The organism is Polyangiaceae bacterium (genome assembly GCA_016715885.1).
Classification (GTDB): Bacteria; Myxococcota_A; Polyangia; order Polyangiales; family Polyangiaceae; genus Polyangium.
Genome location: JADJXL010000021.1, coordinates 1 through 57,671 on the forward strand (window position 1 = coordinate 1; position 57,671 = coordinate 57,671).

The 57,671-nt window shown below is 59.4% G+C and carries 48 protein-coding genes (1 of these 48 running past the window's edge); 17 read left to right on the top strand and 31 right to left on the bottom strand.

Translation table 11 applies throughout. From position 1 onward, the window contains the following. Positions 1 to 948: 948 nt before the first annotated feature. Entirely contained in the window at positions 949 to 1,419 is a 471-nt protein-coding gene (locus IPM54_31035) for a transposase (GenBank protein ID MBK9264224.1), read from the bottom strand. 861 nt (positions 1,420 to 2,280) lie between these two features. After that, the gene (locus tag IPM54_31040) at positions 2,281 to 2,715 is read right to left on the bottom strand and encodes a glutathione S-transferase C-terminal domain-containing protein (protein ID MBK9264225.1); all 435 of its coding nucleotides are present in this window, start codon (positions 2,713 to 2,715) and stop codon (positions 2,281 to 2,283) included. Between the two features lie 27 nt (positions 2,716 to 2,742). On the opposite strand from IPM54_31040, the gene IPM54_31045 reads away from it, so the two are divergent. The 4 genes from IPM54_31045 to IPM54_31060 all read left to right on the top strand — a co-directional run bounded on the left by IPM54_31045 (position 2,743) and on the right by IPM54_31060 (position 8,458). Then, positions 2,743 to 4,050 (top strand): hypothetical protein, encoded by a 1,308-nt coding sequence (locus IPM54_31045; GenBank protein MBK9264226.1) that lies wholly within the window; start codon positions 2,743 to 2,745, stop codon positions 4,048 to 4,050. Between the two features lie 112 nt (positions 4,051 to 4,162). Continuing rightward, on the top strand, positions 4,163 to 4,882 hold the full coding sequence (locus IPM54_31050; protein MBK9264227.1) for a hypothetical protein: 720 nt from the start codon (positions 4,163 to 4,165) through the stop codon (positions 4,880 to 4,882). Positions 4,883 to 5,039: 157 nt separating this feature from the next. Further along, positions 5,040 to 6,083, top strand: a complete 1,044-nt coding sequence (locus IPM54_31055; GenBank protein ID MBK9264228.1) for a serine/threonine protein kinase — start codon at positions 5,040 to 5,042, stop codon at positions 6,081 to 6,083. Beyond that, positions 6,038 to 8,458 (top strand): SUMF1/EgtB/PvdO family nonheme iron enzyme, encoded by a 2,421-nt coding sequence (locus IPM54_31060; GenBank protein MBK9264229.1) that lies wholly within the window; start codon positions 6,038 to 6,040, stop codon positions 8,456 to 8,458. Before IPM54_31055 ends, IPM54_31060 begins: the two co-directional genes overlap by 46 nt. On the opposite strand, the gene IPM54_31065 is transcribed toward IPM54_31060, so the two are convergent. The 8 genes from IPM54_31065 to IPM54_31100 all read right to left on the bottom strand — a co-directional run bounded on the left by IPM54_31065 (position 8,412) and on the right by IPM54_31100 (position 14,962). Continuing rightward, positions 8,412 to 9,041 carry a DUF4347 domain-containing protein gene (locus IPM54_31065; GenBank protein MBK9264230.1) on the bottom strand — a complete coding sequence of 210 codons (630 nt, stop codon included), beginning with the start codon at positions 9,039 to 9,041 and terminating at the stop codon, positions 8,412 to 8,414. The genes IPM54_31060 and IPM54_31065 overlap by 47 nt on opposite strands. A gap of 10 nt (positions 9,042 to 9,051) precedes the next feature. Next, entirely contained in the window at positions 9,052 to 9,606 is a 555-nt protein-coding gene (locus IPM54_31070) for a hypothetical protein (protein MBK9264231.1), read from the bottom strand. Between the two features lie 49 nt (positions 9,607 to 9,655). Further along, positions 9,656 to 11,203, bottom strand: coding sequence for a sigma-54-dependent Fis family transcriptional regulator (locus tag IPM54_31075; protein MBK9264232.1), 1,548 nt, complete (start codon positions 11,201 to 11,203; stop codon positions 9,656 to 9,658). 179 nt (positions 11,204 to 11,382) lie between these two features. Continuing rightward, a complete protein-coding gene (locus IPM54_31080; protein MBK9264233.1) occupies positions 11,383 to 11,586 on the bottom strand; it encodes a hypothetical protein in 204 nt (67 codons plus the stop codon). Positions 11,587 to 11,594: 8 nt separating this feature from the next. Beyond that, the gene (locus IPM54_31085) at positions 11,595 to 12,734 is read right to left on the bottom strand and encodes a hypothetical protein (protein ID MBK9264234.1); all 1,140 of its coding nucleotides are present in this window, start codon (positions 12,732 to 12,734) and stop codon (positions 11,595 to 11,597) included. Continuing rightward, the gene (locus IPM54_31090; GenBank protein MBK9264235.1) at positions 12,731 to 13,333 is read right to left on the bottom strand and encodes a hypothetical protein; all 603 of its coding nucleotides are present in this window, start codon (positions 13,331 to 13,333) and stop codon (positions 12,731 to 12,733) included. The genes IPM54_31085 and IPM54_31090 overlap by 4 nt, the downstream gene beginning before the upstream one ends. A 62-nt stretch (positions 13,334 to 13,395) precedes the next feature. Beyond that, positions 13,396 to 13,881: a hypothetical protein gene (locus tag IPM54_31095; protein MBK9264236.1), complete on the bottom strand. Its 486-nt coding sequence runs from the start codon at positions 13,879 to 13,881 to the stop codon at positions 13,396 to 13,398. A gap of 196 nt (positions 13,882 to 14,077) precedes the next feature. After that, on the bottom strand, positions 14,078 to 14,962 hold the full coding sequence (locus IPM54_31100; protein MBK9264237.1) for a hypothetical protein: 885 nt from the start codon (positions 14,960 to 14,962) through the stop codon (positions 14,078 to 14,080). Positions 14,963 to 15,269: 307 nt separating this feature from the next. Between IPM54_31100 and IPM54_31105 the strand changes: the two genes are divergently transcribed. The 5 genes from IPM54_31105 to IPM54_31125 all read left to right on the top strand — a co-directional run bounded on the left by IPM54_31105 (position 15,270) and on the right by IPM54_31125 (position 19,298). Continuing rightward, on the top strand, positions 15,270 to 15,563 hold the full coding sequence (locus tag IPM54_31105) for a hypothetical protein (protein ID MBK9264238.1): 294 nt from the start codon (positions 15,270 to 15,272) through the stop codon (positions 15,561 to 15,563). Next, positions 15,452 to 15,757 carry a hypothetical protein gene (locus IPM54_31110; GenBank protein MBK9264239.1) on the top strand — a complete coding sequence of 102 codons (306 nt, stop codon included), beginning with the start codon at positions 15,452 to 15,454 and terminating at the stop codon, positions 15,755 to 15,757. Before IPM54_31105 ends, IPM54_31110 begins: the two co-directional genes overlap by 112 nt. A 114-nt stretch (positions 15,758 to 15,871) precedes the next feature. Continuing rightward, the gene (locus IPM54_31115) at positions 15,872 to 16,795 is read left to right on the top strand and encodes a site-specific DNA-methyltransferase (GenBank protein ID MBK9264240.1); all 924 of its coding nucleotides are present in this window, start codon (positions 15,872 to 15,874) and stop codon (positions 16,793 to 16,795) included. A 26-nt stretch (positions 16,796 to 16,821) separates the two neighbouring features. Beyond that, on the top strand, positions 16,822 to 18,687 hold the full coding sequence (locus IPM54_31120; GenBank protein ID MBK9264241.1) for an AAA family ATPase: 1,866 nt from the start codon (positions 16,822 to 16,824) through the stop codon (positions 18,685 to 18,687). Further along, a complete protein-coding gene (locus tag IPM54_31125; GenBank protein MBK9264242.1) occupies positions 18,684 to 19,298 on the top strand; it encodes a hypothetical protein in 615 nt (204 codons plus the stop codon). The genes IPM54_31120 and IPM54_31125 overlap by 4 nt, the downstream gene beginning before the upstream one ends. Positions 19,299 to 19,693: 395 nt before the next feature. On the opposite strand, the gene IPM54_31130 is transcribed toward IPM54_31125, so the two are convergent. The 3 genes from IPM54_31130 to IPM54_31140 all read right to left on the bottom strand — a co-directional run bounded on the left by IPM54_31130 (position 19,694) and on the right by IPM54_31140 (position 23,276). After that, the gene (locus IPM54_31130; GenBank protein ID MBK9264243.1) at positions 19,694 to 20,359 is read right to left on the bottom strand and encodes a hypothetical protein; all 666 of its coding nucleotides are present in this window, start codon (positions 20,357 to 20,359) and stop codon (positions 19,694 to 19,696) included. Between the two features lie 298 nt (positions 20,360 to 20,657). Continuing rightward, a complete protein-coding gene (locus IPM54_31135) occupies positions 20,658 to 22,601 on the bottom strand; it encodes a hypothetical protein (GenBank protein ID MBK9264244.1) in 1,944 nt (647 codons plus the stop codon). A 189-nt stretch (positions 22,602 to 22,790) separates the two neighbouring features. Then, the gene (locus IPM54_31140) at positions 22,791 to 23,276 is read right to left on the bottom strand and encodes a hypothetical protein (GenBank protein ID MBK9264245.1); all 486 of its coding nucleotides are present in this window, start codon (positions 23,274 to 23,276) and stop codon (positions 22,791 to 22,793) included. A gap of 634 nt (positions 23,277 to 23,910) precedes the next feature. Here IPM54_31140 and IPM54_31145 point away from each other — a divergent pair. Beyond that, complete coding sequence (locus IPM54_31145; GenBank protein ID MBK9264246.1) at positions 23,911 to 25,137, top strand: hypothetical protein; 1,227 nt, start codon at positions 23,911 to 23,913, stop codon at positions 25,135 to 25,137. Positions 25,138 to 25,288: 151 nt separating this feature from the next. Here IPM54_31145 and IPM54_31150 read toward each other — a convergent pair whose 3' ends face one another. The 10 genes from IPM54_31150 to IPM54_31195 form a co-directional block, all read right to left on the bottom strand. Then, positions 25,289 to 26,101 (bottom strand): glycosyltransferase family 2 protein, encoded by an 813-nt coding sequence (locus tag IPM54_31150; protein MBK9264247.1) that lies wholly within the window; start codon positions 26,099 to 26,101, stop codon positions 25,289 to 25,291. Next, positions 26,098 to 27,036: a methyltransferase domain-containing protein gene (locus tag IPM54_31155; protein MBK9264248.1), complete on the bottom strand. Its 939-nt coding sequence runs from the start codon at positions 27,034 to 27,036 to the stop codon at positions 26,098 to 26,100. Before IPM54_31155 ends, IPM54_31150 begins: the two co-directional genes overlap by 4 nt. 328 nt (positions 27,037 to 27,364) lie before the next feature. Beyond that, positions 27,365 to 28,285: a mechanosensitive ion channel gene (locus IPM54_31160; protein ID MBK9264249.1), complete on the bottom strand. Its 921-nt coding sequence runs from the start codon at positions 28,283 to 28,285 to the stop codon at positions 27,365 to 27,367. A 151-nt stretch (positions 28,286 to 28,436) separates the two neighbouring features. Further along, positions 28,437 to 29,603: an FAD-dependent monooxygenase gene (locus IPM54_31165; GenBank protein MBK9264250.1), complete on the bottom strand. Its 1,167-nt coding sequence runs from the start codon at positions 29,601 to 29,603 to the stop codon at positions 28,437 to 28,439. 40 nt (positions 29,604 to 29,643) lie between these two features. Further along, positions 29,644 to 30,936: a permease gene (locus IPM54_31170; GenBank protein ID MBK9264251.1), complete on the bottom strand. Its 1,293-nt coding sequence runs from the start codon at positions 30,934 to 30,936 to the stop codon at positions 29,644 to 29,646. Positions 30,937 to 30,968: 32 nt separating this feature from the next. Continuing rightward, positions 30,969 to 31,661: a hypothetical protein gene (locus IPM54_31175; protein MBK9264252.1), complete on the bottom strand. Its 693-nt coding sequence runs from the start codon at positions 31,659 to 31,661 to the stop codon at positions 30,969 to 30,971. After that, positions 31,658 to 32,113, bottom strand: coding sequence for a hypothetical protein (locus IPM54_31180; GenBank protein ID MBK9264253.1), 456 nt, complete (start codon positions 32,111 to 32,113; stop codon positions 31,658 to 31,660). Before IPM54_31180 ends, IPM54_31175 begins: the two co-directional genes overlap by 4 nt. Positions 32,114 to 32,257: 144 nt before the next feature. After that, complete coding sequence (locus tag IPM54_31185) at positions 32,258 to 32,530, bottom strand: hypothetical protein (GenBank protein ID MBK9264254.1); 273 nt, start codon at positions 32,528 to 32,530, stop codon at positions 32,258 to 32,260. A 266-nt stretch (positions 32,531 to 32,796) separates the two neighbouring features. Beyond that, entirely contained in the window at positions 32,797 to 35,226 is a 2,430-nt protein-coding gene (locus tag IPM54_31190) for a hypothetical protein (GenBank protein MBK9264255.1), read from the bottom strand. A 66-nt stretch (positions 35,227 to 35,292) separates the two neighbouring features. Next, positions 35,293 to 36,096 carry an ABC transporter permease subunit gene (locus IPM54_31195; protein ID MBK9264256.1) on the bottom strand — a complete coding sequence of 268 codons (804 nt, stop codon included), beginning with the start codon at positions 36,094 to 36,096 and terminating at the stop codon, positions 35,293 to 35,295. A gap of 687 nt (positions 36,097 to 36,783) precedes the next feature. Here IPM54_31195 and IPM54_31200 point away from each other — a divergent pair. From IPM54_31200 to IPM54_31210, 3 genes are all read left to right on the top strand, one after another. Continuing rightward, a complete protein-coding gene (locus IPM54_31200) occupies positions 36,784 to 41,367 on the top strand; it encodes a choice-of-anchor D domain-containing protein (protein MBK9264257.1) in 4,584 nt (1,527 codons plus the stop codon). 183 nt (positions 41,368 to 41,550) lie between these two features. Continuing rightward, a complete protein-coding gene (locus IPM54_31205) occupies positions 41,551 to 43,287 on the top strand; it encodes a multicopper oxidase domain-containing protein (GenBank protein ID MBK9264258.1) in 1,737 nt (578 codons plus the stop codon). Between the two features lie 35 nt (positions 43,288 to 43,322). Further along, complete coding sequence (locus IPM54_31210) at positions 43,323 to 43,943, top strand: SCO family protein (protein MBK9264259.1); 621 nt, start codon at positions 43,323 to 43,325, stop codon at positions 43,941 to 43,943. 24 nt (positions 43,944 to 43,967) lie between these two features. On the opposite strand, the gene IPM54_31215 is transcribed toward IPM54_31210, so the two are convergent. The 4 genes from IPM54_31215 to IPM54_31230 all read right to left on the bottom strand — a co-directional run bounded on the left by IPM54_31215 (position 43,968) and on the right by IPM54_31230 (position 49,718). Continuing rightward, complete coding sequence (locus IPM54_31215; GenBank protein MBK9264260.1) at positions 43,968 to 44,765, bottom strand: ABC transporter permease subunit; 798 nt, start codon at positions 44,763 to 44,765, stop codon at positions 43,968 to 43,970. A 179-nt stretch (positions 44,766 to 44,944) separates the two neighbouring features. Then, on the bottom strand, positions 44,945 to 47,131 hold the full coding sequence (locus IPM54_31220; protein ID MBK9264261.1) for an alkaline phosphatase D family protein: 2,187 nt from the start codon (positions 47,129 to 47,131) through the stop codon (positions 44,945 to 44,947). Positions 47,132 to 47,169: 38 nt separating this feature from the next. Next, positions 47,170 to 48,648, bottom strand: a complete 1,479-nt coding sequence (locus IPM54_31225; GenBank protein MBK9264262.1) for a HAMP domain-containing protein — start codon at positions 48,646 to 48,648, stop codon at positions 47,170 to 47,172. Positions 48,649 to 49,007: 359 nt separating this feature from the next. Then, a complete protein-coding gene (locus IPM54_31230; GenBank protein MBK9264263.1) occupies positions 49,008 to 49,718 on the bottom strand; it encodes a response regulator in 711 nt (236 codons plus the stop codon). Positions 49,719 to 49,905: 187 nt separating this feature from the next. Between IPM54_31230 and ndk the strand changes: the two genes are divergently transcribed. From ndk to IPM54_31250, 4 genes are read left to right on the top strand one after another with little or no spacing between them, the layout of a single operon-like run. Next, the gene (gene ndk / locus IPM54_31235; protein MBK9264264.1) at positions 49,906 to 50,334 is read left to right on the top strand and encodes a nucleoside-diphosphate kinase; all 429 of its coding nucleotides are present in this window, start codon (positions 49,906 to 49,908) and stop codon (positions 50,332 to 50,334) included. Then, positions 50,331 to 51,149 (top strand): hypothetical protein, encoded by an 819-nt coding sequence (locus tag IPM54_31240; GenBank protein ID MBK9264265.1) that lies wholly within the window; start codon positions 50,331 to 50,333, stop codon positions 51,147 to 51,149. The genes ndk and IPM54_31240 overlap by 4 nt, the downstream gene beginning before the upstream one ends. Positions 51,150 to 51,185: 36 nt before the next feature. Beyond that, positions 51,186 to 52,016 (top strand): 2,3,4,5-tetrahydropyridine-2,6-dicarboxylate N-succinyltransferase, encoded by an 831-nt coding sequence (locus IPM54_31245; GenBank protein ID MBK9264266.1) that lies wholly within the window; start codon positions 51,186 to 51,188, stop codon positions 52,014 to 52,016. Then, complete coding sequence (locus IPM54_31250) at positions 52,013 to 53,095, top strand: succinyl-diaminopimelate desuccinylase (protein MBK9264267.1); 1,083 nt, start codon at positions 52,013 to 52,015, stop codon at positions 53,093 to 53,095. Before IPM54_31245 ends, IPM54_31250 begins: the two co-directional genes overlap by 4 nt. A gap of 137 nt (positions 53,096 to 53,232) precedes the next feature. Here IPM54_31250 and IPM54_31255 read toward each other — a convergent pair whose 3' ends face one another. The 4 genes from IPM54_31255 to IPM54_31270 all read right to left on the bottom strand — a co-directional run. Further along, entirely contained in the window at positions 53,233 to 53,805 is a 573-nt protein-coding gene (locus IPM54_31255) for an adenine phosphoribosyltransferase (GenBank protein ID MBK9264268.1), read from the bottom strand. A gap of 10 nt (positions 53,806 to 53,815) precedes the next feature. Beyond that, entirely contained in the window at positions 53,816 to 54,601 is a 786-nt protein-coding gene (gene surE, locus IPM54_31260; GenBank protein MBK9264269.1) for a 5'/3'-nucleotidase SurE, read from the bottom strand. Positions 54,602 to 54,603: 2 nt separating this feature from the next. Next, positions 54,604 to 56,211 carry an aldehyde dehydrogenase family protein gene (locus IPM54_31265; protein MBK9264270.1) on the bottom strand — a complete coding sequence of 536 codons (1,608 nt, stop codon included), beginning with the start codon at positions 56,209 to 56,211 and terminating at the stop codon, positions 54,604 to 54,606. 130 nt (positions 56,212 to 56,341) lie between these two features. Beyond that, on the bottom strand, positions 56,342 to 57,671 hold the 3' portion of the coding sequence (locus IPM54_31270) for a hypothetical protein (GenBank protein ID MBK9264271.1). The gene runs 719 nt beyond the window's last position; only the last 1,330 of its 2,049 coding nucleotides appear in the window; the start codon falls outside the window, past its right edge; its stop codon occupies positions 56,342 to 56,344.

The window sequence follows — 57,671 nt, forward strand, 5'->3', positions numbered from 1 at the left end:
GTCTCGGTGAAAACCTTGGTCCTCATCCGTCCCTTGCTGAGAGGTCAGCACCATCAATAGACCCACCATATTGGCGGCTTTCGCGCAAAAGCTTCGCGAACATATTCCGCATGAGGGACAGAAGTCAAGCAAAGTTCTTGCCTCAGGAACGTGACTAATAATACTGCGGAACCTTCCTGAGACGTGCGACGAATGGTCTTCACGCGAGAGCGACCTCGTTGACCGACGAGTGGTGGTGGAACCGTATCAGTTTTTTCGATGACACAATGTGGACAACGCGGCAGCCAGGCGAGCAGCGCACTTGCGATTGGTAATGCGGACTGAGGCGAGGGAATCGGCGATTTGGCGGAGCTGGACGAGTCAGCGAGCGCGTTGTTTTACGCTCGCCGTTCTGCCGAGGGGGAAAACGCCGCACACCGCCTGACGATGACGAAAGTGTAGCAGCAGAGTAGACGACAGAAATGTGGTGGTGCCATCTGCGGAACGAGCGTCCTCGAAATGGTCGAGGCTTTGAGCCTCTTCCTTCAGTTCTCATAAAGAATCTCCGTTCGCCACCGTTCCTTGATGATCTGAATGGATCTCTTCTTTGCTCATCCGCCGCAAGGTGTCGTCAGCACGAATTTTGCCATGTCGATTCGCCTTCCAACCATTCTATGACGAGCCAAAAGCGGCCTTTGTCTTCCGGTTCACCTCGCCCAGTAATACGGGCTTTACCCCGCGAATGCGCAAAAACGAGACGAAAAGCCTCTTTGTGCCTGTTCGCCACGTGATCCGCCGGGAAACGCATTCAAGCCGAGTGTTACGCCAAGATCGCGTGCAGAAAAGATGCGTTCGTGTTCCTCGTCCGAATTCAGCAGCCAAACACGCGTCGTGCCCTTGATTGCAACGGCAAAATCATGTCCGACCTGTGCAGCCCGCACGAAAAACCACGAATCACCATATCCGGAATCAGCGAGGAGAATTTTCCAAGGAGATCGTCAGCTTTGGCTCGCCGGATCTCGTCGAGCGCGGAAATTTCGGGCTTCGGTCCTGAAAAACGCAGTCAGGATATGCCGCTTTCGCAGAGCGGGCGTCGGTCCATTTCGCGGCAAATACAGCTCGAAGTCGATGGCAACCTGCTTCTCCGGATTCGACGCGCAAAGGCCTGACACCAATCTGGCAACGGTGACTTTGCCCGCAGAGCCTGTATTGCCGCTGCACGCCGACCGAGTGTTTGCCCTGCTTGAGGAACCCGGCATCATCGACAATCGAAATCGTCACTGGATCCTGCTTGCGCATTCCGTCGACTGCGTAGCGGCGGCGGCGCGCCGGAATATCTCGATCGCTCCACGGCGCAGTTCCGACGAAGTGCAGCAGCCTGGTCGTGACAACGCTGTACGTCCGCGGTTCGCAGAACGCTTGCGCTGCGATGGGTTCCACGCTTTTCGTTCACCCGCCCCGATGATCCCGGAACGCATAGGTCGTAAAATGACGCGCGTTGCTCGGGGCGTTTGAGATGTTGACCGATGGTCACCAAGAACTCGATCGCGCGACGGTTTGTCTCCGTGTCCTGGGCAAACTTCATGGGCGCGCACCATGGACACGGTTTTACGCCGCGTGGTTCCAAGAAAAACTTTTCCAAGATATGGAGGACAAAGTAAGAAACAAACGACACAGCCCTACCCAGACGCCGTGAGACGTCGGCTAGTCCGATTGAACGTTCCGCAGTAGTACTAATTCTCCGATGGGCATAGACAAGGCAAAGTTGCGCAGTACAAAGCCGTCTTCGGCGCAAAGACCCGTGGGCCTTCGCCGCGCTACCTGCTCACCGGACTCGGTCGATGTTCCACGTGCGGCGGCATGATCCACGTCGCTCGTACGAGGCAAAGCTACGAGACGGTAGCGGCGTACACGTGTTCCAAAGGAAAAACCTTGGCTCATACGCCTCCGAAAACAGCCTTCGACGGCCCACCGAGTCGATCGATGCCGCGGTGCTCGGGCAGATCCGCGACAACGTGCTCACCGAGAAGATGGTCACAAGCACACTCGACGACTTCCGCAGACGTCTGGCAAATCGCGCAGAAAACATCGACACCGAACTGCCAGGACTACCTTGCTGGGACAAACTGGCGGGCGGCGCGAGCGATCGATCGTATGTTCAAACGAGGTGCCGGCATCGTCGTTGAGCGAGGGTGGTCCGAGCGTGTGACAGGGTGATGATAGCGGGGTGAGGGTGGGTGGGCGTAGCCGATGGGTACTGGCTTCGTGGGCCTGTCCACGACCTCAATCGGGTAACGTCTTTCATGGGCCGAACGATGGTCGCCCGGACACTCGAGTGGCCCAGTCATTCACGTGCGGCCGACGTTGCAGAAGATCTCCGAGGCCCACATCCCGCGCAATTCGCAGATAAGGCATCCAGGCAATACCTGCGAGCGAGAAGTTCTGGCCTGCGAGGTACGGTTTGTCCGCAAGGTTTTTTTCGACGAGATCGAGCGCTTTGGCGGCTCCTTCCGTGCCTTGTTTCAGGTCGTCCTCCGTGTGAGGTCGCCGCAGAAACTTCGCATAGAAGTGGATCATGACGTTTGGCGTAAAATACGCTTGCTCGTCCTCCGTGTGAGGTCGCCGCAGAAACTTCGCATAGAAGTGGATCATGACGTTTGGCGTAAAATACGCTTGCTCGATACCGATGGACTGTTCCATAGTAAAAGGAGGCACGACGATGTTGACTTGGCTCATGCTTTCGAAGTGGAGTACGATGACAATATGTCCATCTACGCACGCGTCATTTCCCCCGCCATTTCGTTGATCTTCATCGCCGCCGCGACGCTCGTCGTCATGGGTTGCGAACCCGATGATCCCGCATCGACCACCAGCAGCGGAGCGGGGTCGTCCTCCGGTAGCTCCAGTTCAGGCTCTTTCAATGGCCTCTGCGGTGCAGCGGGCATGGCTCCGAGCGTCCACGAACCATTGCCCGCAAAGGCCGCTTGTGCATCTCCGACGGCGACCAAAACGCTCGAGGTCGACAAGGGATATTTTGCTTCGCCGGCGCTCGCTTCGTGCGGCGGAATCGTCGGGTTTGCATATGTCGCAGGTCAAGGGAAAATCAGATTTCAGGCGCTCGATACGTCCGGCAAACCCATCGACGATCCGCTTGCCGTCGGCGGCGTCGCGAATACGAGCGTGCCCAGGGTCAGCATTGCGACGAATCGAAAATCCTTCATGGTTTGCTGGAGCAATTGGGATGTGCCATCGAATATTTGGTGCGGCGCGGTCGATCCGGACACGCGCACGGTGACGCTGGGCCAAACCATACCAGGATCGACGGTCGAGGTCACCTGGGGCGTTGGTGGCTATATGGTGGTGTATCGCGATGCGCAAACGGATGCAATGAAAGCACACCGCGTCGGTGATGATGCATCCTTCATTGGCGATCCCGTCGATCTGGGCGCGACAAACATGCGTTACCCCGACGTGACCGCGCAAGCCGGAAGCTTCACGTATGCGTCAAAGGGCTTGTTCGGTGTCATCGACGGAATGACCCTCCAGCCCACGGAAGCGCCCAATATGGCATCCGGCGTCGATGGCGATTTCGTGCACGTTGCGGCGACCTCCAAAACGACGGCGCTCGTTCATGCGTATGGGAGGCCTCAAGCAAGCGTCGTGGCAGCGGGTACGATGCAAACGTCGCTGCCCGTGGACCTGGGAACGACCCTGGCCGTGACGCTCCATTCCGACGTTACCGCGGCCGACGGCTCATTCGCTGCGGTTTGGGGCGGGCAGCCTTTTGCAATACCGCGCCTTCGACGAAGCAGCAGCCGTGCTCGGAGACAGCGAAATCGACTTGTTCGACGACGGGCAGAATTTCTCGGGCGTGGCCATTGCTGCGACCACCGATGGCTTCGTGGTGGTGGGCTGCCATCTGCAAAGCTTTTCGGTCGCGCACGTGGCTTGTCCGTAGCCCGCTTCCCTATCCGCCGATATTATTTGAAATACGCGTCGAACGCGCATGGTTCATGCGCGCGCATCGATGGCATCGATGACGCATGGCGAAAGCTACGACGGCTGCGATGACTCGAACCGGTGGCCGACGGTCATGACGAAAGAAGTGTTAGGGGGGTGATAAACGAGACTTGCTCGCGTTACTAAAATGTGAGAATTGTCGTGTGGCAAGGAGGTACTTCTCATGAATCGCAAGTTCGTTTTACGTGCGGCGATGCTCGCAGTGCTTGGAGCCGGGCTACTCGTTGGCGGCTCGGCGGGCGCGCAGACACCCGGGTCGGTGGAATCCGTGGGCCAGGTACGCCAAGGATTCGCGCTCCAGGCGGGTGTGGCGACGTCGCCATTTGCTGTCGATGACGACTTCCTCGGCTTTACGACGCTTTCCGGAAGCATCGGCGTGGGCTACAAGATCGATCGCGTCATCATCGGCGCGACATTCGATTTTGCGCGATTCGGTTCTTCCTCGACGCAGTCGTTCGACGATGGAACGGGGACGGTTACCGAAGTGACGATAGATCGAACCAGCTACAGCTTCCTGGTTGGGCCTGAAGTGCAAATAGCTTTCTTGCGTTCGGCGGATCAGCGTGCGGAGCTCATTGGTGACGTTGCGTTGCTTTTGGGCACGTGGGGTGGCGAAGTCGTGACGACGGGTGGTCCTCCGGATCCGAATCCGCCTCCGGCAACGCCCGAGCCGGAGGAGACGGATTTGCTCCTGCGGTGGCGATTGGCGCCGGGCGTGCGTTATTGGATGCATCCGAATATCGCGTTTACAGGCATCGTGGGGTTCAGCGGTGCTCACCAAATCGAGGACACGGAGGTGCCCAATCAGCCGGACTTCAGCAGTTCTCGAAGCGCGGGCATCGTTTCCGTGTACAGCCAATTCGGTCTCGTTGGCGTATTCTGACGAATACGTTGACAAATTCCGGTCTTGCATCGGTTCATTCGAGTTGGACCGCGTCGATCGACTCCGCCACCACGTCAATGATTGCCTTCGTGAGCGCTGCATTGGTTCGTCGGACTTGATTACGTCGGCGCCCCGGTGTAAGGTCGAAAATGTCATCATGATCGACTTGCACCCATCCGTCCGAGAATTGCCGGGCCGTATTCATGAATATCAGTTGGTCGAGCGCATTGGTCAAGGCGCCATGGGAAGCATTTTTCTCGCTCGCGACACTCTGCTCGAACGAGACGTGGCCCTCAAGCTTCTCACGCCCGGAGAGCTCGTCGGGGACGCGCGAGCACTCTTTTTGCGCGAAGCACGGGCGTTGGCGCGCGTATCCGATCCCCACGTCGTCATGGTTCATCGCGTCGGGGAATTCGAGGGGCAAGCGTATTTGGTCACCGAATTGATTCACGGTCGGTCGCTCGAGGAGTTGGCGAAGCCCATTCCGTGGTCGAAGGCATTGGCATTTGGGATTGGCATTGCTCGAGGTTTGGCAGCGGCGCATCGGAAAAACGTTTTGCATCGCGACGTCAAGCCTTCCAACGTGATGGTGAGTCTCGACGGCGACGTCAAAGTCGTCGATTTCGGTTTGGCCAAAGTCGGAACCGACACGGAATTGGCTCTGCATTCTGTCGAGTTGCTCGACGGAACGCGGGCGCGCTGGTCACGCGTATCGAAATCGGGTGAAGTCGTCGGCACGCCACTCTACATGGCACCGGAAGTATTGAATGGTTCGGTGGCTTCGGAGTCGAGCGACATCTATGGTGTGGGGCCGTGCTTCATGAGGCTCGTGACGGGTCTCGCGCCGCGTGATCTGGTGCCCGACGACGCACCTTTGCCGAATTGGATCGATTTCGTACCTCCACCACTGCACGAACATGGGGAACGTCGATCGAGCCACGTTTTTCAGATCGTGCAGCGTTGTTTGGCGCGCTTGCCCGCGGAGAGGTTTGGTTCGGCCGAAGCACTGGCCGAGGCGCTCGAAGCCGTGCAAGACGATCAGCAATCCGATGAAATATCCGAGGGTAATCCATATCGGGGCCTCGAGCCTTTCGAGATGGAGCATCGCGGCATATTTTTGGACGTGATGTGGAAATTCGGGCGGTCGAGCAGCGATTGCGCAAAGAAAATCTCGTCGTCGTCGCCGGCGACTCCGGCGTAGGAAAGTCTTCGTTGTGCAAGGCCGGCGTTTTGCCGCGAATTTCCCATTTTGCAGAAGAAACTGGCCGCAAGCTGCGAATTTTCACCTTCGTGCCGAGCCACAAACCCATGCGCGCCTTCCAGGAAGCCATTGGCTCCCTATTTCCCGCGGGGAACATCGACGTCCCCGCTCTGCTCGAAGCGGATCGAGCCGCTCTTTATCGCGAATTGACGCGTGGTTTGTCCCCGGATGAAGACGTCTTGCTCTTCGTCGATCAACTCGAAGAACTGTGTACGATGAGCGATCGCGAAGAAGCGGCCTTGGTCGTGGAGGCATTGCAGCGTGCATGCGCGGGGCCTCATGTGCGCGTGCTCGCGACGTTGCGCGGTGATTTCATTACACAAATCGCTGCGCTCGGGGGCCTCGGGACGGTTTTGGCGCAATGTTTGTTTTTGTTGCGTCCCATGACGGAAGACGGCATTCGTGCGGCCATCGTCAAACCGGCATTGCGCAAAGGCGTCGCGTTCGAATCCGAAGAATTGGTTGACAACCTCGTAAAAGCATCCGCTGAAATGCCTGGAGGCTTACCGCTGCTCGAGTTTGCATTGGCGGAGGTCTGGCACGCGCGAGATTCGGGGACGAATACGTTGACGAAAAAGGCGTTGCGGTCCATTGGTTCGATCTCCGGGGCGCTGGCGCGGCATGCCGATTCTGTCTTGAATGCGCTCGGTCCAGAGGAAACAGCCGCGGCGCGCCGGGTCTTGCTCAGCCTCACGCACATGAAGCGCACACGCGCGCGGCGCACGTGGGATGAATTGGGTGGGCATGATCCAGCGGTGCGTGCGGCCATCGATGCATTGCTCCGCGGACGGCTCATCGTGGCACGGCAATTGGGCGATGAAGGCGTCTACGAAGTGGCGCACGAAGCGCTCTTGTGGGAATGGCAAACCTTGCGGGAATGGCTCGACCAAACGCGCGAGCAGGGAGAGACGGCGCGCGAGATTGAAGAGGCGGCGGAGCTGTGGAATCGTCGAGGTCGTTTGGAGGATGAAACGTGGGCAGGTGATGCTTTGGCGCGAGCGACTCATGCCGTGACGAAATGGGACTTGGACTTGCCCGCGGTATCGCAAGAATTTTTGGCTGCGGGCGTGGCGCGGCAGGAGAAGCGGCAGCGCCGAAGGCGGAGGATATTGGCGGGTACGATTACCGCGCTCGTCATCATTGCGATAGCATCGATCATGGCCGCGTTTGCGTTTGCCGAGAAGGAACGTGAGGCAACTCTGCGGAACGAGCAAATTCGATTGGCCGCTGCGGACATGGGCATGTTCGATTTGATCATCGAAACCTTTGAATGGGATGCGAAGACGCAAACGCCGCGGTGGGTTGCCGTGCCCGAGACACTCGATTGGCGTCTTTATGGAGTCTCACCGGACGATTCCAGCATGCCAGGCAATCCCTACGATGACGATACCGAGTGTGTTCGTGGGGCCGAGCGGCGCGTGGAAGAGAAGAGCGTGCGCGAACGCGTCGAAGCGCGCTCGGGGCCGGCGTACTTGGAAGTGCTGGGACGCGGGGAAGGGTGCGTTTCGAGCTGGATTCGATTGCAGGGGTTGCCGGGGTATACGGAGCGATTGGCGGGCATCGTACGGGAAATGCGTGTCGTCGTGCCGACGTGCCAAGCGACGAAGGAAGACATGATCGCGATTCCCGCGGGGGAGTTTTACTCGTCCGTCGCGCTGCCTCCAGAGGGTGACGAGTGGCGTGACGAATTGGCGTTCTTGCCTCCCTTTGAAATGGATCGCACGGAAGTCACACGAGCTGCTTATGGTGTTTATTCTCGAATGCGACATATCACGGGTGATCGTCCTGCCCGAGTCACTTTCATGAGTTTGGATCGATCGGGCGGGGAGCGAATGCCAATTGTTGGAATCAATGCGGTCATGGCTGCGAATTATTGCCGGTTCATGGGCAAGGAGTTGCCTTCGACGAAACATTGGGCGAAAGCGATGCGCGGAGGACTGCAGCTCGCTTCGGGCCCCAATTTTCTTCCGGCCCGAAATACACCCTGGGTACAGGCCTCTTCGCCATATCCGCGAAACATCGACCAAGATGGAGATGGCTTCCCCTATCTCGCGCCCGTGGACTCTTTTCCAGAGGACGCGAGTCCGTATGGTGTCATGGGCATGGGTGGCAATGCGAGCGAATGGACGAGCGATATCGTCGAATTGCCCCAGATGGCGGGCTTGCGTTACGTGTTTGGAGCAAATTGGAACTCGCCCCCCGAACATGCAGAATGGTCCAACATGCGTGAGGAGCGAACGGTGGAATTTACTACAGGTATTCGTTGTATCAGGCCTGACCCAGAAGCTGGCGCTGCGCCCGGCCCCACGCGATGAGCGCATCATCGCGCTCGTCGAACGTCGGTGGTCGCCGATTGGCTTGTTCGTCGCGGATCGCTTCCCACGACGAATACAGATACAGCTCTTCGAAATGCTTTCGTCGAAAGCCCAATTCGTCGAATTGGCTCAAGGTAATCGAAGCAATCGTGCCGAGCACCGTGACGTCACCCCCGAAGGCTGCATGCAATTTCGTCAGCAGTTTGCGTCCGGCAGCTCCAGTCGCCGTGTCACAACCCAAGAGCCGCAATCGCGCGCCCTTGGTGAGAAGTGGTCGGAGCTGTTCCGCAATGGCAAGGTCCGTCGCGTCGTCACGACCGAAGAGAAGGGCATCGCCCATTTGCAGGAATCCTCCGGCGCCGTGATCGTACAAATCGAGCGTATCGATCAACCCATGTTTTGCGGCGATTTCGCGCACGATCCGCACCAGCTTGTCCGGCGACTCGCACGATCTGACGAAAAATACTTGCGATTTGGATGGCGCGTGCTGGGCAACCAGTGCCGCGATTGCATCGATTTCGCTGTCGTTGGGCATCTTATGGCCCCGTGGGCGATGTCCCACGACCAAAATGTGAATCGTCATCGGAGCCTCCTCAACGAAAGAAGTCGGCGAATTTGTCCATGAAATTGTTCTTGTCCTTGTCGGGCATCCTGGCCACCAACGAACGCAGGTGCGGCTTCAACTTGTCGAAGGTTTGCTCGAAATAGGCGACTTTTTCATGCAAATTCATGAGCGCCAACCCTGATCCTTTCGGCCACTTTCCTCCATTCCCTCGCGCATCCTGAAGCTCGGTTTTCGGATCTTGAGAATCGTTGACGTATTCATCCGAGAGGAACAAAATCATGCAACAATTCGTTGTCGAGTCCCAGTTCGACAAACTCGACGACGGACCCGGCATCCAAATCGTCGTCATGTCTTTGAATTGCACCGTACGTATCGTCTCGGATACCGCGGCGGTCGAGAGATTCACTCCGCGAAAACTGATTTCCTCGTCATCGAAGGAAACCACTTTGACGAGGTAGCCTTGATACTTGGGATCGGGATCCGACTCCAAGTATCGAATCGTGTCATTGGATCCTGGCAACGGAAATGCAAACTTCTTGCGATTCTCGTCCGTCGGGTTGTCGGTGCCGTCCAAGTCGATCATGATGATTCTCCTTTGATCTTTTCGCGATGAATTCGAAGCGCACGAGCGCTCATCCCTTCCTCTTCAATCCATGCGCATTGATGAGGTTGTAGACGTGCGACCTCGTGATATCGAGTCGTTCGGCTGCTTCCGTGACGTTCCAGCCGACCTCGTCCAATACGTCTTGCACGAAGTGTGCCTGGTATTCCCGCATGGCTCGTTGCAAGGTTGGCTTCTCGATAGACCGAGGGCTCGGCTCCTCCGGAAACAAATGATGCCGCTCGATCATCAGCATACTTTCGGCCGCTACGCGCAAAACAGCCTCTTCCACGACATTGCACAATTGCCGCACGTTCCCCGGCCACTCCGCCGCTTCCGCCGCGAGAACCGCACCAGGAGAAAATGCCATCGTCGATAGCTTCTCGCGCTCACAAGCGCGTCGACAAAAGTGGACCATCAATTCACGAATGTCTTCCCGTCGCTCCGCCAATGACGGCACCCGGATGGCATACCCGCGCAGCCGATAATAAAGATCATCGCGGAAACGACGTTCGGCCGCCGTCGCAGGCAAATCCACATTCGTCGCCGATATGATTCGCACATCCGCACGAGCCGGATGCGCCGAACCCACGGCGTAATACTCCCGTGACTCGATGAACTTCAGCAACTTGGCCTGTACCGTGAGCGGCAATTCCCCCACCTCATCGAGAAAAAGCGTTCCACCATTCGCCGCGGAAACGCGCCCGGGCGATTTTCGATCCGCTCCCGTGAACGCCCCTTTCTCGTGCCCAAACAATTCGCTGTCGGCCAAAGTCTCCGTCAAATTCGCACAATTGAGCGCTACGAAAGGTTTGTCACGCCGCGGGCTGTTCTCGTGAATCACCCGCGCAAATTCGGTCTTTCCCGTACCCGTCGGCCCCGTCAAAAGCACCGACACCTCCCGCGGCGCCACCAAGCGAATGTCTTTCAGTACGCGAGCGAGCGCTTCGCTTCGACCGACCAGGCGACCGACGTCGAGCACTGCACGTGACGACCGCGTCGGATCCGTCTCCTCGCGATGCATCACTTGCGACAAGAGACGATCCGCGAGTGGCAGCAGAAGGCGCGCAAAGAGCTCGATACGCAAGCGATCGTCCTCCGAAAATGCACCACCTGCCGCCCGATCCTGCAAATACACCACACCAATCGGTGGCGATGTCCCAATCGGCGCACAAAGCACCGCCTCGATACGATTACGCTTCACGCTCTTGCGCTTGTTCAGCCGCGGATCGGCAAGCGCCGACTGCGTCACGACGGTTTGTCCCGAAGCGAGCGCCGCCGCAATGACGCCCTCCGACAACGATTTACGGACCTCTCGCTCGACGTCTTCCTCCGAAAAACCTCGCGCCGTCCACCACCGCGCCTTGCCCCCCGTTTCACTTTCATTTCCAAGCGCAATGTAGCCGCGCGTCGCACCCGCAATTTCGGCAACGAGCGCGAGAGCCTCTTGCAGAAACGGTTCGACTGTGTCTACGAACCCCAACTCAATGAGCTTCCGGTAAAAATCGCGCTCTTTGCGTGCCTGTAGAAGCTCTGATTCGAGGTCAGTCGTCACAGGTGCATGGTACGACAACCCCATGCTGGACCCAAGTGTCCAAATTTGTGGACGTGCGTTTTCTGGAGTGGACACTCGCGCAATCGAACGCTGATCGTCGCCGTCGCGTAGCAAGCGAAAGAGACCAGGACCCTCTCTTACGAAAGGCCGATGACTCGATGGTCCACTGCAATGCTACGAGGGTAGGGGAATGAAGCGAAGGGTCAACCGACGAGGGATGCGGTACCGCCGACCGAAATGACCCCGTCACGGAATGCGATCGCGTCTTCTTCCGGCATCGGGGGGCTCGTCCATTGCGGACTTCTCAGCACTTCCCTGACGACGTCGACATTCGTCGAATAATATCGCCGCAGGTACGTGCGAGCTCGGACCTTGTTCCCCCAGGCGTCGACTTTGACGGACTTCATGATTTTCGTCACTTCCCTTTCGGCGCTGCCGCCGTTGCCGCCGTCGCTTGCGCATCGGCGAGGATGAACGGATCCACGCCGATCCCCAGGAACCACGAGTTTTCAGGTTTCCACCTGGACGCGAGATCTTTCGTGCCGACGAGCAGACCGCCATTGATCTGAAATGCACGATTGACAAATACGGCCACGCCCGCGCCGACCTGGAAGTTCGTCGCTTCCTCGCCGGAAAGACGAAAGATCAACGTGGGGCTGATGGTGCAAAGGAGGAAGCAATTCCATGGGCCTTGCGTGAAAAATGCCTCGCGCACGGGCGTGATGGCGACGGCATAAGAAACGGCGCGACCTTGGTTCGTCGTGAGAAGCTCGGCCTGGATCCGCACACGCGAAGGCGTGGTTGGCTCTTTGACTTTGAAGGGCGGCAGCGTGACGAATTCCGTCGTTTGGCCACGCTTGATCCGCACTGTGATTCGAGTGGATCCCTTTTGCAGCGGAACCTCGGCCTCCCAATACTTTCCCACCTGCTTCAACGATATCGGCGCTTGTTTCTCGCCGCTCAGGACCACGTCGAGTTGACCGCCGGTGAATGCTGGCCCGAGCGTCAGCGCATAATTCTCCATGCACGTCAATGCCCCGCCTGCACCTTGCTGCACGAGCGACCATGAAGCGCTTGTTTTCACGAGGCTCGTGAGCGATTGTTTTTCAGGGAGCTGACACTGATAAAGAAGTAGGTTTTTGGGCTCGAGCTCCCAGCCTTTGATGTCTCTTTGCTCGGTACACGGAATGGATGGTGTCGTGGCCGTCGCAGGTTGGTCTTTCGTACATGTGCCCGGACGTATCGAAAACCCGCCTCTGACTCCGGCGAAATAGAAGCTTCCGAGCTCGGGAGGCGCGTTCGCAGGGTCGAAGGCGAGCTGGTTTTGCTGTACGCCGATGGCCCCGAAAAGTTGCGAGGGATCAATGCGGATGACGAGCGTGCTGCCATCGACGAATACGTCGTCCTTCAGCTCGGGATTGTCGGCAAAAGCATTGAGCTCCCCATCGAGTAGGAAGGCTTCCTCGACGGGTTCGTCCGCGGCGAGCGCGTTCGTCGACGATGCCATGGTCAAGGCGCAACAGAACGAAGAGAGGAGATTGTGGTGCTTGATCATGGCTTCACCTCGATGGTCGTAGCGCATTCGATGTTGGGCATCGTCGAAAGGCTTGCTTTGAGCGTCAACGGGCCTTCGAGCGCCGTGCCGGTGACGGAGATGGTTCCTTCGTTGTTCGTCAATTGAATTGGATTTTGCGGCGTCTCGAAGGTCATCAAACCTTGATTGATCGTCATGGACACGGGCAAACCGCTGATACCCTTTCCATCGCAGCCTCGGACATGGGCCGTGAGCGTCAAGGAACTACCTGCTTTCGTGGAGCTCGAGCTTGGCGACAGGACGAGGGCCGAGGGCAATGCGGGCACATCGACCGATTTCGTTGTCGTCACGCTTCCGGAATGCGCGGTCAACGTTGCCGTTCCACCTGTGTCGTCGAGGCACAAATGTGCCGTTGCAGCGCCGTTTTTGAGATTCAAAATCAATTGCGAAGCCGATTCTTTGGCTGCGCAGTCATGGGTGGGGGTGAGCCATCCCTTGTCCGTCGTCACGATGACTTCGGCTCCTTCGGGGACGTCTCCGCCGCTTTGCGGTGCGCTTGCCATCAATGCAATGGCGGCGCGGCGGGCTCTTCCCGGACTGCATGCGCCTTCGGAGATCATGCCACAAGCTCCGGCTGTTGCGGCAGCGCTCAGGTATGCGTCGGGCTTGGTAATGGTGAGGGTCAGGATCCGTCGAGCGGCACCACGCGATCTCGCACCGTGAGGGTATTCGAAGTTTCCACGACGCCGGAGCGTGCCGTCACCGTTACGCTTCCTGGCGCCGTACCTGGTAGAAAACAGGCCCGTGCAGTTCCTTGCTCGTCCAGCACCACATGGACTTCGGCATGAGATGGGTCTTCTGCGTCCAGTTCTTGAATGGGTACGAGCTGTCCTTCCGTTGCGGAGCTCAGCCACACGATCGCGGTGGCTTCTTCGGGAAACCTGCCGTTGATATCGGTGCCGGAGACATGCACGACGGCTCCTTCGGCATTCTGACAAGATTCGTCGCTTGTTACGCTCGTGGGAATGGTCGTTCGTGGCATGGCCGATACGAAGACGAGCCCTGGCTCGAAGCTCAGGCGCAGCGAATCACCTTGATCGAGCGCATAGGGGCTACAGGCTGCCAGGATGGGTATGACAAGCACGCAGGCGCGCAGGCCAAGTATCATATGCTTGGAATCTCCTAATGGTCATGAGGTGGCGGTGGGCGCCGAAGCAAGAGGCGCGCCAATCCGAGAGTGCCCTGCCGCATGTGCAATCGGTATGGGTCCGGCGAATTGGTGGAGGATGACGACGGGATGGTTGCACCTCGTCGACGTGTTCCCGAACCACGAAGACGCTTTGGTGGAAGACGACCGCGCGTTGCTAGAGCTTGCAACCGGTGGGGTGGGCCACCTTGTGTAATTGATGATATTGATCTTTGGTGAGCTCTCCAATATGATGCACCATGGCCACCTCGCCCCACGTCCCCTGCCAATCCGTGGGCATCATCTTCGGATCCCACTTGACCCCTGGTGGCGGCACCGGCGACGGCGTCATGAGATAGTCGTCGCCGAGCTTGTGGGGCGGCAATTTCAAAGCAACGATGGCATTCTCGAGCTGCTCGAATGATATCGTTCCGCGCTTGTGCAGCGTCGCGAGGGCCAGCACTTTCGCGTAATCGCCGCTCCCTGCGGGAATTTTGGCGCGCAGCTCCTTTTCCACGGCCGGCAGCTCCGCAATGGCGAGCGCCGGGCTCGCCGGCGTTCCGGGCCCGGCTGCCGCCGCTTCAATCGCTCGCACATCATATCCCCTGCCGAGCAAAAAGCCTCGGACGGCCGACCCATATTCCGGGCTCGTCGAAGGAACGACCCTCGTATTATGCTCGAATCCACCCTCCTTCGTCGCCTTCTCGGCAGGGACGGCCACCGACTCGCCACATTTGGCATCGTTCCATAGTGCCTCCAATGCCTTGGCAGCGTCGGAATCATCGGCCAGCTCGAGCTTGCCCGGCGCGCCCGGGGTGACGTGCACGAATCCAAGTACGCTGCCGCGTTTCTTTACCTCGATTCGCTCCGGCTTTGCGCTATCGGCTTGCTTTGCGCCATTGGCTTGCGTGGGTGCAGGCACGGAGCTCGCTGCGCCGGTCGGCTCCTTGACGGCGCCGCCTTTGGTGCTGGTGGGCTCTTTCGCGGGACATGCCGTCAAGACGGTGCCCATGGCAAGCAAGATCAGCGAGAAAGCGGCAGCACCTGCGCGTGACGGTCTCATGTCGGCACCTCGTGAAATGGCAGCGACCAAGCGGGCCGCCGGCCGCGATGATACTGCGGTTCAATGACCATGGTGCGAAAAAAGAGAGCTGTCAGGATCGCGATCGGTGGCCACATCTGTATGCGCTGGTCGGTTTGCCGATGAATGACGCAAGGTGGTGGAGGGGCGTCAAAGTCGAATATGCACTGCTATTTCACTTCGGCGCGGGGTAGGGTTCGCGTTGCCTCCAACGGAGCCGCCCATTTTGCCAGATGTGCCGCGTCCGTCGACCTTGCGACTGGCCAAACCTCTGCTAGCCTCTCGCGCCATGCGGGCTCCCGATCACGATCACGCGCACGTTCGCCGTGCCTTCGATAACTACCGCTGGACGAATACCCACGACGCGCTGCGGCTTCGTCGGGACGTGGAAGACCTTTACGTTGACCCCGTCGAAGAACGACTCATCGCTGCTGAAAAGGGCCCGGAAGGATTGCAGTCGCAATTAAGCTCGTGCAAAGTCCTTCGACGATCGACTTCATTGAGAAGGTCTTCGATCAATTCACATATCATTCCGATATTCTCAAAAGGATCGAACCGGACGGCAAGTTGTATCTCGCTGTGAGCGATCGTTTACCAAACACAATATGTCGAAGCGAGATGCACACTCACCTCCCATCGGGCCAATCGCATTCTACCCCATCGCATTTGCGGCTCATCGCCACGTTGGCGCCATCGTCGCATTCGTTTGAGCATCGAACCGAAAATCCGCAAAGGCTAAGTGCTTTCTGCTTGCAAGTTGCACCCGTCACGACGTAGCAAAGATGGCAATCGCGATGATACAGGAATCCAATGAAATCCAAGCATCCCACAGGTGGAGCTAGTGACGGCTTTGGGGCGGAACGCCGTCCCTCAACCAAGGCAAACGAAGCGATGCACCCAAGGGTGATGTCAGAGGAAGCCTTTGGTTCTGAACGTCTAAGAAGCGCTGCCTACTACCACGATGAGACGGCTCTCGTACTCCACATGGATGTGAGAGACGGGCTGGCATTACTTGCTAGAGCCGGTGTGCAAGTGAATTGTATTGTTACCTCACCGCCATTTTATGGTCAGCGAGACTATGAGGTGGAAGGTCAGATTGGGTTAGAAGGGCATCCCTCAGAGTTCATCAGGGCTCTTGCCGATGTATTTGACTTGGCGCGAAGCGTGCTAGCGGACAACGGCAGCCTCTGGGTGAACATAGGTGACACATATTGGAGCGGGAAGGGCGAGCACCGTAGCGGCGAGGCGAAACAGTCAGCGCGCAGATTTGGCATCAGACCTCAGGACAAGAAAGGTGACGGCAAGTGGTGTGTCCCAAAGCAATTGCTCCTAATCCCCCACCGGTTTGCCATCGAGCTGCAAAGCCGCAACTGGCTGGTCAGAAACGACAACGTATGGGTCAAGCCCAACCCTATCCCAGATCAGGTGCGTGACCGATGCTCTATGTCGCACGAATATGTTTTCCATTTTGTGAAAGAGCGCTGGTATTATTTCGACAAGAATGCAGTGGGTCGGGTCTCCGAAAGCGGCTCCGTCCTTCCACCTCTCGACACCTGGGAAATACCAGCAGTACGTGGGCAAGGTACGCGGCACAAAGCACGATTTTCTGAAGAACTCGTCAGGGTGCCGATCTTGACAACGACACCACCTCGAGGTGTCGTCCTTGATCCTTTCGCAGGGAGCGGCACTTCGCTCGTATTCGCACGAAAACATGGTTTCCGTGCGATTGGTATTGACGCGAAGCAAGAATACTGCGATGTGATGGTAAATCACCTCAAGAAAGTCATTGCAGAAGAAGTCGAAGACGACGACTGATGTCGGTTCCACAATGAGGGCTCACGATGTATCTTTCCTCAGACGCTGTGGTCTCTGCGATCAATGTCTTGAGATCGACTGTTCACCCGTTTATCGGCATAACCTTTCTTGCATGCAAACGGTTTGCGCTTGCTGTTGGTTCTACAGCAAAAGTAAGTTTGGACAGCTTGACCCGTGAGCACATGGACGCTCATCATCGAATCGATCGAAGGAGCGCCCATTACTTTCAGCCATTTCGTAGTTCAGGCTGGTGGGTCGTAGACAAGTATCCCTCCAGCGGCCTTCAGACCATCAACACCCAAACATTCATCACAGCTTTCCTGCACCCAAGGAAGTCACAAAATTGGGGTTTCGCTCGAAACTACCTGTCACGTATACAAAGAATATTATCTGGGCAGAATCTCCAGAGCACCGTTCCGGCCGATGCTCTCGCGGTTTGGCTTTTCAAGGATAGAAACGTCGGCGCAATAAGCACATACGAAGAACTCGTGGATTTGTTCTTCGCCGAATTCAACATAAACGAGGAAGAGCGCACGCAACTTTTCGCTGATCGGTCGGAGGCATTATTAACAGAAGAACGGGCATTCTCGCCTGAACCCCTCGAGATGACCTCAGTCATCCGCGAGTTTCCAGAGCCTCCCGATGCGCAAGCAGAGGGCGGACGCACGATCAAATCGCTAAGGTTGGCAAATGCTGGTCCCGCCCAAGAGTTGAGCATCGAGTTCGGCCCACGCCTTTCCATTATCACTGGCGACAATGGCTTGGGCAAATCTTTCCTATTGGATTTCACGTGGTGGGCTGCAACCGGAAGTTGGGCCGAACGTCAGGCGCTCCCTCGACAGGATGTGACGTCACCTGTTCCCGTCGTCGAATACTCCCTCGCAGCGGCGTCAGGCCGGGTGCTGAATTTCCACGCGAACTTTAACCACAGAGAGTTCCGATGGGTCCGTCCGCGCGATGCGATGACTGTGGAAGCATTAGCGGTGTTCTCACGTGCGGACGGCTCTTTCGCGATCGCGGATCCAGCCCGGAATACTCTCAATCAGTCGGGGATTCCGGTCGGAAGCCTCACAGCGTTTGAAGTTTGGAATGGCCGTGCTGGCCTTATTGAAGGGTTAGTACGTGATTGGATACGCTGGCAAACGGCCGCGGACCAGAAGACCTTCGACCTTCTCGTTTCAGTCCTAAAGCGACTATCACCCGAAGACCTTGGAACGTTGACACCAGGCAAGCCTGTGCGCTTGCCGAATGAACCTCGCGACATACCAACGATCCAACATCGCTATGCCACCATTCCAGTCACGCATGCATCCTCTGGGGTGCAGCGCGCGCTTCTATTGGCCTATCTGATGATTTGGTCTTGGCGCGAGCACGAACTTGCCTCTCAATATCTGGGGCGAGAACCCTTGCACAGAATGATGGTTCTCGTTGACGAACTGGAAGCGCATCTTCATCCAAAATGGCAGCGGATCGTTCTCCCAGCGCTTATTGGCGTCGGCAATTTACTCAGCAGTGATCTTGCCATGCAAATGATCGCAGCAACCCACTCGCCAATGATCCTTGCTTCCATGGAGGCTGAGTTCGACCCCTCTACGGACGTCTTATATCATTTATTTGGCGACGGCCCCGTGGTCCGCTTGGAGGAGATGCCCTTCATCAAATACGGAGACGTATCCGGGTGGCTCACATCACCTGTCTTCGGACTACGTCACGCTCGATCAAGAGGGGCTGAGCAGGCCATTGAAGCAGCCAAATCGCTTCAGTTGGTCGAAAATCCAACGGCTCAGCAGATATGCGACGTTTCAAATCAATTAAAGCAGCATCTCGCGGGAGATGACAAGTTTTGGCCTCGGTGGCTCTTTTTCGCGGAGCAGCATGGTGTTGAGTTATGATTAAAGTAACGCCAATGCCAGAGTATCCTGGCTTTGATACTGAAGTCCGGCAACGGGGCGCGGCATTTCTTGCGACGTGCCCAACGCCGACATCAGGTCAGTTCAAGAATAGGCAATATTGGGCCCGAGCCACGAAGGAGCTACACAAAACCTATCGAGGAATATGCTCTTACACGGCGATGTATCTGCTTGAACAAGGAACAGTCGACCACTTCTTACCCAAGACGACATATCCCCAGTTAGCGTATGAATGGAGCAACTTTAGGTTAGCCAGCTGGAGGGTCAACAGTGCGAAGGGGCATAAAACTAATATTCTTGATCCGTTCTCGATTGAGGATGATTGGTTCCAGATGGATATTCCCACCTGCCTCATTCGCGCAAACCCGATATTGGAGCAGCGAGTGAGATCGCAGGTTTCGGAAACGATTAGCTCATTAGGGCTCAATTCAGACGACAACTACGTTCAAGAACGGTGTGACATTCTGATCTATTACGCCCGAGGTAACATTGATCTTGCTTTCGTTAAACGACGGTATCCCTTTTTGGCCAAGGAGCTTGAGCGTCAACGGCTAGGGCAGAACGAGCTAAGAGCGCTGTTCAAGGTCGACTAACGACGCGAAAATAACAACCCCAATCGTTCGTTGCATCTCGAAGCTCGGCGTCGGATCGCTCCATGACGAAAATGTCGCCACGGTGGAACGACCATGGTAAATGTTTTAATCATTGCGGTTGCAATGATCTAGGCGAAAACTCCCACTGCGACGACGTTGTATGTTTCGGGCGAGCTCCTGGCGTATTTGAGGTCCCTTGTGTTGGGCGCGATGGTTCCGCGAGAGGCAACGAAGTGTGGGAAAATCGTGAAAACACGACGGATCCACCGATTGGGTGGTATTGTAGTCGCCGTCATGGGCAATGCGTTTTCGTGTTGCGTTGGCGGCGTGGTGGTCATGAGATGGATCGACGCATATCTAGGTTGTGATGGTTACCGTCGAGTGGGCGGGCAAGCTCAATGCACGTTACCGGGGTAATGATCCCTTTCGAGCCTGCTCAATAAGCCCCCGTGTGAGCCAATTTGCCCGGTCGTCAAATCGTCATACGCCAGTTTCCCTTTGGCACGTTCCGCACGTTCCGCTTCGACCGCCTCCTCGATCACGCCTGGGGATTTCAGCCATTCGCGATGGTTCAGGTCTTTCTCGATATCGACAAGCGCACGCAAACGCGCGAGCAGGCGTGTATGAATCTCATCTTCCGACGCATTGCGCATTTGGTCGATGGCGGTTTGCAGATCGGTTCGGATGTTGCCTGTAGGTTCATCCACCCACATGGCGATGTGACCATGGTAATAAAACACCATGAGGTCGGTAAGCGAGATAGGCCGCTGGTAAAGATCGATGTACTTCAAGGTGTCGAGCGCTTCCCAATGCCGCAAGACGCCTTCGACGCGCGGTACCGTGAGCTCGATGTTGTTGAGGATCAGAGAACGTATGATGGCTGCGGAAATGGCGCCCCAAGCGTATTTGCAGACGTGGGGAATGAATGCACGGCGGAAGGGAAAGCTTTCCTCGTGGCTGAGCTTGGCGGCCCAATCCGTTTCGTGCATAAAATCATTTAGCACGTAAGCGCGCCACTGGATGTGGAGACCTTGTTCTTTGGGATTGGCGGCAATGGTCACGACATTGGCTTGCGGATAGAACGAATACCCTTGTGCAACCATTCTGGCGGTGTGATCATCCGTGAAAACGACGGAACCGGGAGGAATGGCGTTGAGCTTTGGCTCGGGAAAGTCGCGGCCCTCCAGGTAGCATTTGGCCCACTTCCTGGCTTCGGCCTTCAGCTTGCGGCGACACGTGGTCCTATCGCCGTACATGAACGCAGGGAAAAGCAGAGGCGATGCGGGGTCGGTCGCGGTTGCGTCGGTCATGGTCAAACCCGACGTTCCACAACTTGCCGCAGGAAGCAAGTGTCTGCGTCTACAGGGAATCACCGACTCGCGCCCCCGCCGGTGGACGCGGCAGTTCCGGCGGCGGACGCGGCGGCACCCGCGGTGGCCTCGGTGGCGTCGAGATGGGGCCTGGCGATGGCGAACGTGGAGGCGATGGCGGCAGCGATGACCCGGCCTTCGGGGAGGCACCTTGTTGCATCTTCTTGCCCGGTCCCAGCGCAGGACTGAGGTAAACCATCGTGGCCGTGCCAATGATTTGCACGACGTAGCCGCCTACCATTTGGATCATGAAGAGCTTTTGAGCCCCCTTGGCGTACGCTTCGGACCATCGCTCGCATTTCTCGGCGTATTGCTGCATGTCCGCTTGCGTCAAATCCACCCATGTAAATCGAGCCTCTTGGAGCCCCTTGATGATCGTGAGCTCGTCGACCTCGTCGTCGCTCAGCTTCTTCCAGTTGTATTGAATCACGCCGGGCGTCGTCGTGCGCCAATCGAGGCGCCACCACCGCATGCTCAAGTCGAACCGAACCCAAACATCCCCGAAAAATCCAGTGCCATGGGTAAATAGCTTGGGCGGCATCGTCCGGTTGATCGCGGCAATGTTCTTGGCGACGTCGGCTATCCCTTCCGCCAACTGACCCTGCCTGCTGGATTTGATCTCGAACACGACGATATTTTTGAGATCCGCGATGTCGGGTCGTCGCAAGGCTTCGTCGGCTCGGAGCAAGGTTGGAGTTCCACCAGCATCCTTTGCGATGGTCGAAATACTCACCGTGTTGGTACGCACATCGTGACCGGGATGCCGCGCCTTGTAATCCGTTCCGATCACATTGTGCGCGGAATTCCCCATGTGCAAATTCCACGGTTGATTTCCTGGTCTCCCCTTGACGGTGTAGAAAGTTTGTGCAGTACCGCCCCCACCACCGGAGACCGTTTGTCCCACGTGTCGTGCGTCCAAACGCACCTGCGCCGCCCCGGGAGGCTTGCGCATCACCGGGAGCAGCCGCGCAACGTCATCGTCGTGCGCGCTCCACAGCGCTACCGACCTCAGGTAGTCCGCCACCGTCTTGCCCGGCAGCACGGGCATTTCCGCGGCCGCTCGCGTTCGTCCCAGCTCTTCCCGCGCCTGGACCAACCGCTCCACCACTTCGTGCAGCGCCCGGCCCAACCGCGATATCTCCCGCAGGGTCGGCTCACGCCATCGGTCGGCTCCATACGCGTCGCCGTACGCCTCCGCGGTTTGCTGCTCCGCGCCGAGCACCAGCCATCGGTACTGGACAACCCCCGGATCCGTCGTTTCCCACGCGATTTTCCACGGTGCCGCGCCCTCGGCAAACCGCACGCCAACCTCGCCCACGTAGCCCGTCCCGAGGTTGAACTTCGGAACGCCGAGCATGGCGCTGTTGATCACTCGAAGATGCCAATCGACCTTGTTTGCCGCCGCTGATCGATAACCTTGTCCCGGCGGAACCACCTCGAACAAAACCCGCCCCTCGACATCGGCGATATCAGGGCGGCGATCTTTGTCGAAATCCTCGATCAGCCCGACGTTTCCGCCAGCTTCGTCGACAATCTCCTCGATATTGCCGTCTTCGAGCACGCGGTACGCTGGATGAGCGGCCGCATAATGCTCGCGAATGAGCCTCAGCGCAGCATATCCCAAGTGATATTCGGAAGGCCAAATGCCGGGTTCGTCATCCTGGGTGTACGCTTCGGGGAGCTTGCTGTCCTCGAAAATGCCGATTTTGTCAGGCGAACGCCCACGCACCCATTGCCCCATCAAGTGCGCAGAACGCCGCGCCTCGGCGCTCACTTGGGCATTGGTTATTTGTAGAAAGGCTGCCGAATCCGGTTGCACGACGTGGACGACACCAGGGCCACAGCCCATGAGCAGCCACGCAAAGCCCAAGTTGGTCAGTACAATCACGACGACGCAAAGGCATTGCGCGACGAAATGGCGGGCAGCTTGCATCTTTCGAGCGCACCAGACCGGCGCTCGGTTGTCAATCGTAGGTCACTGGCGCGGAAATGACCCACTGGCTCGAGATCTGGGGGCGTCGCGATGGAGATGGTGAAGGATGAACGGTGCGGTTATGGCGTCATCGACTTGAATTGTGCACGCATTCGGCGTTGCGTGCGGCTGCGAATGCGTATTGGGCGTTCACTCGCCGCCTTCTTCATTGGCCGCGGCATTCTTCTTACGCGTCGCGACGGCCTTGTCCGCGATTTGCGAATAATACTTCAGCGTCTTCTCGAAATGCGCCTTCGTGCCCGCGTCCAGGTGTTGCGCCGCCGTCTGCGCCCCGCGCGCAACGATCGCAATGTCGCCTTCGCGCGCATTTTCGAGATCCGTTTCCGTCTCCGAAAGAACCTCGTAAAGCTTTCTGGCCGCGGCTTTGTGTTTGCGTACTTCTTCGAGCGTCACGGTCCGAGACTCGATACGCGTGACGATGTCGGTGGATATGCCAGCCGCCGCCAAAGGCCCATTCTTCGCTTCCTTGAGCTCGGTGAGCACGTCGCTGAACCCAGGCTTCTCGTGCTTCAGTCCCACTTGCGCGCCAGGGGGATAGTCGACGAGATGATCTTTGACCGGCGTCACATCGACAACGAGCGGTCCGACGTAAGGTGACTTCGTTCCTGTGCTCATTACGCGTCAATCCTTTCGTAAAGTGGTTGGCTTGAACGCGGACGCATACGCTACATGCATGGACGAAGCGAAGTCAACACCCTTCGAGGCATGGTGACCACAATGTTTCCGCACTGTCGCTAGGGTGCGTCCACGCGTTCCGTGAGCCTGTCGACGGTAAGCGTGGCTGCGACGACGAGGTGACCCGAGTACGCCGGCGCGTTTCAAGTCGTCGTCCACACGTTGGATGGGCCGCGTCGACGTGCTCTACAATCACGTCGACGTGCTCAGCAACCACGTCGACTGGCGCCAGAGGCTCGTCGACGAGGTGCCCAAGCGCGTGCACAGCAGGCCAGGGTGAGTCGACGGGCGCTTGGAAGACGTCGACGCGCCGTTGCAATACGTCGACGGACGCTTGGAATGCGTTCATTAGCGTTTTGAATGGGTCGACGAGCGCTTGATGCACGTCGACGGGTTAGGATACTGCGCACGACGAACGCAAACTGTCGGCAGCAACGAGCATGCATACGCAAGAATCGCTTGAAACGAGGCGGAGAGGCTTCGGGGCGCCAACTGATGGCTGTCACTGTCGGCACCACGCCCCAAATCAACTCCTCTCGCCTTCCGGATAGAACGATGATATGGGTCGTCTCCCATGCAGAAACCCTATGCTTTCCTTCTGTGCGCTCTCATCGTCGCACCGGCGGCTTGCAGTTCGAGCTCGGTCGACGCCCCAAAAACCAATGCGACCGACGCAGGAACCAATGACGCATCGGCTCCGACCGAGGGGCCGAGCGTATGCGGACGGCGCGTCGAGGGCTACGCGTACAAGCGAGCCTACGCGGACACCGCTGCATGGAACGTGCCTGTCTGCGGGCTGCAAAAGTGGTCCAAGGGCGATGAATACGTCAATCGATTTTGGTATTTTTCGAACAACCGCGACGCCGATCCCAATGCCGAAGATCCAAACCGCGGATACCATCGCGTCGACTTTGGCCTCGATCCAGCCACCGATTTCGCAGCGCCCGTGTACGATGTCAAGGACGCCACCACGACGCGTTTCGTCACCAAACGCGACGGTTGGTCCGGTACGTCGAACCTGGAAGTAGACGAGAAAGTGCCGTGGAATCCGTCGTGGCGAGCCATGGAAGGCAGCGATGCGGTCCTCATCATCCTCGATCACGAATCCGGCAAAGAATGGAACTTTTGGGGATTGGTCCAGAGCGAGCTCGTGACGAACATTTACAACGACAGCCAATGTTGGCTCGTGCCAGGATACAATGCTTCGACGCACCTTTGCGCCGCATCGGCAAACTTGATTCGTACGCCGAAAGGCGACATTGCCGATCATCGCACCTACGGAGGCAATTTCCCGTCTCGTGGCGTGAGAATTCAATTTTATGCCATGTTGGCCACGCCCGAAGAAGTGGCTGCGGGTGAAATTCGACACGCTTTGAGCATGGGCGCTGCCAATACGATGTTCGGCCCGGAATGCACCGCCGAGGTGGAGACCGATGCGGCAGGCACGACGTGCGGGTTTGCCGTTGCCCCTGCCGGAGGGCTCGAATGGCACACCGCGTGTTCGGCATGCGCGCCGTCGCCCTTGTCGGAGCTGGAATTGCGAAAGCGAGGATTCCTGAAGGAGCGCGATTTGCGCTCGACATCAGCGATGCGGGAAATCGAAACGTGGCTCGACGGTCGCGGGTATACCGGTCGATTGCGCGAGACGGCGCGTATTTTCGCGGTTGCCGTGCGCGATTATGGCTGGTTCATCACGGATACTGCGGGAACGGCGACGTTCGGCGTTTCCGGGTCCGCCAACCCGAAACGCGAGATGCATGGCGCGCACTGGGAATCGAAGGGCATGGCAGGAGTTTGCTGAAGGGCCTTTTCAAAAGAACGGCTGTGGATGGTCAGGCCAGCCATCAACGAATGCGCAGATGGCACGACGAGTCGTTATGCGTGCAAGGCCGGCGTGACGAGGTATTGATTGGCAGGTGAACGGCGAAGAGGCGACGATGGTGCATCGAGGCTCAGCCAGTGAGGCGGAGCGACGTAGGCGCGTCACGCGTGGAATCCGGGCATGTTGTGCTGATGCGCCGGCGCTTGGCCAACGCGTGGACGACATAGTGCAACATGTAACGAGCGCTCGCCAATAGGCCCAGCCGCTCGACCTCGCGGTAGATGCGCCACTGCCAGCGCGCCGCGCGTAGCTTGTTCGCCGACACCGAACCATTGCGCACGAGATAGAACGCGAGCGGTTCGGCCCCGGGGGCGCAGATCGCGCGGCCGGCCTTGCGCAGCATGCCCAGCCAGAACGCATAGTCCTCGTGCCCGATCGCCCGAAACTCGCCATCGCCCAAGCGCCGGTCGTAAATGCCGGTGCAGTTACCGATATGGTTGCTGCGCAGCATATCCCAATAACCAACTTCGGCTGGCGGCCGTACGACGCCGAGGACGCGGCCGTCCTCGGCCACCCGCTGGTAGACGGTGTAGGCGATCGCCGCGCCGGCCTTCCGCATCGCCGCAAGCTGGTGCTCGAGCTTGCTCGGATGCCACCAGTCGTCGCTGTCGAGAAACGCGATGTAGCGGCCCGTCGCCGCGGCAATGCCGCGATTGCGCGCCGCCGCCACGCCGCCATTGCGCTCGGCCCGCAGCAGGCGCACGCGCGGATCACGGCGCGCGTAGGCCTCGACCAGGGCAACCGAGCCGTCGGTCGAGCCATCGTCGGCGACCAGCAGCTCCAGCTCGCGGTGGCTCTGCGCCAGGACCGATTCCACCGGCCGGCGCAGGAAGCGCTCGGCGTTGTACGTCGGCATCACGACGCTGACGCGAGATTCGCTCATGTGCTGCCCTCCGCGCGCGAACAGATCCAAGCGCCGAGCGTCGCGAGCGTGTCGCGCGACTTGAAGACAAAATCCGTGTGTGGAACTACTTTTCCGGTGTCGAGTAGGCGCACGACTTCCGGGTCCGGCTCCGCCTCGACCGCGATCACCCGATGGCCGGCGCGGGCGTAGAGCGCGAGGAAATCGTCCAGGCGCAGCCGATTCATGTACATGAATCGATTGCCGGCGAGTAAGCGGAAGCTGCGCGGGCCGAGCTCGAGGAAGTTGATCGCGCTGATGTTCCGGTCGGAATGCGAAAAGTGGTCACTGAAGTCGATTCGGTGCACGAACAGGGCACCGGGTGCGGCGACGCGCCGGCCTTCGCGCAGGATCGCCTCGAGCACCGGCCCCGGGATATGCTCGAGCACCTCGTAGGAGACGTGCAGGTCGATGGTGCCGCCTGGCAGATCCAGGGCGGCGGCATCGCCGGGCGCTCGATATTCGATTGCGCACAGGGTGAGCAGGCGGCGCAGCGAGAAATTCCGCGAGAGATCCGCCAGCGCCTCGAGTCGATCCGCACGCAGTTCGGCGCCGAACAGCGCTGCGACGTGCTCACGCTCGGCGACGATCTGGCGCAGGTCTTCGGCCACCAGTTCAGCGCGCAGGTAGGGATTGAGGTCGACCGTGACCACGCGTTCGGCGCCCTGCAGCCAGAGCGAGATCGGCAGATTCAGACGGCGGCCGGTACCGACTTCGAGCACGCGCGCGCCGGCGATCGATTGACCGTGTGCCCGCGCACGCTGCGCGATCTGCACACCCTGGCGCAGCTTGTCCTCGACGTCGATCGTGCGAAGGCCGCCGAAGCGCCGCTGCACGGCGTAGTACAGGCGCTGTGACATTGGCTCGGGCAAGGCGGCGATCGCGTTCTGGATCGTGGCCTTGAGCATCCAGTTCATTTCCGTAGCTCCCCCGCCCGCCTGGCGGAACAAGCGGCCATCGGCCCAATGGCCAAGCTCACGTGATATATCGATTTCGCATCATGGCCTTCCCATGAAGCGGACGGTATGAACACCTCACGCCACGCCATTGGCGCCGAAAGTAAGTGAGCTACTTGTGACCCGACACCGGAAATGGTCAAGCACAAATCGAGAAGTGGAGCATGCGGACGCATGTTGACGACGTTCATCGGCGCAACGTTCCGTTCCCGACTCTCGAATCGAATCAAAAGCACTATGAAATTGTGGGGTCTTCTGTTCGAGACGCGAGTCCGAATGGAGGGGCCATTCATTCCGCGCGCACGCGTTGCCCCAGCGGTTCCACGTGCACCACGGTGCGCGGAAACGCGGCGCCAGCACCGGCATCATCGAGCGCTTTCTTGATGGACGAGGCCACGCGATCGAGCACGAGGAGGACATTCGCTTGGGGGGCGTGCGCCCAGAAGTGCACGGTCAATTCCACATTCGATGCGGCCAGCTTTTCGACATAAATCCACGGCGCCGGTTCGGAAAGAACGCCTTCGGTGCGCGAAAGGACATTGCGAATGATTTCGCGATCCGCATCGATATTGTCGAAATAACTTATGCCGACGACGAGACGCACCCTTCGGTAACCGAATGCGGTGCGCACGATCATCCCCTTCGTGTAGACGTCGCCATTGGGGACGACCACGAGCTCGTTGTCATAGGTCCGAATGCGCGTGGCGCGCACATCGATGTCTTCGACTGTGCCTTCGTAATCGCCCGTGCGAATTTGATCTCCAATACGAAATGGTCGGCGCCATAGCAGGAGCACGCCGGCGACGAAGTTTTGCAGAATGTCTTTGAGGGCAAAACCAATCGCTACCGAGCTGATTCCAAGGCCCGCAATGAGGTCGCGCCAGCGCAGCGAAGGAAAAACGATGACGCTCGCGACCGCCAGTGCAGCGAGCACGACGGCGGCCGACGCAACGCGGGCGATGAGCCCAATGAACCCAGGATCGAGCCGCGCTCTCGTGCCGGCGCGCGTGACGAGCGCTCGCACGAGCCTTGATATGACCATTCCAATGACCAAGCAAACGAAGCCCGCAAGAACGAACGGCAAACGCCTTACGAATGAATCGAGCAGCCGCGACAGCGACTCTCGCATCGTGAGCAGCTCGTCCATGGCGGATTTCGTGAATGCACGTTTCGAGCCGGTCAGTCTTGACCTCGCCCGGGGCCATGCCATATACTTCCCGGACGGAGGTGAGGAATGAAGGTCAAGACTGGCGCGCGCGCCGGTGATACCGGTACCTCGTATATCGGCGTCCCGTAATAGATTTTGAAACGAACCAGTGGAGCTCCTCCGTGGGCGCCACGAGAGCGCATTTCGACTCGCATCAAAATCGCTCGTCGCTCACGATCTGCCTTTTCAGCAGATATTCGGCCGGTTTGAACGACGCAAAGCGCACGACGGCGTCGCGAACCAAGCACTTCCACGTCGAGGTCGGAACGAACCAACCGGCAAAACGTCTTCCCGATTCGAGCTTTTCCTTGACGGGACCGCGCAATCGCGCATCGTAACGCTCGAGCGCTTTGCGCACATCACCGTCCCGATCGAGCTCTTCCGCGAGCGCATATCCACCCGCCACGGCGAGCGATGCGCCTTGCCCCGCCATGAGCGACACGCACCACGCGGAATCTCCCATGAGCGCAATACGCCCGCGCGTGAAGCCATCCATCACGACCTGCGATATCGAGTCGTAATAGACATGCTCCACCGTCTCCAATTCGCGCAGCATGTCGGGCACGATCCAACCGAGGTGCCCGTAAATCGATCGCAATTCGCCCGCGATTGCCGCCCGCGAATGATCTTCCACCGGCGCATTTGCACAATGCACGAAAATCGCCCACCTGCCCATCGCGAAGCGGATACGCGACGACCTGGAACCCTTTGCCAGCGATCGTGAAAAAAATGAATCGCTCACTGCAGAAAGAATTTTGGGTGCCTCGATGATGTACGCCGCTGTTCGATACCCGAGAAAGCGTACGAATTGCGACGCTGGCCCCCAAACCTTCTCCCGCAAGCTCGAATGAATGCCATCCGCTCCGACGAGCAAGTCGCAGACCGCTTTCTCGCCATTCGAAAACGTCACTTCGAGCGGTGTGCCTTCCTCGTCGATGAATGATTGCAGTTCCGTGCCAAACCGGATTTCAACCTGGCCTTCGATTTCTTCGTAGAGCGCGCGTTCGAGGTCGCCGCGCGTCAAGTTGAAGACGCGGCCCGCTGCCATGAGTTGCAGCGCTTCGTAGGATATCGAAAATCGGTCACGCCCGCGCTCGTCGATGAAGCGCATGTGCCGCACCGGATAATTACGTTGCTTCAGCGCTTCGAGAATGCCCAATTTCTCCGCAGCAAGATATCCCGGCCCAAAGAAGTCGATCATGTAGCCCGAGTCGCGAAGCGACTTCGCTCGCTCGATCAAGATTGGCTCGTGTCCTCGGCGTTTCAGACACAATGCAAGCGACAACCCCGCAATCCCAGCCCCGCAAATGACGATTCGCATGTCCCACCTCGAGTTCTTCAGAAACCTCCCGCAACGACGCTCACGACAGCACCCATGCCGCATATGCCAGCGCAGTAAGCTCGATGATGGCGAACGCGAGCAGGCCCGTCGGCAAGAAATCGAAAAAACCAAAACGTAATGGTTTTCCGTCGATATCGCGCAAATCCGCACGTTCGGTCAATGCTTGCGCGAGCGGTCCGGACGTCGCTGCCGTCAAAAAGAGCGAGCTGCCGGCGCATACCGAGAGCGCCAAACCCACATACACGGCGGACGGCGGAAGGCGCTTGGCGAGCGATTCCGCGACCTCGAGCAGCGCCGCCATGCTCGGACCGGCCGAAAAAAGCCCCGTCAGCACGCCGGCGAGCAGAAGAAATACGAAAAGCTGGCCGATGGGCGACAAGGGCAAATGTTCGAGCGTCTTGGCAACCAATTCGAAAAGCCCCGTGTCTTTTACGGCGACGACCATGACGAAGAGCGAAAGCAAAAAGAAAACCGCCTCGGCTTCGATTCCATTGCGCACCAGTTTTTCGCCCAGGCGACGATTGAGCACCAGCGCGAGCGCTGCGCCCATCCAACACACGAGCTCGGGACCGATACCGAGCGACGCGGGAAGAAAAACCCACGCTGCGACCATGAGACAGAGCGATGCTGCTGCGGGGACGAATACGCGATGATCGAGCTTGATTCGGCGGTGCATCGCTTCCATGACGGCATTCGAAAGCCCCGTCGAAACGGGATCTCTCGGTAGCCCCGCGGAAGGACGAACGAAGAAATGCGTCACGCCGAGCAAAACGACGAGCGCTATGGCCGTCGCCGGCGCCGCGTGTTTGAGATAATCGACGAAGGTCATGCTACCGCGGCCGAGGAGTAGAATGGCGGGAAAATCTCCAATGGGCGTGGCAGCTCCACCAAGGTTGCACGCTACGAGCAGAAGTCCGAGCGTCCACGAAACGTATCTCTGCTTCGTACCACCGAGCCTCAGTAGCACGTGCAAGACCGGCAATACGAGCACCAATGCGGTCAAATTGTTCACGATGCCGCTGACCAAATACATCACGACGGCGAATACGATTTTGAGACGGTTGGGATCGGCGCGGCCGATGCGTGTGGCCACTACGGCGAGTCTGTCGAAGAGCCGCGATTCAGCGAATAATTGTGACACGAGGCCGAGCGTCACCAATATGACGAGCACGTCCCAGGGCACTTCGGCCAGAATTCGTGACGTCGGCGATATGCCGAGCAGCGTGGACGCGAGACACGAAAGCCCCGCACCCGAGCACACGACGAGCACGCGATACGCGGGTAGAAACGCCTGCACGAGCAGCGTGACCATAAGAATGACGCTGAGAATAGTTTGCGCTTGCGTCACGATGGCTGTACCTCGGCAGCGCGCTCACGTGATGTCGCGGAAAAGTTTTTTCGGCAAATGACAGAAAAGTCGTCACAGCTCGTTTCGACGAGCCATCGGGGGTAAAGACGCATCGGCTGATCGAGCACGTTCCAGCCGATGAGGGTACGAAATTGCGATCGAACGTCAGGACCCGAGACGCGCAGCCACGTCGTGGCGACATGCGCGGAGTGGCCATCGGTGCCATACACGAACGTCAAAAGCGCGCTTCGTTTCCCTGCCCAGCGTCGAAAGTCAGCCAAGTCGACCGCTCGTAACGTGCCGCCAAAATTCGCCAAAACCCGCCGCATGTCCGGCGCGATGCCGAAAGGCTCGGCCACGAGGCCCATTTCCACGTTCGGCAGCGCGTCGACGAGCGCATCGAGCGCATCCACTTCGAGCCCCACGATCACCAAACGTGTAATGCCCTCGAGTGCACGTACCACATGCGTGACGTCCAGCGTGCTTTCGCGATGACCTTCGAGCCATTCGTGCGCAATGGCATCGAGCACCGGATATTCGCGGCCAAATGAGTCGCACGCCTCCGCGACCAGCTCGTCGCCCCCAAGCTGTACCAATTGGCGCACGAATAAATGAGCCGCACTTGCCATTCCCAGCTCGCCGGATGCCATGAGAAATGCTTGGCCCAAATGTCCGGGCAAGCGGCTCATCGGGTATCGTCCTTGGGGCGCGCAGGGAATCGTTCGAGCAATGCTCCAAGCGCACATACGAGCGCCGCATTGGCGAGCGCGTGATGCGGCGGTCCATCCAGAAGGCAATCGGCCAGCGTATCGAGCGCGGGCGACCCTTTTGGAGCAATCGCTTCGAGCGGTGCGAGCGGCATGTGCAGAGGATACGTGCGATCCTCGTCGTGGTCGGGCGCCAGGTGCCGCGGAAGCCTGAGTGGAACGGCAACGGATTCACCTGACGTGGGTTTGTCGGGGACTCCCCCGGTGCGTTCGAGCAGGACCGCCACCAGCGACAGCAAGGCGAAGTTTGCCCCTCGATGATGAATCGGCCCCTCGTCAAGGATGCAACGAGTAACGAACGCGCGATCCGCAGGATCTGGAACGAACGGCACGAGCACCGGATCGAGCTTCTCCGGCGTCAAAAGCGCGCGAATCGCCTTGGGAGGCGCTGGGGCGTGATGGTGCTTGTGATGATGCGGGGGCATGAAGACAGTTTAGCCGCAACCACTTGGATACCCAAGAAAATTACGTAGGCGGCCGCAGCGATCGCGCAAAAAAAGCACGGATCGCATGCCCATTCATTCCCATTCCCCTCGCAGCAGCTTGGCCCGCGGTGCGCGCTTGACCACGACGACCGCCTTCGCCACCAATGCCTCCTGCACCGCTTTGCCCAATAACACCACTTTGTCCACCATTGCGTCCCATGCCGCCTTGTCCACCATGAGCACCACCGGCTCCGCCATTTCCTCGACGACCACGGCCCCCATCGGCAGAAGCTCTTGGGGCTGGTTCGCACGCCGCTTGCGTAAATTCGTCAAAGAATTGGCCCAATCGTGAAGTACAGTTTTCATGGTCCGCGTCATCCATTCGAAAAGGATTTTGCTGGCTGCATCACTAAGCGCTCGTGATAGGTGTGAAAAATTGCATATTTGCCGAGCTTGACGTCCAAGCTACCTGCAAACTTCGTGCACCGCTGGAAAATTGGGCGAATTGATGGAGCGTCACGGCGGGAGCCATGGCATTGCGTTCATGGTCGTCGCGAAAGGCGAGTATGGGTGTCCAAATTGCGCAATGATGGCACAATGGCCGTTTTTCCGCGCACGCGCTTACGCAGAGCTCACTTCGGGCAGAGCTGCAGAATTCCGGCGCCTTCGTTGTTTCCGGGGTGGCAATCTGCAATCGTTCCTGCAGGATCGACGACGACGAAGACATCGCCGACGCCGGGGAGATCGCCGGTGCATTCGATGTCTTCGCATTCGCCCGGCAAGAGCAGCTTCGTCGTGACGGCCGTGCAGGCAAGAACGCTGGTTTGTAGCGTATCGCCCGCCAAAAAGTCGACGGTCACGCCGTCTTGCACCGGATTGGTCCCTCGATTGCACACGCGGGCTTTGAGCGTTGCGAGACCCGCCACGCCACCGCACAACGTTCCCAAGTCCGTGAAGACGGCGGTGAGATCCGCAACGTTGAGCAGGCCCAGGTTTCCTTGCGTATTTTGACGGAAATTGTTGAGGCCCGGCTGGGTCCAATTCGGGAGCACTTCACTCGAACGCGGTATTCGTGCGTCGTCGGTCACGTGGGTGATCGAATACGCGTGCTGGTTCCATATCGGGCGGGACGATGCCCAGCGATCTTCGGGATCGCGCAAAATGGCAAAACCGCCCATGACGCTGGATCCCATGCTTTCGGGGAAAAGCGGGTCGCTGGCTGGACAAGCGGGACCCGATGCGCGGGCGACGACGATTTCCGTGGCGAAATCGCCGTCCACATCGGCCACGACGGGCAATTCGAAGCCGGTGCCACTTCGCGCCGAAGCGCTGAAGATGACCTCCCCGGTTTTTCCTGAATAAACGCGAACGAAGCATTCATCGCCGTACACCGCTTCGGCATTACCGTCGCCATCGAAGTCGAAAACGGACGACCCGGTGCCGCTCGATGAAAAGTCTTGCGAAAGGCGCGCCCAAAGGACGCCGTCGGGCAGGTTTTCCATTCCGGGTGCACGAATGCACGTGCCTCCGGGGCGCTCGGCAGGGCTGGCGCCGCCGAGAGCCGCCACGCAATCCGGATCGTACACGGTGTAGTATTGATTTGCCGCTGCGGCGAATTCGACTTGCCCGTCGCCATCGAAATCGGCCGCGGTCGGCGGACCGCCATGGCCACCAGGCGTTCCCACGTCGTGATGCAATTCGATGGGCCCGAAGACGATGGTTCCGTCGAGCGTTTGCGCGCGAATCGTGCCCGTCGTATTCGGATTGAACGTGGTCGATTCAGCGCTGACGACGACCACTTCGGGCAGCTTGTTGGGTAGTGGCTGTCCGGCGATGGTCGAATACGCGCCGAGGTCCACGACGGCGACGTGGCCATGCTTGTGCGCAGCGGATGCCGTGAAATAGGGTTTGTCCACCCATTCCGTCGTCGCCGTGTCCCACGAAGCAATACGATCATACCGCACGAGGTCGGGTTTCATGTCGAGATCGACGTCGGCAATGGTCGACATGACGCCATGACCCAAATAAAATGTATCGGCGTAAACGCTGAGCAAACAACCTTGGGCATCGAAGACCATTTGATCGATGACGACCTCCGGTTTGCCGTCGTCGTCGAGGTCCCAAATGCCAGGGCCGTAATTGCCCAAATTGCTCGCAAACGTAACGGGCGTATCGCCATTCGGGCTGCACGTGCGCCCATACCAAAGACGCTTCAGCGCAGGTTTGGCGCCGCTCGAATCGATGGTCAATGCATACAGCTCGAGGGGCACGTCATTCCCAACGCCGCTCGTTCGATGCAGTCCCACGATTTCCGGATGGCCGCCACCCGCGACGTCTCCATCGAGGTCGCCGATGGCCCATTGCGTTCCATAAGCTGGCCGATTTTCGTCCGTCGGTTCGTCGAGCCCTCCGGTACGCATTTGCTCTTCACACGTGCGCCCGTCGAATACGCGTAGCGTGCCCACGCGCGTACCGCTGACGTTCTCGAACGTGGTCACGATGATCGACGGTTGAATTTTGCCTGGATCCTTGTCGATATTGAGCTCGGCGACGATCGGCGCCGTATAAATGGACGTGGAATTGATGGTCGGATCCGCTGCGTCCGCGGGCTTTTCCCACGAGCATTGCACGACGGGTTTGACGCCATTGGGATTGTTCTCCTTTTGGCACGTCGGATCATTGACGACGTCAGCCGGAACACCGTAAGGAATGCATTCGCCATTCGCATCGCAATACGAATCCCCAGGGCAATCGTCGAATGACATGCAAGATCCGAGCTCGGGGATGCAGCTACCATAACGACATTTGAACGACGGTGGGCATGCTGGACATTCGCTCGATCCACCCGCGCCCGCGCTGCCTCCACCTCCGCCATCGCCACCAATCCCCCCAGCTCCGCCCATCGAGCCGCCTTCGCCCCCGGCGCCGGCCGTGCCGCTCGATGAGCCCGTCGTCGGGTTCGTATTGGAATCGCCGGAGCAGCCCGCGTGCAGCATCGGCAAGAGGGGAACGAGCCATACGAGCATGGCCGAAGCGAGTGAAGTTCGAGGTAAGCGTTTCATGAAGCGAGAATACGCGAAACGCCGAAAGAATGAACTTCGAATCGCCCACCATTCACGATGAATGCGTCATTGCCAAGCATTCGATCGGCGCGTGGACAACGCATGAGAGATCGCGTGCAAAACGACGATCAAACCGAGCAGCACGACGACCGCCGCGGCAGCAATGGTTGGCGTCGCTGGATCGGTCGCTGCATGGAAAATGAGCACGGCCAAAGGCTCGATGGTGAATTTTCGCGGCGGAGAAAGCGCGTCCACGACGAGGAGCGGCGCGGCCGTTCCGAGCGCGCGTGCCAGCACGAGCAGCACTTCGGCAATGAGCGTCCGCATGGCGAGCGGCAGTACGACGTGAACGAGCGCTCGCCATGGATCGGCGCCGAGCGCAAGCGTTGCGTCGCGCACGAGCGGAGGGACCGTCCGAAGTGCCGCGCGCGCTCGCACGACGACCACGGGGAAAAGAAAGACCGCAAGCGTGAACGCAGCCATGGTGCGCGTCGAGCGGACGCCAAAGGAGCCCGACAAAAGCGCCACGCCGAACAGACCGTAGAGAACCGAGGGAACGGCAGCGAGCAGCGCGATCGATCGCTCGGCAAGGGAAGTGAACGTGCTTCGAGCTGCGTAGTGTTCGAGGTGCACGGCAGCCGCGATCCCCACGGGAAGCGCCAGCGCGAGGGCGAAGCCGACGGTGCGAGCGCTTTGCACGAGCGTGAGGACGAGGCCCGAGCGCACGGCAGGACTGGACAAACCGGGCAGCGCATGGACCAAGGTCGTCAAGACAAACCATGCGCCGAACGCGAGCGGGAGCGTCGCACAGAGCGCGCAAAACACGTGAAAAACGCGATCCGCGCGGGACGATCGAGTCGCCGAGCTCATCGCGACGCGTCTCCGTGCGCGGGTTTGTCCAACGAATCGCGAGAGATGTCGAGCGACCGCGCGGCAGCATGCGCTCGCCAAGAACGCGCGTGGTGGGTGTGTGTCGTCGAAAGAGTCGTCGGAGTGAGCACGTCGTGGGTTGGTCCAGGGCGCGAGCGTAGTTCGAGCGTGTGACAAAGTGATGACAGCGCGGTGCCGCGCGTAAGCTTTGGGAGACCGACGCTCTTCGATGCCCGGGTCGCGCACCGCCGCGAACGGCTACGCGTATCCAGCGCTGAGCAGCGGTATCACATGGCGACAGATCGTCCCCATGAGAGTGCAACCTGAATACACACCGCATACCGCACCGGGTGCACGAAATGCAGGGCTATTTTTCTGTATCGTCGAATAATTGGAGATACAAACTTTCGCTTCCGACCAGTTACGGTAAAGGTCCTTTCTCTTCCGCTCCCAGTGATTGCATATTTTCAAGGGTTCACTGGTGCAGATGGTGCACGAGGGCACGCGCCGAGGTTGAATCCGTAGCCAGCGTTGTGCGCGATTCTACTAACGGATTTCTGTATTCGAGCCATTGCGACATTGGCGTTGGCCCGCGACCGTTCGCTCGTGCGCCGTCCGAGTCCATCTCGGATTACGGCTTCAGACGCGAACGCAAGCCATTGGGTCCGTGCCGATTCGAAATAGGACATGAGGAGCGACTCGAACATGCGTAACGTCGATACTCTTTTGCGTATTGCATTCTTGGGCTCGGGGGTGTTCGCGTTGGGCTGTGCCAATAGCGAACCGCCCTCTCGCGAGGACGATGCCGAAGCCATTGCGGCGACGCAGGAGGCGTTGATCGCCGACACGGGCGATCTCAATTTCATCCTGGAGCAAATCAAGATTGCCGAGGCGCATGCCGGCGGCACGCCGCTTTCGTCCCTCGTAGGACACCCGCAGCTTCCATTTGGTCTGCGCACCGTCGACGGTACGTTCAACAATATATTGCCGGGTCAGGAATTTTTCGGAGCGGCCGATCGTCCCTTTCCTCGTCTCACCACGCCTGTGTTTCGTGATGCAGGCATTGCCACGTTCGATCCGGACGGCCCTGGGCCGCTCGGCGTGGGAAGTCCAACGTCGTATACGCAGAACAGCGGTCTCGTATTCGACCCCCAGCCACGCGTCATCAGCAATTTGATCGTCGATCAGAGTGCCGCGAATCCGGCGGCGGTTGCGGCGGCGGCGAAAACACCTGGTTCGGTCGCCGATGTGGACGGGCAGGGAACGTTCTTCATTCCCAACGTCGCGCCGGACGTAGGTCTATCCGCGCCGTATAATTCGTGGTTTACGCTCTTTGGCCAATTCTTCGATCACGGCCTGGACCTCATTAGCAAAGGCGGCAGCGGCACGGTGATCATTCCGCTGGCGGCCGACGATCCGCTCTTCATCCCGGGGAGCCCCAACAACTTCATGGTGCTGGACCGAGCGACGAATCAGCCAGGTCCCGACGGCATATTGGGCACCGCAGACGACGTGCACGAGCACAACAATCGCACGACGCCGTTCGTCGATCAAAACCAGACGTACACCTCGCATCCTTCGCATCAGGTGTTTTTGCGAGAATACGTACTCAATGCTGCTCTCAGGCCGGTGTCGACGGGCAGATTGATTGATGGCGCAAGGGGCGGGATTGGCAATTGGGAGGAAGTCAAGGCGCAGGCGGCAACCATGCTCGGCATCGTATTGACGGATGCGGACGTGTTCAACGTGCCGCTTTTGGTGACCGACCCGTATGGCAAGTTCATACCTGGACCGAATGGTTTCCCCCAGGTCGTTACCGCGAGCGGAACCGTGGAAGGCAATCCGGCGGCACCCGTCGCTCTGCCGGCCAACACCCTGCGCATCGACCACGCATTCCTCGACGATATCGCGCACCGGGCCGTGCCTACGACCGGATTGCTTCCGGACGCCGATTCGGAAATCAATGCTGGGCCCCAACCCGCTGGAACATACGACGACGAATTGCTCGACGCGCACTTCGTCACGGGTGATGGTCGCGGCAACGAGAATATCGGCCTCACCGCCGTTCACACGATTTTCCACGCCGAGCACAACCGGCTCGTCCAGCACGTCAAGGACCAGGTTCTGGCGACCGCGAATCCTACGTTCATCGCGGAATGGCTCTTGCCAGGCGCGAATCAGGCAGACGGTATCCAAGACCTGGAATGGAACGGCGAGCGTCTCTTCCAGGCAGCGCGGTTTGGCACGGAAATGCAATACCAGCACCTGGTCTTCGAGGAGTTCGCACGCAAGGTTCAGCCGGAAGTGAACGTGTTCCTCGGTTACGACACCAGCATCGATCCGGCGATCATGAGCGAATTCGCGCACGTCGTGTATCGATTCGGGCATTCTCTGTTGACCGAGACCATCGCGCGCACCGATTCCGCTGGAGCGTCCCATGACATTGGCCTCATCCAAGGATTCCTCAATCCACCGGCATTCGGCGCCGTCGGCACGGACGACCTCGATTCCGCGGGCACAATCATTCGTGGCATGACGCGGCAGGTTGGCAATGAGGTCGACGAATTCGTCACCAATGCCCTGCGCAACAATCTGCTTGGCGTACCGCTCGATCTTGCGACCATCAACATGGCACGCGGTCGCGACGTTGGCATTCCGTCACTCAATGCGGCGCGTACCATGTTCTTTGCGGACACCGGTGACTCCGCTCTGCGGCCTTATTCGAGCTGGAGGGACTATGGGTTTGCCCTGCGACACCCGGAATCGCTGGTCAATCTCGTTGCAGCTTATGGCACGCATCCGTCCGTCACCGGCGTGACATCGCTTGCCGATAAGCGCACGGCTGCCGACGCACTCGTCAATGGCGGCGTGGACGACGACTTCATGAACGCCACTGGCGCCTGGGCCAACGTCGAGACGGGGCTCGACTTGGTCGACTTCTGGGTCGGTGGCCTCGCCGAGAAGCAAATGATTTTCGGAGGCTTGCTCGGGCCGACATTCAACTTCGTCTTCGAAACGCAAATGGAGAAATTGCAGGACGGTGACCGCCTCTATTACTTGCACCGCACGGCCGGCATCAACTTCCTCACGCAGCTCGAAGAGAATTCATTCTCCGAGATGATCATGCGCAATACCAATGTGCGCCATTTGCCGCTCGACGCATTCTCGAGACCGGCCTTCGTTTTCGAGCTCGGAAACCTCGGCACTTCAGGCCCCATTCTCGATGATCCCGCAACGCCGCTTGCCGAGCAGGACGAGTCTCAACTGCTCATCCGCATGCCCGATGGCACCATCCGCTATACCGGCGTGGAGCATATCGTCATGGGCGGCACCCCAGGGGATGACATGATGTGGGCCAGCGAAGGCGATGACACGTTATGGGGAGATGAAGGCAATGACCGCTTGGAGGGCGGAGACGGCAACGATTCTCTCAATGGTGGCGATGGCGACGACATCATTACGGATCTTTTTGGCATCGATAACATCAAGGGCGGCGCAGGCAACGATGTGATTAGCGCCGGTCCCGGCCTCGGGGACCTGATCCTCGCGGGCAGCGGTAACGATTTCGTCGTCGCGGGCGAAGATCCGAAAGAAACGTTCGGCGGGGCGGGAAACGATTTCATTTTCGCAGGCGATTCGGCCGACACCGTGTTCGGAGGCGAAGGTGACGATTGGATTGAAGGAGGAGACCAGGCCGATCTCTTGCAAGGGGACAACGGCGCGCCATTCCAGGATAGCCCCGTGGTTGGCAACGATGTCATCTTCGGACAGGGGGGCGACGACGATTACGACGCCGAAACAGGCGACGACATCATGGTCAGTGACTTTGGCATCGAGCGCCATGAAGGCATGCTCGGATTCGATTGGGTGACGTACAAGGGCGCTCCGCAGCCTGCCGACGCCGATTTGGATCTGTCCGTGCTTTTGCCTCCTTCGGTCGAGAACTTCCGCGACCGATTCGATTTGGTCGAAGGTTTGTCCGGGTGGGACCACGACGACATCCTGCGAGGCGATGACGCCACGACCGTCGAGCTCACCGAGATCGACGCGAATTCGGGCCAAAACAATGCGCTCAACACGCAGGCGCAGATCGATCTCATTGCTGGGTTGCAGGATCTTCTGGGCGACGGAGTGACGTCTTTCAGCGGCGGCAACATCATTCTTGGCGGCGCGGGCAGCGACCTCATCGAAGGGCGCGGCGGCGACGACATCATCGACGGAGACCGCTGGCTCAATGTGAGGCTGAGCGTTCGTGATGAAGCCAATAACGAGATTGGTACAGCCGATGGTATGCGCACGCCTCTGCAAAACAAGTCGGGGATTCTTGCGGGCACGCCAGCGACCTTGACGCTCCAACAGGCGATGTTCGCCGGCACTCTCAATCCGGGACAACTCGTCATCGTGCGCGAGATCTTGACGGCCCCGCCCAATCCGAACGAGCCCGACGTCGATACGGCGCTGTTCTCCGGGCCCTTTGACGATTACGACATCCTCCCCAATCCCGACGGAAGCACGACCGTCATTCATGCCCGTGGCACACAGCTCGACGGTACCGACCGGCTGATCAACATTGAAATGTTGCAGTTCGCCAATGTCGCCGTTTCCGCGGGCGTGCCGGTCAGTCAGCCCATTGGTTTGACCGCGGTGACCTTTCCAGATCAGGAAATCGCGACCACGAGCGGAATACGAAGCGCGACACTGATCAATGCGGCGGCGACGCCTCTCGCGATCTCGACTGCCACGTTGCAAGGCGTCAATGGTGGCGACTTCCTGGTGAACGAGGACAATTGCAGCGGCGTGACGTTGCTCACGGGCGCATTCTGCAATGTAAGCCTTACCTTCCGGCCGAATGCCGTCGGAACGCGTAGCGCAAGCCTCAATTTCGCAGTCGTCAGCAATGGGAATCCAGCGACGCTGACCGCGCCGGTTTCCGGTACGGGCACGGCAGCCATTGCGATGGTTACGCCAAACAGTCTCGCATTCGGCGATCAAGCTCTGCGCGTGCGCAGCGCTACCCAGACAACGACGTTCACGAATACCGGTGCCGCGTCATTGCAGATGGGTAACGTCAGGCGCGAAGGAGCGCACAGGAACGATTTCGAGATCGCCGCCAGCTCCTGCAACGGGCAGCTCTCACCGAATGCGCAGTGTACCATATCGGTTCGCTGTCGTCCTCGGGCGCTCGGATTGCGTTCGGGCGAGCTTCAAATCAACTACAATGGGGCTTCGAGCCCGCGCGTGATTCCAATGACCTGCAACGGCGTGCCCTAGCCGTTTTCTTGTAAACGTCCACCGCAATGGGCGCCCGTTGCAGACGGGCGCCCATTGCGTCCATTTCTGCATAACGGTCTTCGTGATGAAACGATCATTTGTCACGATGACCCGCGATGTCTCCGCTAGCCGCGCATCGAATGTAAAAAGACGAGCTTGGTTGGCTTAGCGGAGGGAGCGCCCATGTCGAATGAGGAAAAGCAAGACGCACCGGCAGAGAGCGTCGAAACGAATGCAGGCAAGGATGCCTTGAGACGGCGAGATATTTTGAAAATCGGCCTCATTGCGGGCGCGGGCTCGGCCGGCTACCTCATCAGCAACAAAGGCTTTGGCCGCGCCGCAAGCACTGGAAGCCCGCGGACGAGGCCATTTGTCGATCCGCTCCCCATCCCGCCCATCAAAACACCTGTACCTTACCTGTACCCCGCTCCTCAGGAGTATCCCCTCCCTGGCGAGGGACGGAGACGGTCCCATCAAGCATTCAAGCGCTTTCCGCCCCAAAAATATTACGAAATTCATCAGCGGGCGGGGAAACACCGATTCCATTCCGACCTGCCGCTCACCGACATTTGGGGATTCGACGGCATCGTACCAGGACCGACCTACCATGCCCGGTATGGCGAACCGATCCTCGTTCGGAATTTCAACGATCTGCCCCAGAACCATACCGGTTTTGGCATTCCGCAGGTAACGACGCACCTGCACAATGCCCACACGCCGTCCGAAAGCGACGGCTTTCCAACGGACTTTTTCCCGTTCCAGGTCGGAGGGAGCGAGCTTTTCTACGATCAGCACTACCCCAACGTTTGCGCGGGTTTTTCGAAGCAACAATATGCACCGTACGGCGACATTCGCGAAAGTCTGAGCACGCTCTGGTACCACGACCACCGCGTCGATTTCACTTCGCAAAATGTCTACCGAGGGCTCGCCGGCTTCTACCTCCTCTTCAACGGGTACGATACAGGCAACGAGGCGACCGGATTCCGCCTGCCAAGCGGCAAATTCGATGTCCCCATGCTCTTTGCCGACAAAATATTCGACAAAAGAGGTCGGCTCGTTTTCGATCTGTTCAACCAGGATGGAATCCTCGGTGACAAATTCACCGTGAATGGCAAAATACAGCCGCACTTCAAGGTGCATCCAAGGAGATATCGACTCCGGTGGCTCAATGCTGGACCGTCGCGATTCTACCAGTTGTTTTTGACGAACCCTGCCGATCCCAGCATCATCATCCCATTCACGCGCATCTCGAGTGATGGGAATCTACTGCCTCAGTCGCTCACCGTGACGAACCTTCGGTTGGCCGTGGCGCAACGAGCCGACGTGATTGTCGACTTTTCGCAACACGCTGGCAAGTCGATCATTTTGGAAAATAGGCTCGAACAATTGGACGGCCGAGGTCCTACCGACGAGATTCTGCCGGCAGGTCAAGGTCACGCAATCCTTCGATTCGACGTCCAACTCCCCGACGTGGGCGATGGGAGCCAGGCGCCGCCGTACACGTTTTACGACGTGCCCAGACCATCGAAAGAGGAGCTCGCGGCGGCGCGTGTTCGTTATTTCAGATTGGAGCGAGGCAATGGCCAATGGCAGATCAACGGCGAATTCTTCGACGGTGACAAGACCATGGCCGACCCCGTCGAGGGAACGAGTGAGATTTGGGTACTCCAAAACAATTCGGGTGGCTGGCAGCACCCTGCACACATTCATTTCGAGGAATTCCAGATGCTGTCTCGCAATGGCCAGGCACCTCCGCCTCACGAAAGGGGTCGGATGGACGTGGCGGACGTGAGGCACAACGAGGAAATTCGCTTGTTCCTGAGGTTCCGCGATTTCGTCGGACACCACGTCATGCATTGCCACAATACCTTGCACGAAGACCATTCGATGATGCTTCGTTGGGAAATACTTCCGGCGTAATGGAGAGGGTGTCGCTGCGCAAAGGAGGTGCGATGATGATAACCAGAAGGCAATGGCTCGCGGCTGCGGTGGCTGCGCCATCCGTTGGCGCGGTGATAGGTTGGGGGACGGCTTTGGCTTCGAGCGACGGGAAAGGGTGGCGGTTTCCGAACGTGCCATTGGTCACGCACGAGGGGCGGCGCGTGCGCCTTTACGACGATCTTTTGCGCGATAAAATCGTCATCGTCAATTTCATGTATTCGCGCTGCCGAGGTATCTGCCCCGGAGTCACACGGAACATGCTGCGCGTGCAGAAGCTGCTTCATCCCCGCGTAGGACGTGACATATTCATGTACTCCATCAGCATCAAACCGCAGGAAGACACGGTGGAGGCCCTCGCCAAATATGCCGAATCGCTCGAGCCAGGACCGGGGTGGTATTTCTTGACCGGAGACCCCGAGGACATCGAGACGACACGAATTGGTTTGGGCGCCGTGGATCCGGATCCCGCCGTGGACGCCGATAAGTCGCAACACATCGGCATGCTTCGTTATGGCAACGAAAGGCTCGAGCGCTGGGCCGGCTGTCCAGGTGGCGCCAAACCGGAATGGATCGCCAAATCGATTCTGTGGACGGTCGCAGGAGACGACACGCCGCGGGCATCAGCGGCGCTTTGATGGACCACGCTTGCCATCGTCGTCTCATCGATCGGGTTTGTCCAAGCTAACACGCAGGCCATCCAGGACAAACGCGAGCACAAGCAGCGCGGATCCGACGACGAAGAGCATGCCGACGTCGTGGCCGTCTGCATTCGCGTTCGCGGGCGCAAACTGCGCGAAATACGTGGCCAACGTGTGGTGGCTCGTCGCCGCTCGTCCGGGTGCCCATGCGCTGAGGACGACGAGGACGATCATCGTTTCCCCGACGGCGCGGGATGCGGCGAGCACGAGAGCTGCCAAAAGGCGCGATCGAGCCGCCGGAACGACGACGAACACGGCCGTGGCAAACTTGCCCGCCCCGAGCGCTCGAGCGCCATCGCGCAGATGCTCGGGAATCGCATCCATCGCGGCCCGACCATGCTCCAGGAAATTCGGCACGATCATGCCCGCCAAGGCAATGCCGGCCGAAAGCGCGTACTGCTGGTGAAGGCCCGGCACGATTGTCCCGAGCGCCGGAAGGAACGTCGAAACGGCGAAGTAGCCGTAGACGATCGGCGGCACGCGCGCGAGAAATCGCAGCAGCGGATCCAGAAAACCGCGCATGCGAGCACTTGCAAACTCGCTCAGGTAAAGGGCCGCAAGCAGACCCACCGGCGCCGCGACGACGAGCGCAACGGCGGTCGTGAGCAGCGTATTTCCGAGCAGCGTGGCAAGCGTGCCGAATGCAACTCCGCCCGAAAGGCGCACGAAGGCAACGGATTCGGCGACGAAAACGGCGACGAGGCCAACGAGCAGGACGATTCCAAGCGACGCGCACACGAGCAGCAGTGGGCGCAGCACGACATTGGCCCGCGACGCACGCGCGAAGCTCGGGGGTTTTTCTGACGGTGTCGGTAGAGAAGTGCTCACGTCCTGGCGATGGAGTTCGAGTCCAGGCGTGAGGTACTAATGCGAGCGTGTGACAGGGTGATGACAATCGGGCGTGTTCGCGTAAAAAAACGCGACGCAACGCGGTGTGATTACACCCAATCGAGCAAGGTCGTGTCCCAGCGCTTCCAGGCTCCATCGATTTGCTTCTGAAGGTCCTTCTTTCCGGCCGTGGTCTTGAACGAGTCGACCTGCACCTTCATGAAGAAATCGTCCGTTTTGCCGGTGTAGTTTTGCGTGACTTCAACCGACCCGACGGAATGCATCGCGACGACGATTTCTGCGCCATCGACCTCGGCAATGCAAAATCCGTGGCTATTGCTGCTGGCATGGCCCAAGTGGGGATTGGGCTTGACGGTTTTGTCCAGCATCAGTGCATCGATGTTGGCTGCAAGAAGCGGCGCGGCGGGCACGGTACTGAGCACCGGATCATTTTTGATTTGGGACACGAGGATCTGCCGATAAGGCGATGACGACACGGCGCCGCACGTGAATTCGACGATGTTTTTCGTTTTGTCCGTGCCGGCATAAGGTGTGCCTGCCAAAAAAGTATGCAAATCGCCCGAAATGGCGACGACATTTCCCACCGGTGCGAGTTTCCCAATGAGCTCGTCTCGTTTGGCTGGGAAACCATCCCAGCCGTCCAGATTCATGTAGAACCGGCGCAAAAAGAGCGCGGGAACGCCCATCTGCATCGTCAAATCGATTTGCGTGGGAGAAAGCACGAACGAAGAGGCCCAGATTTTCCACGTGCTCGTCGACTTCGTTATCGTGTCGAGGAACCACGTTTCTTGTGTTTCACCCAAAATGTTTTGGTCGGCTTTCTTCAGCCCGGCATAAACGTCGAAAGAATCTTTGTGTACGAAGTATCGCGACCCGATCGACGAATGAAAGCTCGCCTTGTTGAGGTCGAAGTAGGAAATGCCTCGTGGAGGGGGAGGATCTGGCGGCAACATGAGCTCGGGCACCGGCATGGGAGGCATCGTGGCATTGATCTGCGCGACGACGGCATTGATGTAGTTCACGCTCACATTGCCCGTGATTTTTTCGACGGGATATGCGGAGGCCATTGCAACTTGCTGCAAAAGGCCTTTGTACAGCGCCATGTTGGGATCGTCGATGTCGACGTACGCGGTCGCGACGCCATCCGGCGGCAAACCTCCCGGAAGCGCCATGAGCGCAGCTTGATCGAATGCCACTGCACCGGGGAATGCGTCTTCGGCAATGAGGTGATCCGGCCGAAACATGCGCAGGTCGGTCAATACGAGGTGCACGTTTTTCCCGAATTTTAGATCGCGATAGATGCGAATGTCTTCCGGGAATGCTTTTGCCGCGTCGTACCGGAAGTTTTCCGCATCCGGGTAATCGACGGGCATGTATTCGAACCACGCTTGACTGGCAGCTTGGCGGCGCGCCACGTCCGCTTCGTTCAGCCTGCCGTCGCTGTACGTGCCATTTTCGCCCCAACAGTCGTCCGAGAATTCGTGATCGTCCCACGTGGCGACCATGGCGCAACTTTCATGCAATGCTTGAAGCGCGGGATCCGATCGATATGCACGATAGAGATCCCGATAATTGCTCACGCTGCGTGCAGCAAAAAAGACCTCGCCCTTCGAGGTTTCGAGCGCAAGCGAGCCGGCGGCGTCGCGGAACGCGATTTTTCGCGAAGCATCCGGGGTTTGAAAGCCGGGATCCCCGGTGGTTTCATAAATGTAGTCGCCGAGATGAACGAAGAAGTCGAGCTCTTCTTTGGCGAGCGCCCACAAGACGTTGTAATAGCGTCCAATGAAGTCCTGACAGGAAACGAAGGCGAATCGTACCTTGACGTCGGCTGTCTCCTCGGGCGCCGTTTTTACGCGACCCGTGCGCGATTTGAAGAGGCGCCCTTCCTTTTCGTAAATGAACCGATAATAATAGGTTTTTCCTGCTTCACCAATGAATCGAACTTTGACGCAGTTGTCGTATTCCGATTCCGCCAAAAGGTGAAGACGCTCGCTCCCATTGATGGTGAGCAGCTTGGTGAATTTGTCGTCGAGAGCTACTTCGACGTAGACATCGAGGTCCCAGCCTGCGCGCTCTTTGTCTTCGACGCGCGTCCAAATGATGGCGCTCTTGGGCTTCGGATCGCCAGATGCCACGGATTGCGGGAAAAATTCGCTCCCATCCTCGAGCTCGGCTGGTGTCGTCGGGGCAGGGGCGGCGTCGCTGCTGCAGCCATCGAGAACGGCAGCGCCAAGCGTAACGACGGTGATGCGAAGAAAGTCTCTACGTTTATGCATGATCGAAATGTGCCAGAGGGGCGCGAAAGAGTCACGCGTTAGCCTCGATCGCGCGACGCTCGTTCTCCCAAAGGCAAGCGCACCGTGAACGTCGACCCTTTGCCAAGCTCACTTTCGACATCGATGGTGCCATTCATCAGCTCGACGATGTGTTTGACGATCGATAAGCCGAGGCCCGTGCCTCCAAGCTCGCGCGAACGGCCCGCGTCGACGCGATAGAATCGTTCAAAAATGCGGCCGAGATGCGCCGGAGAAATGCCGGGGCCATCGTCGGAAACGCTGATCTCGACGCCGCCTCCAGGGCGCTGACGCGATGCGAGCACGACGTGCGCACCTTCGCCCGCGTATTTGAGGGCGTTGTCGAGCAGGTTCATCAACACCTGTTCGAGCGCGCGTCTGTCGATGCGGCACAAAAGCGGTCCGTCAGGACGCTCGATGCGCAAATCCACGCGACGCTTGCGCGCAGGCTCTTCGAGCAAACGCGCGACGTGCGCCACGATGGGCACGACGTCTTGTTCGACGAGCGTGAGACGAAAGTTCTTGCTCTCGATCTTGGACAAATCGAGCAGGTCGTCGACGAGCTGGCACAGGCGTTTGGCATGACGATCGATCACGTCGACGAATTCGGCGGCCTCTGCTGGATCGGAGAGCGCTCCGGCGAGAAGGGTTTCCGCGGAGGTGCCGATGGCCGTGATGGGCGTGCGCAATTCGTGAGAAACGTTGGCCACGAAGTCGGTGCGTATCGTCTCGAGTCGGCGCAGATCGGTGACGTCGTGAAAGACGGCAATGAGCCCCCGATCGGAAGGTTGACTGGACAAACCCCGCTCGGGACGTTCGCGCCGGCTGGCTAGCTTCGACACGCGAACGAGCAACCTACGCGGCAAAATCCCCGACAGCTCGACCTCGCGCACCACGGCATCATTGCTTTTGGATGCCGCGTCGAGCGCTTCATGAAGGGCGGGGTTGCGAATGACTTCGATGACACTCTTGCCGATCGTGCCTTCACCCACGAGCGTCATCGCGCGTAGCGCACGGTTTGCCAGGACAATCCGAGCGTCACCGTCGGTGACGAGCACGCCTTCGTTCATGCCGTCGAGGATGCTGGCGAGCAGATCGCGTTCGTCTCGAAGATCCTCGATCGCCGAGAGCAGTTCTTTTGCAAGGCGATTGAGCGCTCGACCAAGCTCGGTGGTTTCACGCGTTCCTTGCGCGGGCGCGTGGACTTCGAGGTCGCCTCCGGCCATGGCGAGCGCGGCTTGCGTGAGGTTACGGACGGGGCGCGTGAGCAGATGCGCGCCAAAGACGCTCATGAAAATGGCGGCGGCGATCGCGGCGCCGATGCCGGCGATCAAGTACAAGCGTGCGCGCGTGACGGCAGCATCGATGTCGGTGAGCGGTACTGCGAGACGGACGATCGCGACGTTGCTTCCGGGTTCGTCGAATCGGTGCGCCGCATAGATCATGCGGTGGCTGAGCGTGTCGCTGTACCTTGCCGCTTGCCCGGAGCCTGCCGCCATGGCTGCTGCGATCTCGGCACGCGATGCATGATTCGGCGTGCTCTCGAGCTCGTCGAACGGGATCTCCGAGTCACCGAGGACCGTGCCGTCAGCGCTGGTGATGGTGACGCGAGCGCTCGCAAGCTTGCCGAGATGATCGCTGAGCGCATCGAGCTCGCGTGAAGTGCACGCCGACGTGCCGCACTGTCTTCGCACGGCGTCTTCACAGAGGCGGATCTCGCCTGCGAGATGGCCCGTCGCACGCTCGATCATCAACGTTTCCAGCTCACGCGTCCCAACGCGCTCGATGACGAGCCCCGCGACGAGCATGAGCACGACGGATGCGATGACGAGCTGCGCGCGGATGCCGAGGTGACCGATCATGGTTCGGACGACGGACTGTCGGAAGCTTCGGCTCGGAAGCGATACCCAACGCCGCGAACGGTCTCGATGTAGTCACCGGCGAGGCCGAGTTTTTCCCGTACACGTTTGACGTGCGTGTCGACGTTACGAGCGGTGACGTCGACGTGCGATCCCCAAACTTCGTCGAGCAGCACGTCACGCGACAGCACGCGACCGCGACGGTCGAAGAGCACCATCAGGAGCTTGAATTCGAGCGCCGTGAAGGCGATTTCCTCTTCGTCGACCCACGCGCGATGCGCTGCACGATCGATGCGCAAGACACCGAAATCGATGCGACCTTCGGGCTGGGTTGGTCCTTCCGAACGGCGAAGGATCGCGCGCGCTCGCAAGATGAGCTCGCGGACGCTGAAGGGTTTGACCACGTAGTCGTCGACGCCGAGCTCGAATCCCACGATGCGGTCGATCTCTTCCCCCTTGGCCGTGACCATGATGACGGGAATGTTCGCGGTTTGCGGGTTCTGCTTCAGGCGCTTGCAGACCTCGGTGCCCGCCATGTCGGGGAGCATGAGGTCCAAAAGCACGAGGTCGAATTTCTCTTCTTTGACCGCGCGAAGCGCAGTTTCGCCGCTGCTCGCGGAGACGACGTCGAAGCCTGCTTGCTTGAAGTTGTAGGAAAGGACGCGCTGCAAATCGCGTTCGTCTTCCACGATGAGGATGTTCGTGGGCATGCGTTGGACCTGTCTAGCAGCGTCGTGTGTCGTCTGCATGGCAACGTAGAGGACGTGTGTAAAACCGTTCGCGTACGTGGTGTTTCCGTACTGCGTGTTGCACGGCGGATACAGCACCAACCTTTCCAGGGTTGCCCGTCACGCGTCGCTTGCGCGATGCCTGGCTTTCTTCTAGTAGGGGCGCGTTATGGCTGTCGAGCGCACTCTTTCCATCATCAAGCCCGATGCGGTTGAGAAAAACCACGCGGGCGCAATTCTGGCTCGCCTCGAATCCGAAGGGTTCATCGTTCGTGCGATGAGGCGGATTCATCTGACGCGAGCCGAGGCCGAAGGGTTTTACGCGGAACATCGTGGTCGCGGCTTCTTCGATGAGCTGTGCACGTTCATGTCCCGCAGCCCCATAATCGTCATGGCTCTCGAGCGTGAGGATGCCATCGCGAAGTATCGCGAGGTCATTGGTGCAACGAACCCCGCCAACGCGGCCGAAGGCACGATTCGCAAGCTTTACGCTGCGAGCGTGGGTGAAAACGCGGTCCACGGTTCGGACAAACCCGAATCGGCGGCCCGCGAAATTGCGTACTTCTTCGCCGGGTACGAAGTCTCGCCGCGCGTGTGAACGCCGCGTCGGATTGCCCGCTCGTTTTATCCCTCGGAGCTGTCCGTGAGGGATGCGCTGCCATCGAGGCATTCGGGGACCTGCTCGCTTCACGGCGCGTGGGTCCTCGTGCGCTCACGCATGCAAAGGCTGCCACGATCGAAGCGTGCGTCGTGCTCGCCGCCGAGCTTCGGCCGTTCGAACGAACGCTGCAAACGGCGCTTGGTGGCGACAGCGAGGCGAAAGCAATCCTGAGACCTCTGTTCGAGCGGCTCGAGTCGCATCTGTCGACGATCACGACGGCGCTTCAGGACTGGTCGCCGCTGTCGGCTCGGCACCGTTTGGGGCTCGAAACTTCGTTTCGAACGTATCGCGCCGACATCAAGGATTGCGTAGCGCTGTGCGACTTGGCCGTTGCTGCTGCAGCGGTGATTCCTGTCGACCTCGATCTCGTGGGCTTGATGGAACAGCGCCAAGATGATCGCGTGCCAGAGGGCCGCACGGTGACGCTTGGCATCGATGTCGATGCGACCACGATCCGCACGGATCGTCGCGTGCTCGCGGGGCTCATCGAGCTTGCCGTGGCATTCGCCTGTCGTGACGGTGGCGACGCAGCGCTGCTCACCGCAAGGGCACGTCCCGACGGTACGTTCGTCATTCGTGTAGGTCGTGCGCCGAGCAACCGATCTCCACAAAGAGCGGTCACCGTGTTGCGGCGCGGAGAGCTCGATCTAGGGCTCGAGGTGGCGCGGATGGCTGCGCGGCGCGCGGGGCTCGACATGTCGTTCGATGGTGCGACAAACGCGGTTTCGATCGCGCTTGGGCACATGGGTTGATTCATCGCGCGTGCCGAATCTGCTAAAGCCCGCTCGATGACCGATCTGCACTCGTCGCTCGCACCGCTCGTTACTGCTGCCTTCAACGACCGCTCGCTGCTTCGCGATGCAGCGCATGAGCAGGCCGTGCTTCAAACGATCGACGCGCTCGATCGGGGACAAATCCGCGTTGCCGAACGAATCGCCGACGGCGATTGGAAGACGCACGCCTGGGTGAAGCAAGCCATCCTGCTCTACTTTGCCGTCCGATCGCTCGAAGTGACCGAAGCCGGGCCGCTGGAGTTCCGGGACAAACTTCCCACGAAGCATGGTCTCGAAGCGGCAGGCGTGCGCATCGTGCCGCCAGGAACGGCGCGACATGGAGCGTTCCTCGAACCCGGCGTGGTGCTCATGCCTGGATACGTGAACATCGGTGCGTACGTTGGTGCAGGCACGATGGTCGACACGTGGGCGACGGTTGGCTCGTGCGCGCAGATCGGCAAGGATTGTCATCTCGCGGGTGGCGTTGGCATCGGCGGAGTCTTGGAGCCGCCGAGTGCTCAGCCCGTGATCATCGAAGACGGGGTCTTCGTCGGGTCGCGCGCGATCGTCGTCGAAGGGGTGATCGTCGAACGCGAAGCGGTCATCGGAGCGGGTGTGGTGCTCACGGCATCCACGGCGATCCTCGACGTCACAGGAAGCGAAGTGGTCGAGCATCGAGGGCGCGTGCCTGCTCGCAGCGTGGTCATTCCTGGAACGCGTCCGAAGCGTTTTCCCGCGGGTGAGTTTGGCGTTCCGTGCGCGCTGATCATTGGAGCTCGAACGGCTTCTACGGATCGCAAAGTCTCGCTCAACGCTGCATTGCGGGACTTTGGAGTGCCCGTATGAAGGATGCCGTCACCGATCGTCTCGTCGAAACGCTCCTCTGGCTGTGTCGGATTCCTTCGCCAACGGGCGAAGAAGCATCGCTGGCCAACGCGATGCTCGAACGCCTTGCGCATCTGCCGGTTGCTGCGCCGCCGCGGCGTCACGGAGACTCCATCGTCGTACCCGTCACGCGAGGCACCGGAGGACCACGCATCGCGCTCGTGGGGCACTTGGACGTGGTGCGAACCATTCACGATGGTCCGCCGCGTGTCGACGAGGACAAACTGTACGGGCCCGGAGCATCCGACATGAAGTCGGGGCTTGCGTTGATGCTCGACATGCTCGAGCACGACATGAATGAGCTTCGAGGTGCCGATGTGACGATGATCTTCTACGCACGCGAAGAAGGGCCGTTTGCCGAGAACGAGCTCGGCCATGTGTTCGCAGAGGATCCCGACGCGACGGCTGTGGACTTGGCGATCTGCATGGAGCCGAGTGACAACAAGCTGAGCCTCGGAGCATGCGGGACGATTCACGCGCGTATCATTTTTGAAGGACGCACGGCGCACAGCGCGCGGCCTTGGCAGGGGGAAAACGCGATCCACAAGGCGGGGTCACTCCTCATGGATCTCGGCAAACTCGAACCGCGCGTCTGCACGATCGATGGTTTGTCTTACCGGAGCGTCATGTCGGCGACGATGGCCGAAGGTGGTCGTGGTCGGAACATCATTCCGGACGTGTTCATGTTGAATGTGAACCATCGGTTTGCCCCGGATACATCTTTGCCCGAGGCGCAGATGGAGATCGAACGGTTGGTTGCTGGCCGAGCAAGGATCGAGTGGGTCGATCTTTCGCCGTCGGCGCCGCCGCATGCAGCGCATCCGCTCGTGTTGGCGCTACGTGACGCTGGTGTTGCAGGCGTGGAAGCGAAGCAGGCGTGGACCGATGTTGCGCGCTTCGCGGAGCACGGTGTACCCGCGGTGAATTGGGGACCAGGCGAGAACGCGCAGGCGCATCAACGGAACGAGTGGACGTCGATCTCGAAGCTGCGCGAGGGACGAGAGATTTTGGGAAGGTTTTTCAGGACAATCGCACGGTGAAACGCGCCGCTGGGAGGTGTTTGATTTCGCGGCACTCGCGGTTCCCCCAAACTCGCCCGCTTCGCGGGCTCGAACAGTGGGACCCACCACGAGCGCCGCGAAATCAAACACGCTCCCGCGGCTCGCCACGAGAGTTCTTAGCCAACATGCACGATCGAGTAGACGATCGGTTTGGGATCCACGCCTTCTGTGAGTTTCGTACGACCCGGAAGGAAATCGAGCTCCACGACGAACGCGTATCCAGCGACGATTCCACCTTGATGCTGCGTCAACTGAGCTGCGGCTTTCGCCGTCCCGCCCGTGGCCAAGAGGTCATCGACGATGACGACCCGTGAGCCTGGCTTGATCGACTGCTCGTGCATCTCGAGCTCGGCCTCGCCGTACTCCAGCGCATAGGCGACGCGGTCCTTTTTCCAGGGCAGTTTGCCCGGTTTGCGCACGGGCACGAAGCTCGCGTTGAGACGCGCAGACAACGCGCCGCCGAAGATGAACCCGCGCGATTCGACGCCCACGACGACGTCGATGTGCTCGCCAATGAACCGCTGCGCCAAGAGGTCGAGCGTGATGTGAAGCGCTCGCGGATCGGCAAGCAGTGGCGTGATGTCTTTGAACAGGATGCCGGGCTTCGGAAAGTCCGGCACGTCGCGCAAACGCGCACGCAAGTACGCGAGCGCATGCTCTCCAGGGAGTTGGTCCGGGTCGAACGTCATGAGCGCGAGGTTAGTCCGAAACCTTGGGCGCGGGAACCGCCGCACACGTTGCTGCGCACAGCTCGTCGTGTTCGGAGGAAACGAGATCGAGCGTGATGGGAGTGACGCTCACGCAACCTTCATCGTAGGCCTCGGTGTCCGATCCCGGCGCATGGTCGTGCCGAACTGCTCCGCCCCCGATCCACAAATATTCGTGCCCGCGTGGATCGTGACGATACACGACATCCTGCGTGTACAACCGCTTGCCGATCTTGGTCGGACGCACGGGCCACGCGTTCCCCGGCGGAATGTTGACGTTGAACAGAGGTGCCGTGCGCGACGGGTTGCGACGGTGGTTCTCGAGCAGCTCGAGCGCAAGGCGTGCGGCAAGCGCTGCGGCACTCGGTCGATCAGCTCCGGCATCTGCCGACACGGCGATCGACGGAATGCCCCGAAGAGCAGCTTCTCGAGCGGCTGCAACGGTGCCCGAATAGAACACGTCGTGGCTGAGGTTCAGGCCGTGGTTCATGCCGGACACGACGAGATCCGGTAGACGCGGAAGAACCCGGTTGCCCGAGTTGAGTGCGACGTACACGCAATCGGCAGGCGTGCCATCGAGCGCAAACACGTCTTGCTCGACATGCCGCAAGCGAAGAACGCGATGCAAGCTGAGCGAGTGGCTCGTCGCGCTCTGATTGACCTCGGGCGCGCACACGATCACGCGCGCGCCGCGCTGAAGCTCGCCTCGCAACAGGCGCAGACCTTCGGCCGCATGGCCATCATCGTTGGAGAGCAAAATGATCGGAACGTCGGGCATCGTCACTTGCCGGCAAGGCGTTTGGGAAATGCAGCGATGAGCTGGAAAAGCGCCGAAATGCGCCCGAAGAAACCCGCTCCGCCGCGAAGGCGCGCCATCGCAAACGCAATCGTTCGCAACGTCGGCGTGTAGGGGTACCACCACAGCTCGCGAGGTGCACGGCTGCGGTCTTCCAGGACAAACTGCGGTCGGGTGAGCTCGGCCAGCGCAAACGGACTGTTCGTGATGCCGTACCCGCTTTCGCCCGTACCCGTCCACGGTGCAGCAGGGACGGCTGCCGTGAACCCATGGTTGTTGATGGTCACGACGCCTGTGTGGAGCATCCGGGCAAGGTCGTGCGCGTGGCCCATGCGCCGCGTCCAGATGCTCGTCGTGAGACCAAAACTCGACGCATTCACACGAGCAATCGCATCGTCGACGTTGTCGACGACCACGATCGGCAAAATGGGACCAAACGTTTCTTCGCGCATGAGCGGCGTGTCTTCACGCTCGAGCTTCACCACGGTGGGAGGGAAGGCGAGAGATCCTTCTTCCGGAACATCGCCTGCAAGCACATCGGCACCGTCCGCTTTGGCCTGCGAGAGATGACGGCGTACGATGTCGCATTGTTTCGCCGTCGTAAGAACGGCCGTGTCGACGCTCGGCTTCAAGCCTTTCGTGAGCTCGACGATGCGCGGGATGAGTTTGTCCGCGATGGATCGCTCGACGTAAACGCGCTCGATGGAAGCGCAGTTCTGCCCGGCATTCGTAAAGGCGCCCCAAACGAGACCGTTGGCCGTTCGTTCGATGGGCGCATCGGCAAGAACGATGGCTGCATCCTTGCCGCCAAGCTCGAGAGAACACGGGATGAGACGCTCGGCACAACGAACGGCGACGCGACGACCCGTCGCCACGCTGCCGGTAAAAACGACGACGTCGGCTTCTTCGATGATCGCCTCACCGACGTCTGCACCACCTTGCACCAAAGCGAGCAAGCCATCCGGCAAGAGGCCTTCGAAGAGAGATGCCACGAGCGCGCCTGCGCGAGGCGTGACTTCGCTGGGCTTGAAAAGCACGGCGTTTCCCGCGAGAAGCGCAGGCACGATGGTGCGCAGCGGAATCGCCACGGGGTAGTTCCAAGGCGTGATCAACCCAATGACGCCGCGCGGAGCCTTGTGAATGCGTCCGAGTTTGCCCGGGTACGCAACCGGATCGAATTCGACCGTCGTGCCTTCGAGCAATTCTTCGATGGAAGCAGTCCAGTACTCGATGAGATCCGCGTTCGGTAAAACCTCGGCCAGCGCCGCTTCTTCGATGGGCTTTCCGCATTCGCGATGAACGAGCTCGGCAATCTCTTCAGCGCGCGACAGGAGCCGCTGCTTGACCTCGGCAATGATCGACGCGCGATCTCGCGCTGCGCGTTCGGCCCATGCGCGTTGGGCCTCGCGAGCCTTGCGCGCAAGATCCGGAACGTCGCTCGGCGACGTCGCCGTGATGGGCTCGAGGTCCGATCCATCGAGTGGACTCGTCGTCGAGAAAACGCGTGGCTCATTTTGCGCATGATCGCTCTGCGCCAATGCATCGGCCTTCGGTTGCTCGTCCGTCGTGTCCGCAGCTTCTTCGGTGCTCATGGCGGGACGGAGCCTATCACTTCGGCGCTTCCGTGCGCGAAGGCGGGAAGGGGACTTGGACGATGGAAAGCACGCTGCCCCGTGCGTGCAGCATGTGCAGGCGACGGGGCAGCGGGCGATGTGGGAGCGATCAGGGGACCGCGATCTCGAACGTCGTGTACTTCCGGCAATCGATCTGTTTCGGCGCACCTGGCGTCAACCAAATGGGCGGCTTGGTCAGATCTTGGTTTGGATCGGCGAGACGAACGAACTTCATGCCGCAGTCGACGGTGAGCTCGGTGTTCGTTTGTCCGACCATCTTTCCGGTCAGGTACACACGCGCGGGCTTGTTGGACGTGATGAAGACGAGGCCCTGATTGTTGTTCAGGGTCGCCGGATCGACGCTCGGTGTGCCCGGTGTTGCAGGCGCCGCGGGAGCAGCCGATGCCGATGCTGCGGGCGCAGCCGAATCTGCAGGCGCTGCCAATGCACTGTCAGCCGGTGCAGTCGAATCTGCGGGCGCTGCAGCCGAGTCCGCTGGAGCCGCCGACGCACTTGCTGCGGGGGCAGCCGTGTCGGTTGTCGGGGGCTGCGCCGTGGCGGGTGCCGTCGGGGCAGCGGTCTGCGTTGCGGTTGGAGGCGTAGTCGTTGGAGGTGCAACGGTTGGCGTCGAAGCAGTACCTCCGATCCAACCTTGTTGCATGGCGACGAACGCGCCAACGGCGAGCAGCAAGATCACGGCTGCGACGATGAGCAGCTTGGGCACGCCCTTCGACGTCGTCGTGGGTTTGATCGGCTCGGGCTCGACGAAAACCGGTTTCTTTTCGGGAGCGGCCTGCTTCTCGACGACCGGCTTCTTTTCGGAAATCGGCGCGGGCTCGGGCTTCTCGATAGGTTTGTCTTCCGAAACGGCAACAGGAGCGGGCTTGGTTTCGGGTTTGGCTTCGGCTTTGGCTTCGGCCTTCGTCGGTTCCGGGACATCGAGCTCGACTTTTTCGACGTCCACCTGCGACGCGACGAGCTCGAGATCGAGCTCGGTCCTCGAAGGGCCCGCCTTCTTGGGGAGCTTGTCGTCCTTGTCGGCAGTCGCAGCTTGCTCGACCTTCTCAGGCTCGGACTTCTTCTCGACCCACGGCAAGTCGAGCTTCGGAGCGTCGACTTTGACCTCGATTTTTTCGGCTGCGGGTTTCGCTTCGGGTAGCCGAATTTCGACCTTGTCGCTGTCGCTCTTGGTGTCGATGCCAAGCGCCTTCTTTGCTTCGTCGAGCTGGTTCTCGGCGAGCTGCGCAAGTTCGGCAGCACGTCTCGATGCAGCACTCGGCTCGTAAAGCTGCGTCGGCTCGGCATCTTCTTCGCCATCGGAATCCGCGATCGCCGAAGGCAAAGACGGCTTCTGGTCGGGCTCGGATTTGGCCGCAATGGGCTTTTTCTCGAGCTCGATGGCCGGCGCATCGGCTTGCGCAGGTTCGCTTGCAGCGGGC

Excerpts from the sequence above, each read along its gene's own strand:
- IPM54_31120 (MBK9264241.1), top strand. The coding sequence starts at position 16,822 with ATGTATCTTTCCTCAGACGCTGTGGTCTCTGCGATCAATGTCTTGAGA.
- IPM54_31205 (MBK9264258.1), top strand. The coding sequence starts at position 41,551 with ATGTCGAATGAGGAAAAGCAAGACGCACCGGCAGAGAGCGTCGAAACG.
- IPM54_31220 (MBK9264261.1), bottom strand. The coding sequence starts at position 47,131 with ATGCATAAACGTAGAGACTTTCTTCGCATCACCGTCGTTACGCTTGGC.
- IPM54_31165 (MBK9264250.1), bottom strand. The coding sequence starts at position 29,603 with ATGCGAATCGTCATTTGCGGGGCTGGGATTGCGGGGTTGTCGCTTGCA.
- IPM54_31070 (MBK9264231.1), bottom strand. The coding sequence starts at position 9,606 with ATGATCGACTTGGACGGCACCGACAACCCGACGGACGAGAATCGCAAG.
- IPM54_31050 (MBK9264227.1), top strand. The coding sequence starts at position 4,163 with ATGAATCGCAAGTTCGTTTTACGTGCGGCGATGCTCGCAGTGCTTGGA.
- IPM54_31115 (MBK9264240.1), top strand. The coding sequence starts at position 15,872 with ATGCACCCAAGGGTGATGTCAGAGGAAGCCTTTGGTTCTGAACGTCTA.
- IPM54_31065 (MBK9264230.1), bottom strand. The coding sequence starts at position 9,041 with ATGACGATTCACATTTTGGTCGTGGGACATCGCCCACGGGGCCATAAG.
- IPM54_31055 (MBK9264228.1), top strand. The coding sequence starts at position 5,040 with ATGATCGACTTGCACCCATCCGTCCGAGAATTGCCGGGCCGTATTCAT.
- IPM54_31100 (MBK9264237.1), bottom strand. The coding sequence starts at position 14,962 with ATGAGACCGTCACGCGCAGGTGCTGCCGCTTTCTCGCTGATCTTGCTT.
- IPM54_31265 (MBK9264270.1), bottom strand. The coding sequence starts at position 56,211 with ATGAGCACCGAAGAAGCTGCGGACACGACGGACGAGCAACCGAAGGCC.
- IPM54_31195 (MBK9264256.1), bottom strand. The coding sequence starts at position 36,096 with ATGAGCTCGGCGACTCGATCGTCCCGCGCGGATCGCGTTTTTCACGTG.
- IPM54_31225 (MBK9264262.1), bottom strand. The coding sequence starts at position 48,648 with ATGGCGGCAGGCTCCGGGCAAGCGGCAAGGTACAGCGACACGCTCAGC.
- IPM54_31190 (MBK9264255.1), bottom strand. The coding sequence starts at position 35,226 with ATGAAACGCTTACCTCGAACTTCACTCGCTTCGGCCATGCTCGTATGG.
- IPM54_31140 (MBK9264245.1), bottom strand. The coding sequence starts at position 23,276 with ATGAGCACAGGAACGAAGTCACCTTACGTCGGACCGCTCGTTGTCGAT.
- IPM54_31090 (MBK9264235.1), bottom strand. The coding sequence starts at position 13,333 with ATGATCTCCGAAGGCGCATGCAGTCCGGGAAGAGCCCGCCGCGCCGCC.
- IPM54_31230 (MBK9264263.1), bottom strand. The coding sequence starts at position 49,718 with ATGCCCACGAACATCCTCATCGTGGAAGACGAACGCGATTTGCAGCGC.
- IPM54_31155 (MBK9264248.1), bottom strand. The coding sequence starts at position 27,036 with ATGAACTGGATGCTCAAGGCCACGATCCAGAACGCGATCGCCGCCTTG.
- IPM54_31085 (MBK9264234.1), bottom strand. The coding sequence starts at position 12,734 with ATGATCAAGCACCACAATCTCCTCTCTTCGTTCTGTTGCGCCTTGACC.
- IPM54_31095 (MBK9264236.1), bottom strand. The coding sequence starts at position 13,881 with ATGATACTTGGCCTGCGCGCCTGCGTGCTTGTCATACCCATCCTGGCA.
- IPM54_31170 (MBK9264251.1), bottom strand. The coding sequence starts at position 30,936 with ATGGTCACGCTGCTCGTGCAGGCGTTTCTACCCGCGTATCGCGTGCTC.
- IPM54_31080 (MBK9264233.1), bottom strand. The coding sequence starts at position 11,586 with ATGAAGTCCGTCAAAGTCGACGCCTGGGGGAACAAGGTCCGAGCTCGC.
- IPM54_31125 (MBK9264242.1), top strand. The coding sequence starts at position 18,684 with ATGATTAAAGTAACGCCAATGCCAGAGTATCCTGGCTTTGATACTGAA.
- IPM54_31210 (MBK9264259.1), top strand. The coding sequence starts at position 43,323 with ATGATAACCAGAAGGCAATGGCTCGCGGCTGCGGTGGCTGCGCCATCC.
- IPM54_31200 (MBK9264257.1), top strand. The coding sequence starts at position 36,784 with ATGAGGAGCGACTCGAACATGCGTAACGTCGATACTCTTTTGCGTATT.
- IPM54_31255 (MBK9264268.1), bottom strand. The coding sequence starts at position 53,805 with ATGACGTTCGACCCGGACCAACTCCCTGGAGAGCATGCGCTCGCGTAC.
- IPM54_31075 (MBK9264232.1), bottom strand. The coding sequence starts at position 11,203 with ATGGGGTTGTCGTACCATGCACCTGTGACGACTGACCTCGAATCAGAG.
- IPM54_31245 (MBK9264266.1), top strand. The coding sequence starts at position 51,186 with ATGACCGATCTGCACTCGTCGCTCGCACCGCTCGTTACTGCTGCCTTC.
- IPM54_31040 (MBK9264225.1), bottom strand. The coding sequence starts at position 2,715 with ATGAGCCAAGTCAACATCGTCGTGCCTCCTTTTACTATGGAACAGTCC.
- IPM54_31160 (MBK9264249.1), bottom strand. The coding sequence starts at position 28,285 with ATGGCATGGCCCCGGGCGAGGTCAAGACTGACCGGCTCGAAACGTGCA.
- IPM54_31150 (MBK9264247.1), bottom strand. The coding sequence starts at position 26,101 with ATGAGCGAATCTCGCGTCAGCGTCGTGATGCCGACGTACAACGCCGAG.
- surE (MBK9264269.1), bottom strand. The coding sequence starts at position 54,601 with ATGCCCGACGTTCCGATCATTTTGCTCTCCAACGATGATGGCCATGCG.
- IPM54_31145 (MBK9264246.1), top strand. The coding sequence starts at position 23,911 with ATGCAGAAACCCTATGCTTTCCTTCTGTGCGCTCTCATCGTCGCACCG.
- IPM54_31185 (MBK9264254.1), bottom strand. The coding sequence starts at position 32,530 with ATGAAAACTGTACTTCACGATTGGGCCAATTCTTTGACGAATTTACGC.
- IPM54_31250 (MBK9264267.1), top strand. The coding sequence starts at position 52,013 with ATGAAGGATGCCGTCACCGATCGTCTCGTCGAAACGCTCCTCTGGCTG.
- ndk (MBK9264264.1), top strand. The coding sequence starts at position 49,906 with ATGGCTGTCGAGCGCACTCTTTCCATCATCAAGCCCGATGCGGTTGAG.
- IPM54_31105 (MBK9264238.1), top strand. The coding sequence starts at position 15,270 with ATGCGGGCTCCCGATCACGATCACGCGCACGTTCGCCGTGCCTTCGAT.
- IPM54_31175 (MBK9264252.1), bottom strand. The coding sequence starts at position 31,661 with ATGAGCCGCTTGCCCGGACATTTGGGCCAAGCATTTCTCATGGCATCC.
- IPM54_31045 (MBK9264226.1), top strand. The coding sequence starts at position 2,743 with ATGTCCATCTACGCACGCGTCATTTCCCCCGCCATTTCGTTGATCTTC.
- IPM54_31135 (MBK9264244.1), bottom strand. The coding sequence starts at position 22,601 with ATGCAAGCTGCCCGCCATTTCGTCGCGCAATGCCTTTGCGTCGTCGTG.